This window comes from Streptomyces sp. NPDC046915, assembly GCF_040644935.1.
Classification (GTDB): domain Bacteria; phylum Actinomycetota; class Actinomycetes; order Streptomycetales; family Streptomycetaceae; genus Streptomyces.
In genome coordinates, this window is record NZ_JBEYXB010000001.1 from 229047 (window position 1) to 285759 (window position 56713).

At 70.8% G+C, this 56713-nt stretch carries 52 protein-coding genes (2 of these 52 only partly in view); 19 read left to right on the forward strand and 33 right to left on the reverse strand.

Going from position 1 to position 56713, the window contains the following annotated elements:
* Window positions 1–124, forward strand: partial view of a histidine kinase gene (locus tag ABZ915_RS00955; protein WP_361793650.1) — the 3' portion only. It extends 1031 nt beyond the left edge of the window; 124 of the gene's 1155 nt are visible here — the last part of the coding sequence; the start codon falls outside the window, past its left edge; it ends in the stop codon at window positions 122–124.
* Window positions 112–771 carry a response regulator transcription factor gene (locus tag ABZ915_RS00960; RefSeq protein ID WP_361793653.1) on the forward strand — a complete coding sequence of 220 codons (660 nt, stop codon included), beginning with the start codon at window positions 112–114 and terminating at the stop codon, window positions 769–771. The genes ABZ915_RS00955 and ABZ915_RS00960 overlap by 13 nt, the downstream gene beginning before the upstream one ends.
* A 7-nt stretch (window positions 772–778) precedes the next feature.
* Here the strand turns inward: ABZ915_RS00960 and ABZ915_RS00965 are convergent, their stop codons facing one another.
* The 7 genes from ABZ915_RS00965 to ABZ915_RS00995 form a co-directional block, all read right to left on the reverse strand.
* The gene (locus ABZ915_RS00965) at window positions 779–1813 is read right to left on the reverse strand and encodes a zinc-dependent alcohol dehydrogenase family protein (protein WP_361793656.1); all 1035 of its coding nucleotides are present in this window, start codon (window positions 1811–1813) and stop codon (window positions 779–781) included.
* Window positions 1814–1862: 49 nt separating this feature from the next.
* Window positions 1863–2702: an SDR family oxidoreductase gene (locus tag ABZ915_RS00970; RefSeq protein WP_361793659.1), complete on the reverse strand. Its 840-nt coding sequence runs from the start codon at window positions 2700–2702 to the stop codon at window positions 1863–1865.
* Between the two features lie 378 nt (window positions 2703–3080).
* On the reverse strand, window positions 3081–3758 hold the full coding sequence (locus ABZ915_RS00975) for a response regulator transcription factor (protein WP_361793662.1): 678 nt from the start codon (window positions 3756–3758) through the stop codon (window positions 3081–3083).
* Window positions 3755–4957 carry a sensor histidine kinase gene (locus ABZ915_RS00980; RefSeq protein WP_361793665.1) on the reverse strand — a complete coding sequence of 401 codons (1203 nt, stop codon included), beginning with the start codon at window positions 4955–4957 and terminating at the stop codon, window positions 3755–3757. The genes ABZ915_RS00975 and ABZ915_RS00980 overlap by 4 nt, the downstream gene beginning before the upstream one ends.
* Before the next feature lie 84 nt (window positions 4958–5041).
* Window positions 5042–7255, reverse strand: coding sequence for an MMPL family transporter (locus ABZ915_RS00985; protein WP_361793668.1), 2214 nt, complete (start codon window positions 7253–7255; stop codon window positions 5042–5044).
* A gap of 95 nt (window positions 7256–7350) precedes the next feature.
* On the reverse strand, window positions 7351–7998 hold the full coding sequence (locus ABZ915_RS00990; protein ID WP_361793671.1) for a VTT domain-containing protein: 648 nt from the start codon (window positions 7996–7998) through the stop codon (window positions 7351–7353).
* Window positions 7995–8720, reverse strand: coding sequence for a methyltransferase domain-containing protein (locus tag ABZ915_RS00995; protein WP_361793674.1), 726 nt, complete (start codon window positions 8718–8720; stop codon window positions 7995–7997). Before ABZ915_RS00995 ends, ABZ915_RS00990 begins: the two co-directional genes overlap by 4 nt.
* 573 nt (window positions 8721–9293) lie before the next feature.
* Here ABZ915_RS00995 and ABZ915_RS01000 point away from each other — a divergent pair.
* A complete protein-coding gene (locus ABZ915_RS01000) occupies window positions 9294–9944 on the forward strand; it encodes a response regulator transcription factor (protein WP_361795733.1) in 651 nt (216 codons plus the stop codon).
* A 29-nt stretch (window positions 9945–9973) separates the two neighbouring features.
* Here ABZ915_RS01000 and ABZ915_RS01005 read toward each other — a convergent pair whose 3' ends face one another.
* Window positions 9974–10582: a TetR/AcrR family transcriptional regulator gene (locus ABZ915_RS01005; protein WP_361793677.1), complete on the reverse strand. Its 609-nt coding sequence runs from the start codon at window positions 10580–10582 to the stop codon at window positions 9974–9976.
* Window positions 10583–10668: 86 nt separating this feature from the next.
* Here ABZ915_RS01005 and ABZ915_RS01010 point away from each other — a divergent pair, with 86 nt between their 5' ends.
* Together ABZ915_RS01010 and ABZ915_RS01015 are read left to right on the forward strand one after the other, a co-directional pair.
* Window positions 10669–11094, forward strand: a complete 426-nt coding sequence (locus ABZ915_RS01010; RefSeq protein ID WP_361793680.1) for a nuclear transport factor 2 family protein — start codon at window positions 10669–10671, stop codon at window positions 11092–11094.
* Window positions 11091–11927: an NmrA family NAD(P)-binding protein gene (locus tag ABZ915_RS01015; protein ID WP_361793683.1), complete on the forward strand. Its 837-nt coding sequence runs from the start codon at window positions 11091–11093 to the stop codon at window positions 11925–11927. The genes ABZ915_RS01010 and ABZ915_RS01015 overlap by 4 nt, the downstream gene beginning before the upstream one ends.
* A gap of 25 nt (window positions 11928–11952) precedes the next feature.
* On the opposite strand, the gene ABZ915_RS01020 is transcribed toward ABZ915_RS01015, so the two are convergent.
* From ABZ915_RS01020 to ABZ915_RS01050, 7 genes are read right to left on the reverse strand one after another with little or no spacing between them, the layout of a single operon-like run.
* Window positions 11953–12597 (reverse strand): nitroreductase family protein, encoded by a 645-nt coding sequence (locus tag ABZ915_RS01020; protein ID WP_361793686.1) that lies wholly within the window; start codon window positions 12595–12597, stop codon window positions 11953–11955.
* Window positions 12594–13481, reverse strand: coding sequence for a hypothetical protein (locus ABZ915_RS01025; RefSeq protein WP_361793689.1), 888 nt, complete (start codon window positions 13479–13481; stop codon window positions 12594–12596). Before ABZ915_RS01025 ends, ABZ915_RS01020 begins: the two co-directional genes overlap by 4 nt.
* Window positions 13478–14461, reverse strand: a complete 984-nt coding sequence (locus ABZ915_RS01030; protein WP_361793692.1) for a ScbA/BarX family gamma-butyrolactone biosynthesis protein — start codon at window positions 14459–14461, stop codon at window positions 13478–13480. Before ABZ915_RS01030 ends, ABZ915_RS01025 begins: the two co-directional genes overlap by 4 nt.
* Before the next feature lie 10 nt (window positions 14462–14471).
* On the reverse strand, window positions 14472–15416 hold the full coding sequence (locus ABZ915_RS01035) for a nucleoside-diphosphate kinase (RefSeq protein WP_361793695.1): 945 nt from the start codon (window positions 15414–15416) through the stop codon (window positions 14472–14474).
* Window positions 15413–16504, reverse strand: coding sequence for an SDR family oxidoreductase (locus tag ABZ915_RS01040; RefSeq protein ID WP_361793698.1), 1092 nt, complete (start codon window positions 16502–16504; stop codon window positions 15413–15415). Before ABZ915_RS01040 ends, ABZ915_RS01035 begins: the two co-directional genes overlap by 4 nt.
* A 53-nt stretch (window positions 16505–16557) precedes the next feature.
* On the reverse strand, window positions 16558–18210 hold the full coding sequence (locus ABZ915_RS01045; RefSeq protein ID WP_361793701.1) for a hypothetical protein: 1653 nt from the start codon (window positions 18208–18210) through the stop codon (window positions 16558–16560).
* Entirely contained in the window at window positions 18207–20972 is a 2766-nt protein-coding gene (locus ABZ915_RS01050; RefSeq protein WP_361793704.1) for a phosphoenolpyruvate synthase, read from the reverse strand. The genes ABZ915_RS01045 and ABZ915_RS01050 overlap by 4 nt, the downstream gene beginning before the upstream one ends.
* Window positions 20973–21252: 280 nt before the next feature.
* Between ABZ915_RS01050 and ABZ915_RS01055 the strand changes: the two genes are divergently transcribed.
* Complete coding sequence (locus ABZ915_RS01055) at window positions 21253–22113, forward strand: NmrA/HSCARG family protein (RefSeq protein ID WP_361793706.1); 861 nt, start codon at window positions 21253–21255, stop codon at window positions 22111–22113.
* A gap of 65 nt (window positions 22114–22178) precedes the next feature.
* Here ABZ915_RS01055 and ABZ915_RS01060 read toward each other — a convergent pair whose 3' ends face one another.
* Window positions 22179–22751, reverse strand: a complete 573-nt coding sequence (locus tag ABZ915_RS01060; RefSeq protein ID WP_361793709.1) for a hypothetical protein — start codon at window positions 22749–22751, stop codon at window positions 22179–22181.
* A 152-nt stretch (window positions 22752–22903) separates the two neighbouring features.
* Between ABZ915_RS01060 and ABZ915_RS01065 the strand changes: the two genes are divergently transcribed.
* A complete protein-coding gene (locus ABZ915_RS01065) occupies window positions 22904–23254 on the forward strand; it encodes a hypothetical protein (protein WP_361793712.1) in 351 nt (116 codons plus the stop codon).
* A 5-nt stretch (window positions 23255–23259) separates the two neighbouring features.
* On the opposite strand, the gene ABZ915_RS01070 is transcribed toward ABZ915_RS01065, so the two are convergent.
* The 8 genes from ABZ915_RS01070 to betA all read right to left on the reverse strand — a co-directional run bounded on the left by ABZ915_RS01070 (window position 23260) and on the right by betA (window position 34985).
* Window positions 23260–24126 carry a bifunctional methylenetetrahydrofolate dehydrogenase/methenyltetrahydrofolate cyclohydrolase gene (locus tag ABZ915_RS01070; protein ID WP_361793715.1) on the reverse strand — a complete coding sequence of 289 codons (867 nt, stop codon included), beginning with the start codon at window positions 24124–24126 and terminating at the stop codon, window positions 23260–23262.
* A 46-nt stretch (window positions 24127–24172) separates the two neighbouring features.
* Window positions 24173–26611 carry an FAD-dependent oxidoreductase gene (locus ABZ915_RS01075; RefSeq protein WP_361793718.1) on the reverse strand — a complete coding sequence of 813 codons (2439 nt, stop codon included), beginning with the start codon at window positions 26609–26611 and terminating at the stop codon, window positions 24173–24175.
* Between the two features lie 216 nt (window positions 26612–26827).
* Complete coding sequence (locus ABZ915_RS01080) at window positions 26828–27793, reverse strand: ABC transporter substrate-binding protein (protein WP_361793721.1); 966 nt, start codon at window positions 27791–27793, stop codon at window positions 26828–26830.
* Between the two features lie 14 nt (window positions 27794–27807).
* Window positions 27808–29784, reverse strand: a complete 1977-nt coding sequence (locus tag ABZ915_RS01085) for an ABC transporter permease subunit (protein ID WP_361793724.1) — start codon at window positions 29782–29784, stop codon at window positions 27808–27810.
* A complete protein-coding gene (locus ABZ915_RS01090) occupies window positions 29784–30875 on the reverse strand; it encodes a glycine betaine/L-proline ABC transporter ATP-binding protein (RefSeq protein WP_361793727.1) in 1092 nt (363 codons plus the stop codon). Before ABZ915_RS01090 ends, ABZ915_RS01085 begins: the two co-directional genes overlap by 1 nt.
* A gap of 19 nt (window positions 30876–30894) precedes the next feature.
* Entirely contained in the window at window positions 30895–32364 is a 1470-nt protein-coding gene (locus ABZ915_RS01095; RefSeq protein WP_361793730.1) for an aldehyde dehydrogenase family protein, read from the reverse strand.
* A gap of 110 nt (window positions 32365–32474) precedes the next feature.
* Window positions 32475–33311, reverse strand: coding sequence for a 5,10-methylenetetrahydrofolate reductase (locus tag ABZ915_RS01100; RefSeq protein ID WP_361793733.1), 837 nt, complete (start codon window positions 33309–33311; stop codon window positions 32475–32477).
* Window positions 33312–33314: 3 nt separating this feature from the next.
* Entirely contained in the window at window positions 33315–34985 is a 1671-nt protein-coding gene (betA, locus tag ABZ915_RS01105) for a choline dehydrogenase (protein WP_361793736.1), read from the reverse strand.
* 150 nt (window positions 34986–35135) lie between these two features.
* On the opposite strand from betA, the gene ABZ915_RS01110 reads away from it, so the two are divergent.
* Window positions 35136–35933, forward strand: a complete 798-nt coding sequence (locus ABZ915_RS01110) for an IclR family transcriptional regulator (RefSeq protein WP_361793739.1) — start codon at window positions 35136–35138, stop codon at window positions 35931–35933.
* Between the two features lie 72 nt (window positions 35934–36005).
* Here the strand turns inward: ABZ915_RS01110 and ABZ915_RS01115 are convergent, their stop codons facing one another.
* The 7 genes from ABZ915_RS01115 to ABZ915_RS01145 form a co-directional block, all read right to left on the reverse strand.
* Window positions 36006–37139 (reverse strand): aromatic ring-hydroxylating dioxygenase subunit alpha, encoded by a 1134-nt coding sequence (locus ABZ915_RS01115; RefSeq protein ID WP_361793742.1) that lies wholly within the window; start codon window positions 37137–37139, stop codon window positions 36006–36008.
* A gap of 71 nt (window positions 37140–37210) precedes the next feature.
* The gene (locus tag ABZ915_RS01120; protein WP_361793745.1) at window positions 37211–38380 is read right to left on the reverse strand and encodes an FAD-dependent oxidoreductase; all 1170 of its coding nucleotides are present in this window, start codon (window positions 38378–38380) and stop codon (window positions 37211–37213) included.
* Window positions 38377–38739, reverse strand: coding sequence for a bifunctional 3-phenylpropionate/cinnamic acid dioxygenase ferredoxin subunit (locus ABZ915_RS01125; RefSeq protein WP_361793748.1), 363 nt, complete (start codon window positions 38737–38739; stop codon window positions 38377–38379). Before ABZ915_RS01125 ends, ABZ915_RS01120 begins: the two co-directional genes overlap by 4 nt.
* Window positions 38740–38995: 256 nt before the next feature.
* Entirely contained in the window at window positions 38996–39628 is a 633-nt protein-coding gene (locus tag ABZ915_RS01130) for an MBL fold metallo-hydrolase (protein ID WP_361793751.1), read from the reverse strand.
* Complete coding sequence (locus ABZ915_RS01135; protein WP_361793754.1) at window positions 39625–40713, reverse strand: S-(hydroxymethyl)mycothiol dehydrogenase; 1089 nt, start codon at window positions 40711–40713, stop codon at window positions 39625–39627. The genes ABZ915_RS01130 and ABZ915_RS01135 overlap by 4 nt, the downstream gene beginning before the upstream one ends.
* A 114-nt stretch (window positions 40714–40827) precedes the next feature.
* Window positions 40828–41883, reverse strand: coding sequence for a methyltransferase (locus tag ABZ915_RS01140; protein WP_361793757.1), 1056 nt, complete (start codon window positions 41881–41883; stop codon window positions 40828–40830).
* A gap of 84 nt (window positions 41884–41967) precedes the next feature.
* Complete coding sequence (locus tag ABZ915_RS01145; RefSeq protein ID WP_361793760.1) at window positions 41968–42345, reverse strand: VOC family protein; 378 nt, start codon at window positions 42343–42345, stop codon at window positions 41968–41970.
* Between the two features lie 99 nt (window positions 42346–42444).
* Here ABZ915_RS01145 and ABZ915_RS01150 point away from each other — a divergent pair, with 99 nt between their 5' ends.
* The 4 genes from ABZ915_RS01150 (at window position 42445) to ABZ915_RS01165 (ending at window position 45573) form a co-directional block, all read left to right on the forward strand.
* Window positions 42445–42906, forward strand: coding sequence for a polyketide cyclase (locus ABZ915_RS01150; protein WP_361793763.1), 462 nt, complete (start codon window positions 42445–42447; stop codon window positions 42904–42906).
* 54 nt (window positions 42907–42960) lie between these two features.
* Entirely contained in the window at window positions 42961–43605 is a 645-nt protein-coding gene (locus ABZ915_RS01155) for a dihydrofolate reductase family protein (protein ID WP_361793766.1), read from the forward strand.
* A gap of 27 nt (window positions 43606–43632) precedes the next feature.
* Window positions 43633–44160, forward strand: coding sequence for a DinB family protein (locus ABZ915_RS01160; protein WP_361793769.1), 528 nt, complete (start codon window positions 43633–43635; stop codon window positions 44158–44160).
* Between the two features lie 228 nt (window positions 44161–44388).
* Window positions 44389–45573, forward strand: coding sequence for an IS701 family transposase (locus ABZ915_RS01165; RefSeq protein WP_361793772.1), 1185 nt, complete (start codon window positions 44389–44391; stop codon window positions 45571–45573).
* Between the two features lie 185 nt (window positions 45574–45758).
* Here ABZ915_RS01165 and ABZ915_RS01170 read toward each other — a convergent pair whose 3' ends face one another.
* Both ABZ915_RS01170 and ABZ915_RS01175 read right to left on the reverse strand, forming a co-directional pair.
* A complete protein-coding gene (locus ABZ915_RS01170; RefSeq protein ID WP_361793775.1) occupies window positions 45759–46328 on the reverse strand; it encodes a dihydrofolate reductase family protein in 570 nt (189 codons plus the stop codon).
* 56 nt (window positions 46329–46384) lie between these two features.
* Window positions 46385–47332, reverse strand: a complete 948-nt coding sequence (locus ABZ915_RS01175; RefSeq protein WP_361795736.1) for a sigma-70 family RNA polymerase sigma factor — start codon at window positions 47330–47332, stop codon at window positions 46385–46387.
* A gap of 243 nt (window positions 47333–47575) precedes the next feature.
* Between ABZ915_RS01175 and ABZ915_RS01180 the strand changes: the two genes are divergently transcribed.
* From ABZ915_RS01180 to ABZ915_RS01210, 7 genes are all read left to right on the forward strand, one after another.
* Window positions 47576–48661 (forward strand): LacI family DNA-binding transcriptional regulator, encoded by a 1086-nt coding sequence (locus tag ABZ915_RS01180; protein ID WP_361795739.1) that lies wholly within the window; start codon window positions 47576–47578, stop codon window positions 48659–48661.
* Between the two features lie 270 nt (window positions 48662–48931).
* Window positions 48932–50323: an extracellular solute-binding protein gene (locus ABZ915_RS01185; protein WP_361793778.1), complete on the forward strand. Its 1392-nt coding sequence runs from the start codon at window positions 48932–48934 to the stop codon at window positions 50321–50323.
* A gap of 1 nt (window position 50324) precedes the next feature.
* Window positions 50325–51203 (forward strand): sugar ABC transporter permease, encoded by an 879-nt coding sequence (locus ABZ915_RS01190; protein ID WP_361793781.1) that lies wholly within the window; start codon window positions 50325–50327, stop codon window positions 51201–51203.
* Window positions 51200–52132, forward strand: a complete 933-nt coding sequence (locus tag ABZ915_RS01195) for a carbohydrate ABC transporter permease (protein WP_361793784.1) — start codon at window positions 51200–51202, stop codon at window positions 52130–52132. Before ABZ915_RS01190 ends, ABZ915_RS01195 begins: the two co-directional genes overlap by 4 nt.
* A gap of 30 nt (window positions 52133–52162) precedes the next feature.
* Window positions 52163–54322 carry a beta-galactosidase gene (locus tag ABZ915_RS01200; protein ID WP_361793787.1) on the forward strand — a complete coding sequence of 720 codons (2160 nt, stop codon included), beginning with the start codon at window positions 52163–52165 and terminating at the stop codon, window positions 54320–54322.
* 17 nt (window positions 54323–54339) lie between these two features.
* Complete coding sequence (locus ABZ915_RS01205) at window positions 54340–56145, forward strand: RICIN domain-containing protein (protein ID WP_361793790.1); 1806 nt, start codon at window positions 54340–54342, stop codon at window positions 56143–56145.
* 43 nt (window positions 56146–56188) lie between these two features.
* Window positions 56189–56713, forward strand: partial view of an SMI1/KNR4 family protein gene (locus ABZ915_RS01210; protein WP_361793793.1) — the beginning only. The gene runs 891 nt beyond the window's last position; the window shows 525 of its 1416 coding nt (coding positions 1–525); it begins with the start codon at window positions 56189–56191; the stop codon falls past the right edge of the window.

Genomic DNA, 56713 nt, shown 5'->3' on the forward strand with positions numbered 1-56713 from the left:
ACACGGCGGAACGGGCCTGCTGGGCATCCGCCGCCGGGTTGCCGCCCTGGACGGCGAGGTGACCGTGACCAGCCCCGCCGGGGGCCCGACCGTGATCGATGTGGAGCTGCCGTGCGTGTGGTGATCGCCGAGGACAACGCCCTCCTCAGAGAAGGCCTCGTCCTGCTGCTGACCTCGGCCGGGCACGAGGTGGCGGCGGTCGCCGCCAGCGGGCCCGAGATCCTCCCGGCCCTGCTGGCGAACCGCCCGGACGTCGCCGTCCTGGACGTACGCATGCCCCCTCGTTTCCGCGACGAGGGACTGCGGGCGGCGCTGGAGGCCCGGCAGCGGATGCCCGGCCTGCCGGTCCTGGTGCTGTCCCAGTACGTCGAGGAGTCCTACGCCGCCGAACTCCTGGGCGGCGGGGCCGGTGGTGTCGGCTATCTGCTGAAGGACCGCGTGGGGCGGGTCGACGAGTTCCTCGACGCCCTGGAGCGGGTCGCCGCGGGCGGCACGGCTCTCGACCCGGAGGTGGTCACCGAGTTGCTCACCCGCCGCCGCGGCACACCGGTCGACACCCTCACCCCGCGTGAGCGCGAGGTGCTGAAGCTGATGGCGGAGGGCCAGGGCAACACCACCATCGCCGAAACGCTCGTCATCACCGAGCGATCCGTCAGCAAGCACATCGGCAACATCTTCCTCAAGCTCGGCCTGCCGCCGTCCGACAGCGGCCACCGCCGGGTGCTGGCCGTACTCGCCTACCTCGACAACTCCCAGGCCGACCGCGGTTGACGCGCCACTACGGCTTGACGAGGACCTTCAAAGCCTCGCGATCGGCCATGGCCCGGTAGCCGTCGGGCACCTCGTCCAGACCGACGGTGCGGTCGAAGACGCGGCCCGGCTCGATGCGGCCCTCCAGGACGTCCGGCAGCAGCTCCTCGAGGTAGGCACGCGCCGGGGCGACACCACCGGTGAGAGTGATGTTGTTCATGAACTCCGGGAAGCCCAGGGGGACTTCGCCGTACTGCGGAGCGCCGACCCGGCTGATGGTGCCGCCGGGGCGGACCGCGCCGATCGACATCCGCAGCGCGGACAGGGTCCCGACGCACTCCAGCACGGTGTGCGTGCCGTGGCCGCCGGTCAGTTCCCGCACTCGCTCGACGCCTTCTTCGCCGCGCTCGGCCACCACATCGGTGGCGCCGAAGTCCCGGCCCAGGTCGGTGCGGTCCTTGTGCCGGCCCATCAGGACGATCCGCTCGGCGCCGAGCCGCCTGGCCGCGAGGACGGCGGACAGGCCGACCGCGCCGTCGCCGACGACCGTGACGGTCGTACGGGGGCCGACCCCGGCGGTGACCGCGCAGTGGTGACCGGTGCAGAAGACGTCGGACAGGGTCAGCAGCGACGGCAGCAGTGCCGAGTCCTGCGCGACGGGCAGCTTGACCAGCGTGCCCTGGGCCTGCGGGACGCGCACCGCCTCTCCCTGGCCGCCGTCGATGCCGTCGCGTGCCCACGTCCCGCCGTGCAGGCAGGAGGTGTGCAGGCCCTCCCGGCAGAACGCGCAGGTGTTGTCGGACCAGACGAACGGCGCGACCACCAGGTCGCCCGCCTTCAGCCCGGCGACGTCCGCGCCGGTCTCCTCGACGACGCCGAGGAACTCGTGGCCCATGCGCCGGCCGTGCTCGGTGGCCGGCATGGAACCGTAGGGCCACAGGTCGCTGCCGCAGACACAGGCGTGCGTCACGCGCACGATCGCGTCGGTCGGCTGCTGGATCTTCGGATCCGGGACGTTCTCGACTCGGACGTCGCCGGCACCGTACATCAGTGTTGCTCGCATGTTCTCTTTCCCGGTCGGAGGTTGTCAGAAGGGTCGTCGGTGGGGGCCGTCAGGGGATCGTCAGTTCCCCGGTGCGCAGTGCCGCGGTCACGCCGCCGTCCATCAGGAGGTCGGCGCCGGTGATGAAGCCGGCCTGGCGGCCGAGGAGGAAGGCGGCCGCGTCGGCGACCTCGTCGGGTGTGCCGAAACGGCCGGCCGCCGACACCCTGCGCACCTGCTCGAACCACTGCTGGCGGGGCCCGGACAGCTCGTCCAGGGCCAGCGGCGTGATGATGACCCCGGGGCTGACGGCGTTGACGCGGGCACCGCGCTTGCCCCACGCGACCGCGGCGGTCTGCACCCGCAACGAGTTCGCCCGCTTGGACAGCGCGTAGGCGTGAACGGTGGAGCCGATCCGGTCGGCCTGGAGGAACGGCAGTTCCAGCAGCTTCCCGGTCTCGGTGGTGGCGAGCGCGTGCTCGATCTCGGGCGCGTAGGGGCTCTCCCGGTGCCCGGCCATGCTGGCGATCACGATGCCCGCCCCGCCGGGGGCGACGACGCGGGCGAACGCGTCCAGGACCATGGCGGTGCCGACCAGGTCGACGTGCAGGAGCCGCTCGATGCTCGCCTGGGTGGGAGACACACCGGCGGTGTGCACCACCTGAGTCACCGGGCCCAGAGCGGCGGCCGCATCGGCCAGGGCCTCGACCGCGGCGTGGTCGGAGACATCGGCGACCCGGGTCGTCACGTCGTACCCCTCGCCGCGCAGTCGCTCGGCCGCTGCCTGGGCCGCCTTGTCGCTGTGGTCGGCCAGCAGCACGGTGCGGCCGGCACCGACGCGGCGGGCGATCGCGACACCGATGCTGCCGGCGCCGATGACGACGACTACTTCCTTCGCGCCCTTGCTCATGTCTCCAACCCACTCTCTCTGCGCTCCCGCGCACCGGCGGCCGCCTTCAGCCCCGGAGTCCACCCTGCGGCTGCGGCGCGAGGTGTGGCAGGCCGTGCCGTGCCGGGGAGCGCTGTTCGGGGGAGTGACAGGGCCCCCCACGCGCCTCCGGCGCAGGTCACTGCCCGGAGACACTGAGAGGCATGGCACGTGAGCACACCTCCGAGGGCGGCACCGAGCTGGGACGCTTCCTGCGCGCCCGCCGCGCTCGGCCGATGCAAGGAGATTCGCCCCGTCCAGGACGGTACGGCCGGGCGGCTGCGTCGCCCGCCTGTGGGAACGGACCCCGACGTGACGAACCCCGAGCGATTCGAGGTCGTCATCCCCGAGGACCGGGCATCACGGCCGGGGCCCGGCGCTCACCAGGCCGGACCGGTATGCGATCACCACCAGCTGAGCGCGGTCCCGGGCATCCAGTTTGGACATGGCTCGCTGGATGTGGCTGCGCACCGTCAGTGGGCTGAGTACGAGCATTTCGGCGATCTCGGCGTTGGACTTCCCGTGGGCGGCCAGGGCCATGACCTCGCGTTCGCGCTGGGTGAGGGCGGCGAGGCCGGCCACGGGAACAGACGCGCTGTCCGGGTCGGGAGCGGCGAGGAAGCGGGTGATGAGCGCGCGGGTGGCCGTGGGCGACAGCAGCGCGTCGCCGGCGGCCACCGTGTGGATCCCCGCGAGGAGCGCTTCGGCGCTGACGTCCTTGCCGAGGAAACCGCTCGCGCCGGCTCGCAGCGCCTGGGCGACGTACTCGTCGTTCTCGAAGGTGGTCAGGATGAGCACCCGGACGTCCGCCAGAGCGGGGTCCGCGCAGATCGCGGCGGTCGCTGCCAGGCCGTCGGTGCCCGGCATGCGGATGTCCATCAGGACGACGTCCGGGTGATGGGCACGGGTGAGGTCCAGCGCCTCACCTCCGTCGGCGGCCTCGTCGACGACGGTCATGTCCGGGGTCGAGTCGATGAGGATGCGGAAGGTGGCCCGGAGCAGGGCCTGGTCGTCGGCGAGGAGGACGCGAATCGTCATGGCGTGGGGTCTTCTGGTGAGTCGGTGCGGTCCAGGGGCAGTACGCAGGTGACGTCGAAACCGCCGTCCGGGCGGGGCCCCGCGGTGAGGGTGCCGTCGAGCGAGTGGGCTCGTTCCCGCATGCCGATCAGGCCGAAGCCGCCGGCGGACGCGGGGGCCGCCGCGACGGCGGGGCCGTCGTCGCTGACCCTGAGGGTCAGGTGGTCCGGAGCGTGGGTCAGGCGCACGTGCGCGGTGTGCGTGTCGGCGTGTTTCGTGACGTTGGTGAGCGCCTCCTGAAGGATGCGGAAGGCGGTCAGGTCGGTGCTCGGGGGAAGCCTGTGCGGGGTGCCCTCCACCGTGACGTCGACTCGGAGTCCGGCCGAGGCCAGGGCGTCCGTCAACTCCCGCAGCCGGTCGAGGCCGGGGGCCGGTCCCAGGGGGGAGTCCGGATCGGCGTCCTGGCGCAGGAGTCCGACGGTGGCCTTCAGTTCCCGCAGGGCGGAGGCGGTGGTGGTCGCCAGGTTGTCCAGCATCTGCACCGTCCGCTCCGGGTGGGTTCGTGCGAGGTGGGCGGCGGTGCCGGCCTGTGCGTTGGCGAGGGCCAGATGGTGTGCGACGACGTCGTGCAGTTCCCGGGCGATGCGCATGCGTTCCTGGGCCACCCGGTAACGGGCCTCCTCCTCACGCGTCCGCTCGGCGTACTCGGCTCGGGCGTGGACCTCCGCGATGTACGCCCGGCGCATCTGCACATAGCTGCCGAGAGCGGCGGGCAGGAGGGCCCAGGCCGCGGGGTTCACCGTGGAGAGGACGAGATGTCCGCCCCAGCTCACCAGCAGGCCCGTGGCCATGAGGGAGAGGGCGGCACCGATGGACCAGTTGCGCACGCTCCGCCTCTCGGCCCGGGTGCCCATCGAGTAGAGGGCCGCGATCAGCGGGGCCATGACCAGCGGGGTGAGCAGATAGCCCAGCGCGCCCTGCACCATGGCGCACCCCGTGGTCACGACGACGACGGCGCGAGGACGGCTGCGGTGCCAGAAGAGGGCGGTCCCGGCGACGACCGAGAGGAGGATTCCGGGCCACAACGCGAGACCGTGCGCGAGCAGCCGGCCGGAGACGACGCTTCCGCTCACGCTGAAGCAGACCAGCAGCAGGACCGCCGTGGTACCCCAGCCATGGGAGGAGCCCCTCGGGGCACCCCGCCAACCGGGCTTCATCATTCTCTCCAGGGGATAAGCGGTGTCTCGTGCCCGCGGTTCGCCGGACCGCTGACCGCGGGACGGCGAACCGCGGGCCGTGACGGCTCAGATTCGGGCCGGCTCCTGCACCCCGGCCTCGATGTCACGGGCGTCGGGGGCCGGCCGACGGGCCAGTCCCTCGCCCTCGACATCCACCCTGGGCAGGATCCTGTCCAGCCAGGATGGCAGCCACCAGGCCCGCTCACCAAGGAGGGCCAGGACGGCCGGGACCAGTGCCATGCGCACCACGAAGGCGTCGAACAGTACGGCGATCGCGAGGCCGAAGCCCGTCGCCTTGATCATGGGCTCGCTCGCGCCGATGAATCCGGAGAAGACCGCGATCATGATGACCGCCGCCGCCGTGACGACCCGGGCACTGTTGCGGCTGCCGCTGACGATCGCCTCGGCGGGCCGGTCGCCGTGGACGTAGGCCTCCCGCATGCGGGAGACGAGGAAGACCTGGTAGTCCATCGCGAGTCCGAACACGATGCCCACCATGAGTATGGGCATCAGGCTCATGATCGGCCCGGGCTGCTCGATGCCGAGAAGATCGGCGCCCCAGCCCCACTGGAAGACCGCGACGACCGCACCGAGTGCCGCAAGCACCGAAAGGAGGAAGCCGAGGGCTGCCTTGACCGGGACGAGGATCGAGCGGAAGACCACCATGAGCAGGAGGAAGGCGAGTCCCAGGATCACGGCGAGGTAGGGGATCAGCGCGTCCTGGAGCGCCTGGGCCACATCGATGTTCATGGCTGTGCTGCCCGTGACCTCGAAGGTCGCGCCGGTGGCGGATTCCAGGCCGGCGCGCTCGCCCCGGATGGTGTGGACGAGGTCCTTGGTCCGCTCGGCGGTCGGCCCCGTCGCCGGTGTCGCGGAGATCATGGCGGTGTCACCCGAGGCGTTGAACCGGACCGGGGAAACGGCCACGACCCCGTCGGTCGCCTTGATCCTCCCGCTGATCTCGGCGACGGCCGCCTTGGGATCGTCGGCCTTCTGGGCGTCCACGACGATCGTCAGCGGGCCGTTGAACCCGGCTCCGAATCCGCGGGAGAGGTCGTCGTAGGCGCGGCGTTCCGTGGTGGACGTGGGTTTGGACTCGTCGCCCGGCATGCCCAGGCGCAGATCCGTCATCGGCACCGCGACGGTGACCAGGCCGATCACTCCGGCGAGCAGGACGGTGACGGGCCGGCGCAGCACGAACCGCGCCCAGCGGCTTCCCCCGTTGGTCTTGGGGATCTCGGCCCGTACGCCCTTCTTGCGGGCCCGGCGGGAGAGGACGGCGCCCGGCCAGAATCCCAGGAGGGCCGGGATGAGGGTCAGCGCGACCAGGACCGCGACGACGACCGCGCCGGCGGCGCACAGACCCATCTTGGTCAGCACCGGAACGCCGATCACCGACAGGCCCGCCAGTGCGATGACGACCGTGAGACCGGCGAAGACGACTGCCGATCCCGCGGTGCCGGCGGCGAGGCCCGCCGCTTCCTGCGGGGCGTGTCCCTTGGCCCGTTCCTCGCGGTACCGCGAGACGACGAACAGGGCGTAGTCGATGCCGACGGCGAGGCCGAGCATGGACGCCAGCGTCCCGGAGGTCGCCGAGAGGTCGAAGGTGCCGGCGAGCGCCGTGATGGAGGCCATGCTGATACCCACTCCGGCGATGGCCGTGAGCAGGGGAAGGCCGGCGGCCGCCAGCGATCCGAAGGTCATCACCAGGACCACGGCGGCGACGGCCATGCCGATCACCTCGGACGCGCCGCCCGCGGACGGCTGGGTGGCCAGCGCGGTGCCGCCCACCTCGACCGTCATACCGCTCTTGCGCGCCTCGTCGATGGCGTGCCGCAGCGAGGTCTTGCCCGCGTCGGTGAGATCGGCGGCCGTGACCTTGTAGGTGACGGTCGCGTACGCCATGGACGCGTCCTTGCTCACGGCGGCTGCCCGGAAGGGGCTCACCGCCCCGGCCACCTGCGGCCCCTTCCCCGCCTCGGTCACGAACGCGTCGATGACGTGACGGTCGTCCGCCGCCGTCACCTTCTCCCCGTGGGGTGCGACGAACACGATCCGGGCACTGGCCGCGTTGCCGTTCGTCCCGGGGAAGCGCTGCTGCATCAGGTCGAAGGCCTTCTGCGCCTCGATGCCCGGCATGAAGGACGTGCTGTTGTCGTCGGCGGAGGGCGCCGCGACGGCGCCCGCACCGACGGCGACGAGCACCGCCGCCCAGACGAAGAGAACGGACCAGCGCCGCCGGAAGGCAGCACGGCCCACTCGGTAGAGGAGGGTAGCCACGAGTCAGGAATCTCCACTCGGAATCGGGTACCGCTCCAGACTCATCGATCACCGTCCCCACGTCGTCCTGCACGGACACGCAGTTGTGCCTGGTGTCAGAGCACTAGAGGGGATGCCGTTTCCTCATCCTCAGGTAGCACACGGGTGCCGCGTCGACGCCGTAGGAGGCCCACCCCGACGGCGAGCAGGACGACCGCGGCCACGGCGGGGGCGCCCGGAGTGAGGATCCGCTGAAGGGACGTCGCGGCAGCGAAGCCGACGCCGGCCTCGGCGAAGGCCCACAGGCAGGCGGCGGCGACGCTGTAGGGGGCGATGCGGTGGTAGGGCAGTCGGGTGGCGCCCGCGAAGTGAGGGGTGAGGGTGCGGACCACGGGCAGGAAACGGGCCAGGAAGACGGCCCGGCCGCCGTACCGGGTCATCAGTGTCTCGGCCCGGTGCCACGCGCCGCCGGGGATGCGACGGCCGACGCGGCCTGCGCGCAGCTGGTCGCCGAGGAGCCTGCCGGTGCGGTGGGCGAGGAAGTCGCCCACCACCACGGCGCCCGCTGCGCCGGCGACGACGACGAGGAGGCTGATGTGGCCGGTACGGGCGAGGGCACCGGCGGTCAGCAGCAGGGTGAGCGTGGGGACGAGGGCGCCGACCAGAAGGATCGACTCGGCGAGGACGGCCAGGATCACCACCGTGTATGCGGAGGCGGGAGGGAGATGGCCGAGGAGTTCGGAGGGTGCGGACAGCGCGTTCACCGACTCGCTCCGTCCGCGGCGTGCTGTGGGCCTTGGAGGGCGGCATGGGGGCGTTGCAGGTGCCAGACGTGGGCCGGTGGGAGGTTGGCCCAGACCGTCCAGCGGCCGGTGGCGTAGCCGCGCTGGTAGGCGGCCATGGCTTCGTCCACCGCGGCGTGCCGGCGTGCTTCGGCTCGTGACGCGGTCAGGGCGCGGGCCTTGCGCGTGCCGAGGTAGGCGAAGTAGGTCAGAGTGCCGCCGGGGTGGAGGAGTTCCAGGTAGCGGGCCATGATGCGCTCGACCTGTACGGGGGTGAAGTTGGTCAGTGGCAGCCCGGAAACGATCACGTCGTAGCGTCGGTCGGTGTCGAGGTCCTCGACGTACGTCTGATGCACATTCACCTGCGCGGACCGGCCGGCCAGGCTCGGGTGGCCCGTGACGAGGTGACGCAGGCGCTGGGCGAAGCGCGGGTTTGCCTCGACGATGTCCAGCCGGCTTCCCCGGGACAGCTGGGGTATCAGGGCGCGGGTGACCGCGCCAGTGCCTGCGCCGGCCTCCAGGACGGCCAGGGGGCGGGGTGCCCGGACCCGCACGGGTTCGGTCAGGGCGCGGGACAGGGCCTTGCCGCTGGGGGCCACGGCGCCGGTGGTGCGCAGATCGCGGGCCGCTTCGAGGAGGAACATCCAGCCCTCGGCATGGCGCTGCGCCAGGACACGGTCGTGAGAGGTGGTCCAGTCGTTCATGGATTCGACGCTAGAAAGCGACGCCCGCCACCAGATCCATCGTTGTGGGACGGCCTCCCCCTACGAAAGTAGGGGGTCGGCGTGGCCTTTCGTCGAACAGGTGAACACAGCGGTCTGCCTAGGATGGCCAAGGTGAGCGGGAGAAGAGGACCGGGGTGGACCGCATACGGGCGCGCGGGACTCGTGGCGTTGTTCGTGGTGGCCGCTGTGCTGAACGGCGCATCGACCGACGGCGGTCACTATCTGGCCCCCCGTACCGCCGCAAGCCTGCTGTGCGGAGCGGCCCTGCTGGTGCCTCGGCTGCGCCGGCCGTTCGCGCCGTTCCTGGTCACCTCGGCCACGGCGTGGTGGGGGTGGCCGCTGATGCCACTACTGGTGGTCGCCCTGTTCGACCTGGCCGTGGACCGCCGCGTGCGGGTGGCGGTGGGATGTGCTGTCGCCGCGATGGGCGCCAACCTGCTCATCCAGCCGGCAACCTCGCTGTGGACGGGGCAGCAGTACGGATCCGGCGTGTTCCTGGCTGGCCGCCCGTATCCCCCATCCCATCGGCAACGGACAGAACGGCACCCCCACATGATCCGCACCATGATCGTCGACGATGACGCTCTGGTCCGCCTCGGCCTGGCCGACCTCCTCGACGGTGACGAAGGCATCGAGGTGGTCGCCCAGGCCGCCGACGGCCTCCAGGCCGTCGAGCAGGCCACCGCTCACCACATCGATGTCGCCCTCGTCGATGTCCGCATGCCCCGCATGGACGGCATCACCGCCACCACCCGGCTGCGTGCCCTCCCCCACCCGCCGAAGGTGATCACCCTGACCACCTTCGACCTCGACGAGTACGTCTACAACGCCCTCGCCGCCGGAGCCGACGGATTCCTCCTCAAGGACACCGACCCGGCCGAAATCCTCCGCGCCGTCCACCTGGTGGCCGCCGGCTCGGCGATGCTCCACCCCACCGCGGCCCGTCGCCTCATCGACCGCTACCACGCGGCCAACCAGCCCCAGGTCAAGGAAGCTCAGGCCCGGCTGGACCGCCTCACCCCCCGTGAACGCGACGTGCTCGCCCTCCTCGCCCGCGGCGACACCAACGCCGACATCGCCGCCCACCTCGCCATGCGCGAGAGCACCGTCAAGGCTCACGTCAGCCGCATCCTGACCGCCCTGGACGTCACGAACCGCGTCCAGGCCGCCCTCCTCGCCCGCGACGCAGGACTCACCGGCTGACCGGCTGACCGGCTGACCGGAGGAGGAGATCAGTCCTCGGCGGTCACTTCCTGGAGGGGGCCGGAACGCAGGACCCTGGCGGTGAAGTTCGCCAATTGAGCCCGCATTCCTTCACGCGGCACACGGTCGTGGCCGGCCAGGTGCTCGACGAGGTCGGCCCGGGTGGCGGCGAGCAGGGCGTGGGCGGTGAAGTCGCTGTCGGTCAGACCGGGGATCTGTTCCAGTACGGCCTGGAGCAGGCCGTGCCACCGCTCGTAGTGCTCGGCCTGGTACGGGCTGCCGCTCCCGCTTTCCTCCAGGGCCAGCGCGAGGCGGCGGTTGTCGAACTTGAAGCACAGGACGGCGTCGAGCAGGGCGGGTACGCGCTGCCGCGGCGGGGTGGCGGGGCCCAGGGGCGACGGGCCGGCCTCGACGGCTTCCCTGATCGGTTCGAGCCGTGCCTCGTACAGCGCGCGGAGCAGTCCGGGGCGGTCGCCGAAGGCCCGGAAGAGCGTGCCTTTACCGACGCCTGCCGCTGCCGCGATGTCGGCCATGGTGATGTCCTCGGGACTCTCGGAGCGGGCGAAGAGGGCGTCGGCGGCCGCGAGGACGGCTTCCCGGTTACGGGCGGCGTCCTTGCGGGGCTTGCGCTCGGCCATGGTGCTCCTCCATTTGCAAACCGGACCCGGGGTCCGTATCGTCAAAAGCGGACCCAGGGTCCGGATTCCATGGATGGAGGATACCCATGTCCGCACCGACATCTCCGGCGGATCTCTACCGCCACAGCCTGCGACTGCTGCTGGACAAGAACATTCCCGGCTGGATCGGTCTGTGGGCCGAGGACGGGGTGATGGAGTTCCCGTTCGCACCCGACGGCTGGCCCGGGCGCCTGGACGGGAAGGACGCCATCGCCGCCTACATGCGCCACTACCCCGACCACATCGATCTGCACGGCTTCCCGGACCTGCGGATCCACGAGACCACCGACCCGCGGACCATCGTGGTCGAGATGCGCGGCGTCGGCCGCCTGGTGGAGACCGGCGGTCCCTTCGACATGACCTACATCGCCGTCGTCACCGTTCAGGACGGGCGCATCACCTCCTACCGCGACTACTGGAACCCCCTCGCCGTCCTCGAACCCGGCACCGACTTCGCCGGGAGCGGCCGATGACCACCACCGGCACCACTCTGGTCATCGGCGCCACCGGCACCACCGGCAGCCGCACCGCCGCACGGCTGACAGCCGCAGGTCACCGCGTCAGAGCCGCAGGCCGTCACGCCACCCCGGTCCCCGGCGCCGAGCCGGTCACCTTCGACTGGTACGACCCCGCCACCCACGCCGCCGCCCTCGGCGGAGTCGACCGCGTCTACCTCGTCCCACCCCTGGGAGACTCCGACCCGGCGGCGATCATGTTGCCGTTCCTCCGGCAGGCCCGCACCGTCGGCGTCCACCGCGCCGTGCTCCTCAGCTCCTCGGCCATCCCCGAGGGCGGCCCGGCGGTGGGAGAGGTGCACCAGGCGCTGCCCGGTCTGTTCGAGGAGTGGGCGGTGCTGCGGCCCTCGTGGTTCATGCAGAACTTCACCGGCACGCACGCGCACGCCGCGAGCATCCGTGAACACGGCGTCATCCGGACCGCGGCCGGGAGCGGCCGGGTCGGCTTCGTCGACGCCGAGGACATCGCGGCCGTCGCCGTCCACGCGCTGACCGACGAATGCGCCCCCAACACCGATCTCGTCCTCACCGGACCGGAGGCGCTCAGCCACGACGACATCGCCGCGATCATGACCGAGGTCACCGGTCGGCCCGTCGTCCACCGCCGGCTGTCCGAAGAGCAGTTGCGCGACCGCCTCACGGCGCTGATGCCGCTGGAGTTCGCCTCCATGCTGGCCGGCATGGACCGTGCCATCGCCGAGGGGTCGGAGGACCGCGTCACCGACACCGTGCGGCGCCTCACCGGCCGGCCGCCGCGCACCATCCGCGCCCACCTCGAAAGCGCGAACTGACCGCGTCCTGGCCATCGTCAGCGGGTCAGGTGCCCTGCCAGCCGTTGTGGTGCAGGACGTGTTCGAGCGGCAGCCGCGGTCCCGGCCCGAAGGTGCCGCGCAGCGGGTATGCCGTGGGCAGCAGTGCGCCCTGGCGGACGGTGGGCGGCAGGCCCAGCAGGTCGGCGACCTCCTGCTCACGGTCCAGGTGGACCGCCGTCCAGGCGGTGGCCAGACCGCGGCTGCGGGCGGCGAGCGCGTAGCTCCAGGCGGCGGGCAGCAGCGACGCCCACAGACCTGCCTGGTTCCCGGCCGGCAGTCGCCCGTCGCCCAGTTCGAGACACGGGATGACCAGGACGGGCACCCGGTGCAGCCGGTCGGCCAGCGCACGGGCGGCGGTGAGCACGGAGCGCGTCGCCTCGGGCAGTTCCGCGAGCCGCTCCAGCGTGGCGGCGTTGCGGTCGTGGAACGCGCCGCGGTACACCTCGGCGACGTCCGCGCGGATGCGCGGGTCGGTGAGCAGGATCCAGCGCCAGTTCTGCCGGTTGTTGCCGTTGGGCGCCTGGAGGGCGATGCGCAGGCAGTCCTTGACGAGTTCCGGGTCCACCGCCCGGTCCAGGTCCAGGCCCCGCCGTACGCACCGTGTGGTGGTCAGCAAGTCATCGGAGGCCAGGGGGAGTTCGTCGGTCACGGCAGCAGCACCGCCCTGACGACCAGCGAGAGGTACGTGACCACGACGAAGCCCATGGCGGCGGGCAGCGGCCAGGTGCCGCGGCCGGCGGACAGGAACCGTCGGGTGCCCCAGGCGGGCAGAGCCACCGCCAGGCAGGGCAGCAGCCCGAGCGGACCGTCCGGCGCGAACAGCGGCACCTGACAGCCGACCGCGCCGGCCGCGAAGCCCGCGGTGACCGCCGCGCTGCGGCGCGGGCCGAGACCGGCCGAGTACAGGCGGGCACCGGGCGTCGCCTCCCAGGCAGTCTTTCGCGCGAACTCGAAGTGCAGGAAGACGCAGGCGGACAGGGCGAGCAGCGCCGCGCCGCGCCAGTCGGCAGTGACGCTCCCGGCGGCGACGAGCGACCCGTACACGTAGGCGCCGAGCAGCACCTGCACCGGGTACGTGACCGCCAGGTCGAGCAACTGCCGGTCCCGTACCGCGGGTGACAGCCGTTCCAGCGCGGTGAGCAACAGCCCGTAACCGAGGGCCGCGAGGAGCAGCAGGGCGGCAGTGGTGGAGCAGGCGGTGTTGAGCGCCGTCACCACCAGGGTGATCGCCGCCATCGCGCCGCGCAGTTCGGCCACGGTGATCGCACCGGTGACGAGCGGCCGGTCCGGGTGGTGCACGCGGTCGTACGCGAGGTCCTTCCACTCGTCCAGCATCCGCAGGAACAGCAGCGCCAGTACGACGCTCACGACCCGCACCCAGGTCGCGCCGGACGGCTGCCAGGCCGTCCCGGTCGCGGTCACCGCCGAACTCTCCAGAGCGAGGACCCACAGCAGTCCGTACGTGACGTAGATGTGCGGCCGGAACCTGAGCGACACGAAGCGGCACAGTCTGGCGGGTGCGGCCCGGGTCATACGGCTCCGTGCGCCGCCGCGACGGCGAGGGCACCCGCAGGGCCGGCCGGGTCCGCGTCGGCCAGCCTGATGCGGGCCTCGGCGGCGACCACGCCGGCCTGGTGCAGGGTGCACTCGAGGTCGGCGTCGGGCCGGACGGGAGCGGTACGGCACTGAAGCGGCAGGTCCATCTCGGCGAAGCGGCGGAATCGCGCCGCCAGGGCGACCGGCAGCGCCGCGGGCGTACGGACGGTACCGGCGTCGGCAGCCGCCGTCAGGGCGAGTTGGCGGAAGGCTTCCAGTTCCAGCATGCCGGGGACGTGGTCGACCCAGTGGTCGTACAGGGTCGGGTGGGTGGTCTCGGCGATCAGCCGGGCGGTGCGGGTGCCGTCGGCGGCCGTGTGCGGCGGTGAGATGACCGTGTTGGCCGGGTCGCGCCGGCCGACGAGCGCGGGGTCGGCGCGTGGTCCGGACAGGGCGACGGGAACCTCGGGCAGGCAGAGCCCGCCGCGCTGGCCGGCCCGCAGGCGCGTCCAGGCCCGCGGGGGCATCCAGGAGTAGTCGATGCGGGCCAGCAGGGCCGTGTGTGCGCCGATGGTCAGGGTGAAGCGCAGCCGCAGGCCCGTCAGTGCGGCCCGGTGGTGGAACCGGTGCTCGACACGGGCGGTGATGACGGCCTCGGTGGGACGGTCGCCACAGATGAGCTCCGCCGGCTCCGGCACCTCGAACTCGACCGAGCGCAGCAGGAACTTGTGCCCCAGGGGGACGTCGAGGTGGCGGTGGGCCACCACGAAGATGCCCTGCCGGCACGCCTCCAGCAGCAACAGGGGGTCGTGGTGGGTGCGCGGGCCGAAGGTGTCGTGGTAGAAGGCGTGGCGGCGGGGAAGCTGCGCGGCCAGCACCATCTCGTCCTCGCCGCGGCGCTCCACGTCGGTCAGGAAGACCTCGGCGACCGCCGCGCGATGGACCAGTTCGCTGGGGAGTGTCCGGGTGAACTGCATGGGCCGCTCCTCAGCTCGGAGTGGCGCCGACGGTGTCCAGGTGGCGGCGCCAGCTGCCGGCGTCGGCCCCGTCGAGCACGGGGGCTCGGCCGGGCTGCCGCATGGGGAGCACCTGGGAGCCGACGATGACGGTGTCCCACGGGTCGAGGTCGATCCCGTGTTCCCACGCGGTCTCCAGCAGCAGCCGCGGACCCGCCGCCGGGCCGGCGCCGCGGTGCCGGGCGAGAACGTCACGCAGCCGGTCGACGGCGGGCTCGAAGTCGAGGTTCCGGGGCTTGGCGGCGGCGTACAGCCGGCCGGTCAGCTCCCGGGCTTCGGCGGTGCGGTCCTCGCCGGCGAGGGCGGAGCGGAAGAGGCGGTCGCGTGCGGTGTCGTCGAAGTGCACGGCCAGCTCTCGCAGGACGTCGGCGGGTTCGTCGGGGGTGTGCACCAGGTTCAGCAGATAGCTGTAGCGACCGAGGAGGTGGCGCAGCTGGCCCGGCTGCCGGGCGTCGGGGTCCGTGGGCCCTTTGAGCCGGGTGAGTTCGACCGAGGCGGGAACGTCCAGGCCGTGCGCCGGGCGGACGAGCAGCACGAGGGCGTCGGCGTCCTCCAGGAAGAGGGCGGCGAGCCTCCTGCGGTGCGGGGTGGCGAGGTTCCACTGGAAGTACCACAGGGAGCGGATCATGGTGCGGGTCAGCCGGGTGACCGCCGCTCCGACGATCCTGAAGCCTCTTCCGCTCAGCCAGTCCACGGCCGTGTCCAGCCTGCGGGCCACCACGGCGTCCGGCTTCAGCAGCAGCGCGGCGTGCCGGTGGGCGAAGCCGGTGACGTCCTCGGTGAGGGCGGCGAGTTGTTCGTGGCTCTCCTGGAAGTAGGTGTCCGCACCGTAGAGCCGCTGCTTGGCGGGGTGGCAGGTCAGGAGCGGGGAGACGGGTATGCCGTGCGGGGGTTCGGCGAGCTGCGTGAGGGTCATCGGTGGGTGCTCCCGTCGTACAGGGCAGCGGCCGGCTCGTTGCGCGGGGCCGGGCCGAGGTAGCCGGTGGTGAGGCAGTGGTCGAGGAGGCGGCGCAGGTAGGGCCGGGCACGCGTGGGCGCCGGACGGCGGCTGAAGGCCGCGGCCTGTGTGTCGTCGAAGTGGACGCGTCGCCGGAAGTAGGTGTCGTGCAGGGAGATGACGCGGTCGTAGTAGGGGCGTTCGCGGTCGGGCAGGGCCGCGGCGCAGAACGCCGACGGCGGTACGAACCTCGGTACCTGGAAGCACGGGTACTCGGCGAGGACGTCGGAGAAGTCCCGCAGGGTCAGCTCGTGACCGACGGCGTGCAGGGTGCGGCCCACGGCGTCCTGGAAGCGGGTGGCGGCCTCGGTCACCAGATCGGCGACGCGGTCGACCGGGGCCAGGTCGAGGACGGCGTCGTAGTGGCCCGGCACGGTGCGCACCAGGCCCCTGGTGAGGACCCGCAGCACGGGGTAGATGGTCTTGAAGTCGCGGACGCGGCCGGTGCGGGTGGCGCCGGTGACGATGCTGGGGCGCACCACTGCCACGGGCAGGCCGTCCCGCGCGGCCTCGCGGATCATGGTCTCGGCGGTGAGTTTGCTCTTCTCGTAGCCGTTGCCGGGGCGTTGGCCGACGTCGAGTTCGTCCTCGCGGGCGATGCCGTCGCGTTCCCCGCACACGTATGCGGTACTGATGTGCACCAGCGGAATACGGCAGGCGAGGGCGAGGTCCAGGACGTTCCGGGTGCCGGCGACGTTGACGCGGTCGTACCGCTCGTCGGGCAGTCCGAAGTCGGTGACGGCGGCGCAGTGCACGATCCGGTCGGCGATGGCGGCGAGCCTGCGGTCGTCGCCGGTCAGCCCGAGGCCGGGGCGGGTGATGTCGCCGGTGATCCGGGTCAGGGTGCCCGGTCCGGGGGTGAGTCTTCTGCCGTTGTTGCGGACGAGTTCGCCGTTGCGGTGCAGCAGCGTGAGCACGGTGTGGCCGGCGGCGCTGAGCCGGGCGGTCGTCTCCGCGCCCAGGAAACCGCTGGCGCCGGTCACCAGCACCGTCATCGGGTCGGACATCGGTGGCTCCGGGGTGGCAGGTCGGCGGGGTGCTGTCACGGGTCCTGGTGCCGTCACAGGGCCTGGTGGGGCTGGGCGCCGTTGCAGGCCAGCAGGTCGCGGGCCTCTTCGATGGGCAGTTCCGCGTCGAGGTGGGCGCCGATGCGCAGCCAGTCGTAGCCGATCTGGAGGGTGGCCCGCCAGGTGTCCGCGGAGTCGAAGGAGAGCGGGAAGGAGCCGGCGCCCACGGTGTCGCGGACCCGGCCGATGTAGGCGCGCAGTTCCGTGAGCAGGGTGTCGCCGTGCTGTGCCGAGTCGACGGTGCGCCGGAGCAGTTCGCCGGCGTGCGCCCCGATCGGCCCGGTGGTGGGCGGCAGCAGGTCGAAGCGGCGTACGAGGTCGGGGTCGGCGGGCAGCGGATGGACCCCGTGGGCGCTGAACAGCCCGCGCAGAGCGGCGTGTACGGCGCGACGCGCGGTGAGTTCGGCAACACGCCACTGGCCGCGTCGCAGGGCGCCGGTCAGGTCCTCGACGGCGTTCTCGACGACCACGTTGGACCACACCAGGGCCATGGCCGCGGCGGCGAACCGGTCGGCGGGCAGCGGCAGGAGGTCGACGGCGCCGGGTCCGCCGACGGCCGCGCCGCGCACCGACAGCAGTGGCTGTGCGGTGGAGGGCGGCGGGGTGACAGGTCCGGGCGGGGCGGCGAGCGGCAGCGCGGGGGTGACGGTGCCGCCGCCCTTCCAGGCGAGGCGGATCAGCCCGTAGCGCAGGAAAGCGGCCAGCGGCGGGCCGGGGTCGGCGACGCCGGTGTCCGTGGCCGCGGCCAGCACCCGGGGCAGCGGCCGGCCCAGGACGAGGGAGCGCCAGACGGCGCCGGAGTCCTCGCCGAGGGCGAACACCTCGCGCCGGCCGCGGATGACGTGGACGCGGTCGCCGGTCTGCCAGGTGGTCACCCCGGCCACGCGTTCGACGGTGAGCCGCTCGGCCCGCCAGGGGACACCGGTGAGACCGACTTCCTCGGCGAAGGCGAGGCAGGCGGCCAGGTGGGCGTGGGCGGCCTCGGCGTCGCCCGCGGCGGGGTCGGTGGCCGCCAGTTCCCAGTAGCGGTCGCGTACGTCCGCGTGGCCGGCCCGGTCCAACTGCAAGGACAGCCACTTGGGTTCGAGGTAGGTCTCGCCCAGGCCGGCCGCCCAGGACTTGACGGTCTGGACGAGCCCGGCGCGGGTCCAGTCGACCGCCTCGTCGCACTCGCCGAGGCACAGCAGCGCCATCGCGTGCCGCAGGGACTGGCGGGCCCGGTGCGCCCACCAGCCGGCGGTGATCCGGCGGAACCGCTCGACGGGCAGCATCGCCTTCACCTCCTCGACCAGGGCGTGGCCGCGCAGCGGGTGGCTGTGCAGCAGCCGCTGGCAGCGGTTGAGGAGATCCTCGGAGAGCCGGCCGGGCCGTTCGGCACCCTCCTCCACCGCGCGTAACCGGTCGGCGAGTTGCCGCACCGACTGGGTGCGGATCTCCACCCGCCGGCCGTCCACGAAGAGCAGCGACGGCATGGCCGGCAGGTCGTCCTCGCGGCGGCCGACGAGCAGGAAGTCGATGTCGGAGGAGGGATTGCCGAACCCCTCCGCGATCGAGCCTTCCAGGGTCACGGCCCACTCGGTGCCGCGGGGCAGTTCGGCGAGGGACTTGTCGAGCAGGTCCTGAAGTCGGTCCTCGGTGAGGATCACGGGTGGGTCTCCGTTCGGGGGGTGTGCCGGGCGGCGGCCGTGCCCTCGTCGGGCGGGTCGGCGAGTACGGTGACCGTCCCGGCGGTGCCGTCGACGCGCAGCCGGGTGCCGCTGCGGATCTCGGTGGTGACGTCCTTGACCTGGACCACGGTCGGGATGCCCAGTTCTCGTGCCACGACGGCGACATGGGTGAGCGGGCTGCCGCGTTCGATGACGAGGGCGGCGGCCGAGGGCAGTGCGGCGACCCAGCCTGGGTCGGTGCGGTAGGTGACCAGGACGCCGCCGCTGATGTCGTGCGGGGCGGCGGTGACCACGGCGGGACCTTCGACGACGCCGGGGCAGCAGGGGGTGCCGCGCAGCTCGCGGGCTCCGCTGGGGGCGGCCGGACCGTTCGTCCAGCCGGCTCTCTCCAGGTTGCCCGACCAGTACGGGGCGCCGCGAGTGGTGAAGCGGGACGGGGCGTGCAGTGCGGTGTCGGCGGCCAGTCGTCCGCGGCGCAGCGCGACCAGGTCCCGCAGCTCGGTGTGGGCGATCATGCCCTCGTAGGCACCGGTGATCTCGTCCAGGCGCAGCATGAAGACGTCGTCCCGGGTGTCGATGGCGCCGGCGCGTGCCAGATCGAGGCCCAGGGCGCGCAGCATGCGTTTGGCCGCCCCGAAGGCGCGGGTGCGGCAGAACCTCAGCCGTTCCCGGTCGGCGAGGGCCGCCCGCGCCTTGCCCCGCACCCGCTCGTACAGCAGCCGGCGCGGGCCGCGCAGATGCTCGTCGAGGTAGGCGTCGGCGTCACCGCCGCGGTCCGGCACGCCGGCCTCCGCGGTGGCCGGCAGCGCGTCGCGCAGCAGGGTGAACAGTCCTGCCGGGTTCTCGTGCAGGTCGGGGACCTCGAGTTTGAGCTCGTCGGGGCTGCGGTAGCCGTAGTCGGCGATGTACGCGTCGACCGCGGCCAGGAAACGGGTGTGGCCGGCATCGCGGAGCGCCTGGAGGGCCTCGGAGTCGGGGGTTTGTTCCAGCAGTCGCAGGACGTCGGTGTCGGCGCGTGCCTCGGCTGCCAGTTCGCGCAGCGCCCACACCGGTTCCGCGGACTCCACGGCGCCGCCGGGGGCGGCCGCGGCCCAGGTGAACCACTCCGGTGCGGCCGGCAGCCATCTGCGGGTGAGCAGGGCCAGCAGTCCCAAGGAGAGCAGGACCGTCGCGTCCAGGACCTGCATCGGGCCCCATTTCTCGATGAGTTCACGCTGCAACCGGCGAAAGCGGCGGTAGGTTTCATCGCCGGGCAGCGCGTCGTAATCGACATTGTTGAAGATCGCGTACGCCCGGTAGAAATCCCTGTGGAAGGTCTCCACGGATTTCCGCGTGGTGAGGAATCTCCTGACGAAGATCGTCGTTCGGGCCAGACGCGACAGCCGTCCGCGCAGCCCGAATTGCGGCGTGAACGGATGGAGCGTGTCGGCCGTCTCGTCGGAGATGCTTTCCGCGACGCCGAGGCTTTTCTCGAGAACGCGCCGGTTGAGCCGGTACAGCGGGGCCAGGCGCACCATGCGGTACCAGTGGAACAGGTTGTAGTAGACCCGCCCGTGGACATGGCCGAGCAGATGCGGGGTCCACTCCCGCACCTCGCGCAGCCGCTCGCCGCGGACGCCCAGGGCGCGGGCGTAACTGTCGTACACCTTGGCGTAGGTGTCGGCGGCGAAGCTGTAGGTCAGCGGGGACACGACACCGCTGAAGCTCTCCACGATGTTGGAGTTGTCCCAGATACGCAGCTCACCCTCAGGCTCCGGCGCTGGGGCGGGGGCGGGGGCGAGGGTGGTGACCGGGCGGCTCTGGAGGATCCACAGGGTGTCCTCGGCGATGGCCCACTCGATGTCCTGGGGCGCGCCGCGGTCCGCGGCGATGCGGACGCCGGTCTCGTGCACCCGGGCCAGTTCGGCGGCGGTCAGGGACAGCGCCGCGCGGTCATCGTCCGCGACGGGCGAAACCTGGCAGCCGGGGCCGGATCCGGCGTCGTAACGCTCCTGTTTGTCGCCGACCACCGTGGTCAGCGGCTCGCCGGTGGTGGCGTCCAGGACGATGGTGTCCGCGTCGACCGCGCCCGAGACCAGCCCCTCCCCCAGCCCGTGGACGGCGCTGACCACATGGCGGTCGGTACGGCCGGTCGTCGGGTCGGCGGTGAACAGCACACCGCTGCGCTCGGCGGGCACCATGCGCTGCACGATCACGGCGACGCCACCGGCGTCGACCGGCAGCCGGTGCCGCGCCCGGTAGCACAGGGAGCGCTCGGAGAATCCGGAGGCCCAGCAGCGGCGGACATGGGAGACGACCTCGTCGAGGCCGCGGACGTTGAGGAAGCTGTCGAACTGGCCGGCGAAGGAGTGCCGCACGCCGTCCTCCTCCGCGCCGGACGAGCGCACGGCCACCGCACCGCCGCCGGCCCGCCGGTAGGCCAGGGCGATGGCCTCCGTGACCCGCTCACCGAGGGGCGCCGACTCGATCAGACGGGCGATCTCGTCGGCGACCTGCCGGGCATTCGGCTGCCGGCCGTCGGCGAGCAGCGGCGTCAGGTGCTCGTCCAGTCCGCTGCCGCGGCGGAATTCTTCGAAGACATTCAGGCCGAGGATCGACCAGCTCGGTATGTGAAAGCCGGACATGCTCAGGGCGTGGAGGTTCTTCCCTTTTCCACCGGCCCAGTCAGCGATCTTGGATTTTTCACTGGCCGGCGTGAGGACGTGCAAGGACCGGTGTCCTGATCCCGTGGTGAGCGACAACTCGTTTCCTTTTCAAGGGCGATACTCAACCGGTGTTGCTCGATCTCGCCCGAATGTTTCACAGTGAGGCCGGTCGAAACACCCTGCGGCCCGGCAGTGGGTGTTTTTCGGTCGTCGTGGTTTTTTCAATTACACCCGGAGCACGCCCGGCCGCGGCATCGACATCACGGCCCGCGACGACGAACCCAGGATCACTGCGTGACGCAGCGACCTCCTGCTACTCTTCTGCGTAGCGCAGTAAATGCGTCACACATCGATGCCGTGATCCAAGGGAGAACCCATGCTCACCGTCGCCGTCACCGGAGCCACCGGAGCCCAGGGCTGGGCCACCGCCCGTGCCTTGCTGGCAGCCGGTCACCGGGTGCGCGCACTCACCCGCCGTCCCGACTCACCCGCCGCCGACGCCCTGCGTGACCTCGGTGCCGAGGTGCGCCGCGCCGACTTCGACGACCGCACATCCCTGAAGGCCGCACTGACCGGAGCGGACTCCCTCTTCGCGGTCACCACCCCGTTCGGCACCGACACCGCCACCGAAGTCCGGCAGGGCAGGACCCTCGTCGACACCGCGGCGGATGTCCGCCTGGAGCACATTGTGTTCACCTCCGCCGCCCACGCCGACCGGGGCACCGGCGTCCCGCACTACGAGAGCAAGCACGTGATCGAGCAGCACCTGCGTGCGGCCGGGGTGCCCTGGACGGTGATCGCCCCGGCGGCGTTCATGGACAACTACACCGGCGGCTGGACCCTCGACGGGCTGCGCGAAGGCACCTTCGACTGGCCCATGCCCGGCGACCGGCCGCTGGCCCTCATCCCCGTCTCCGACATCGGCGCGTTCGCCGCGCTGGCCCTCCAGCGCCGTGCCGAGTTCACCGGCCGCCGCATCGACATCGCCTCCGACGCGCGCACCCCCGGTCAGATGGCGGAGATCCTCGCGGCCGCCACGGGTCGCCCGGTCACCCACCGAGAGGTGCCGCTGACTTACGTCCGGACCCGATCGGCGGACCTGGCGGCCATGTTCGAGTACTTCACAACCGCCGGCCTCGACGTCGATGTCACCGGGCTGCGACGTGACTACCCCGAAGTCGGCTGGCACAGCTTCACCGACTGGGCCGTCGCCCAGGACTGGGCCGGCCTCCTTTGAACGCCACGCGCCGCCGGTCGTACGGCGCGTGGCTCAGCTCAACCGACGTGGGCCGTCAGGCCGCCTCACCAGGAATGGGCGACGTCCACCACGAGCTTGTCGGACAGCTGGGTCACCTTGAACGGCAGGCGGGCGCGCACGCCCAGACCGACCTGGCTCTGGCCCTCGAAGCTGGCGCCGAACTTGGCGTCCCGGAAGGTCTTGTAGCCCGTCAGGTCCACACCGGGGAGCGGCTGCTTGCCCTTGCCCGGGTAGGTCGTCGTGTGGTGCTCCGTGTCGTACGAGGACGCGGAGACGCGGATCTCCAGGATCGCGCCGCCGGACACCGGGATCGGGTCCCCGCTGCCGTCCTGGTAGAAGGCGTCGACGTACTGGACGGTGTAGCCGAGCCGGCTGGTGCTGCCGGCGGGGATGTCGAAGACGATGCGGTCGTAGCAGTCGTGACTGCCTGTCCTGATGTTCGTCAGGAGCGCGGGTGCGTCGTTCGTCGCCGACTTCGGCTGGCTGCCCCAGCCGGTCGCACAGGCGGCGGCCGTGCCGGCGCCCGCGTCGGCGAACGCGGTGGGAGCCGATACGGCCAGGGACAGGCCCACCATCGCGGTCGCGGCGAGTAACGCTCCGCGCGATGCCTTGCGCATGTTTCCTCCAAGCGGGACTTGGCGATCAGTTTGCCGCCCCTTCAGACCCCGGCGACAGGGAGATGGTTGTCCGGGATCGGCTCCCTTCCGACACTCCCCGACCACCTCGAGGGCATGGTCACGGTCGACCGGCGAACCGGTAGGTTGGCCTCATGTCCTCAGTGCTTGTTGTCGGTTACGACCCGCTGGCGATACCCGGCGTCGACGGTGCGGCCCTTCGTACGGCTCTCGACACGGAGTTGGCCCGGTTCGGTGAACACGGTATCGACGCGGCCATGACGCTGCTCGTGCTCGACGAATCGGCCGAGTCCACGCTCATCGCGTCATTGACCGAGCGCCCGTGGGACGTGATCGTCATCGGCGGCGGGATCCGTAAGACGGAGCAGTTGCTCCCCCTGTTCGAGCAGATCGTGAACCTCGTCCGCCGCCATGCGCCGCAGGCCGCCATCGCGTTCAACACCAGCGGCGGGGACAGCGTCGAAGCGGCACAGCGTTGGCTCTGAGTCCGTCAGTTCCCCGCGAGCAGCACGTTCCTCTCGGCGGCCTCCACGACGTTGGCGAGCAGCATCGCCCGGGTCATGGGCCCCACTCCCCCGGGCATCGGCGCGAGCCATCCGGCTACCTGGGCGGCCTCCGGGTGGACGTCGCCCGCAAGGCCGCGTTCGGTGCGGGTGATGCCGACGTCCAGGACGGCGGCGCCGGGGCGCAGCATGTCCTTGGTGATCAGTCCAGGTGAGCCGGCGGCCGCGACGACGATGTCCGCCTCGCGCACGTGCCACGCCAGGCCCTTGGTTCCGGTGTGGCACAGGGTGACGGTGGCGTTCTCGGAGCGGCGGGTGAGCAGGAGCCCGATCGGCCGTCCTACGGTGATGCCCCGGCCGATCACGCACACGCGCGCTCCGGCGAGCGGGACCTCGTACCGGCGGAGCAGTTCGACGATGCCGCGCGGGGTGCAGGGCAGCGGGGCGTCGACGCCGAGGACGAGCCGGCCGAGGTTGACGGGGTGCAGGCCGTCGGCGTCCTTGGCCGGGTCCATGCGCTCGAGGACGGCGTTCGCGTCCAGGTGGCGTGGGAGCGGGAGCTGGACGATGTAGCCGGTGCAGGCCGGGTCGGCGTTGAGTTCGTCGATGACCTCCTCGACCTGCCGCTGGGTCGCGTCGGCGGGCAGCTCGCGGCGGAGCGAGGCGATGCCCACCTGCGCGCAGTCGCGGTGCTTTCCGGCGACGTAGGCGCGACTGCCGGGGTCGTCGCCGACCAGGACGGTGCCGAGGCCCGGCGGCCGGCTGGTCGTGGCGGTCAGTTTGGCTACGCGTTCGGCGAGTTCACCACGGATGCCGGCGGCGGTCGCCCTGCCGTCGAGGATGCGTGCGGTCACCGGCTGTACTCCTTCTGCACGGTTGGCCACGACCCCTTCCGCAGGGCTAGCCACGGAGGCGGGACATGGTCGGGTCGAACAGGGGCTCCTCGGCGACGACTGCCTCGACGCGCCGGTCGAAGTAGCCGATGTGCACGGTGGTGCCGGGGGTGGCCAGTTCCGAGGGCAGCCAGGCGTAGGCGACGCCCTTGCCGATCGTGTGGCCGTAGGCGGCGCTGGTGACGTAGCCGACGGCGCGGTCGCCGTCGTAGACCGGCTCCTTGCCCATGACGACGGCCTGCGGGTCGTCGATGGTGAGGCAGCTCAGCCTGCGCCGTACGTCGGCCCTGCGCCGCTCCAGCGCCTCCTTGCCGATGAAGTCGCCCTTGTCGGGCTTGACGGCGAAAGCGACTCCGGCCTCGTAGGGATCGTGCTCGTAGGTCATGTCGGTCCCGAAGGAGCGGTAGCCCTTCTCCAGGCGGAGGCTGTTGAAGGCGCCGCGGCCGGCGATGATGCCGCCGAGCGGCTCGGCCGCCGCCCAGAGGGTGTCCCACAGCTTCTGGCCCAGGTCGGCGGTGGTGTACAGCTCCCAGCCGAGCTCGCCGACGTACGACAGGCGCATCGCGGTGACCGGGACGCTGCCGATGTGGGCGCGCTTGGCGCGGAAGTACTTCAGGCCGTCGCCCGAGAAGTCCTCGTCGGTGAGGGGCTGGAGAACCTCGCGGGCGAGCGGGCCCCACAGGCCGATGCAGCAGGTGCCGGCGGTGATGTCGCGGACCTGGACCGTGCCGTCGGCGGGGAGGTGGCGGCTGAACCAGTCGAGGTCCAGGTTGCCGTTGGCGCCGACCTGGAAGAGGTCGCGGGCCGGCCGGGCGACGGTGATGTCGCTGCGGATGCCGCCGTCGTGGTCCAGGAGCAGGGTGTACGTCACCGAGCCGACGGACTTGGCGACCTTGCCGGTGCACAGCCGCTCCAGGAAGGCGCCGGCGCCCGGGCCGCTCACTTCCAGGCGCTTGAGGGCTGTCATGTCGTACATCGCGACGGTCTCGCGGGTGACCTGGGCCTCGGCGCCGACGACGGGCGACCAGTAGCGCGCGGCCCAGTCGTTGGGGGTGGGGATGTCACGGCCTTCGACCAGTCCCGCGTTGGCCTCGTACCACTGGGGGCGCTCCCAGCCGTTCGCCTCCAGGAAGAACGCGCCGTGTTCCTGCTGGCGGCGGTAGAAGGGGCTGGTGCGGATCGGGCGCGGCTTCCCGGAAGGCTGGAGGGGGTGGAGGATGTCGTAGACCTCGGCGAAGTTCTGGCAGTCGCGGGCCAGGACGTACTCCGGGGAGAGCTGGTGCGGCTCGAAGCGGTTGACGTCGCACTCGTGCAGGTCGAACGAGGAGCAGTGGCCGTCGACCAGCCACTCGGCCATGGCCCGCCCGACTCCCGCGGAATGGGTGACCCAGACGGCCTCGGCGACCCAGAAGCCCTTGACGTCCGGTGACTCGCCGAGCAGGGGATAGCCGTCGGTGGTGAAGGAGAACAGGCCGTTGATACCCTCCTCGATCTTCGCCTCCCTGGTGGCGGGAAGCAGGGACCGGGTCTCGGTCCAGGCGTCCTCGAAGTCCTCCTCGGTGAACTTCAGGACGGAGGGCATCTCCTCGGCCTCGTCGAAGGAGAGGATGTCGTCGGCGGAGATCGGCATCGGGCGGTGCCCGTAGTAGCCGATGCCGAGGCCGTCGAAGCGCTCGCGGTAGTAGAGGTCGGCGTCCTGGTGGCGCAGGATCGGGCGGACGGCCTCCTCCGTCTGGCCGGCGAGCACCGGTACCGGGCCGGTCCAGGCCAGTTGGTGGGCGAGCGGGGTGAGCGGGAGGTTCATCCCGGCCATGCGGGCGATCCTCGGGCCCCAGATGCCGGCGCAGCACACGACGATGTCGGCGGGGATCTCGCCCTGGTCGGTACGGACGCCGGTGATCCTGCCCTCGCTCTGGAGCACGTCGAGCACCTCGTGCCGGGCCAGGAAGGTCACGCCGCGCTCGGTGGCCCGGCGGATCTGCGCCTCGACGGCGAGCACGGCCTTGGCCAGGCCGTCGGTGGGGACGAGGAGACCGCCGAGGACCTTCTCGCGGTCGACCAGCGGGTGCCGCTCGACGCACTCGTCGGGAGTGAGCAGCCGTGCCTCGATGCCCCAGGCGGTGATCCAGCCGTGGCGCCGGTGCAGCTCGGCCAGGCGCTCGGGGCTGGTCGCCACTTCGAGGCCGCCGACCTGGAGGAAGCAGGGCTTGCCGTCGACGTCGAGGGAGCAGAGCTTCTCGACGGTGTAGCGGGCCAGCTCCGTCATCGTCTTCGAGGGGTTCGTCTGGAAGACCAGGCCCGGGGCGTGCGAGCTCGAACCCCCGGTGGCCGGGAGGGGGCCCTGGTCGACCACGGTCACTTCGGTCCAGCCGCGTGCGGAGATCTCGTCCGCGAGGGCCGCTCCCACGACGCCCGCTCCGATGATGACCACTCGGGGTCCCGCCATCGCCCAACCTCCGAACTCGAAACCGGTTCAGTTGCTGTCTGCGCAACTTGGTTCAGGTTGCGCAACTCAATGTGCCTGCCGCCGAGGAGGGGTGTCAAGGGGTCCGTGACGTCGGAAAACGGCGGGAAACACCGCCCGGACACGGCAATGCCCGGCGGGCGGTGCGCACCTGTGCGCACCGCCCGCCGGGCAGGTTCGGCCGGACTTGATCCAGGGCTACTTGATCCAGGCGTCGACCTTGTCGCGGTTGGCGTCGACCCACTTCTTGGCCGCCGCCTCGTCCGACATCTTGTCCACCGCGATGTACTTGGCCACGGTGTTCTGGTCGTCGTTCGTCCAGTTGAACTTCTTCACCAGGTCGTACGCCGGACTGCCCGACTTGGCGAACTTCGCGCTGACGATCTTGTCCAGGTTGTAGACCGGGTAGTCGCAGGCGACCTTGGCGGCGTCGGTGTCGCAGCCCGTCGTGTACTTGGGCAGGTTCACCTTCACCAGCGGCACCTCGGAGAGGAACCACTGCGGCTCGTAGAAGTAGCCGATCATCCACTGCTTCTTCTTCTCGGCCGTGCGGAAGGACTGGATGAGCGCGGTCTCACTGCCCGCGTACACCACCTTGAAGTTCAGCTTCAGGTTCTTCACCAGCGCCGCGTCGTTCGTGACGTACGACGGGTCGCCGTCCAGCAGCTGGCCCTTGCCGCCCGACTCGGAGGTCTTGAACTGGTCGGCGTACTTGTCGAGGTTCTTCCAGTCGGTGATGTCCGGGTGCGCCTTCGCCAGCCACGGCGGCACGAACCAGCCGATGATGCCCTTGTTGCCGGTCTGACCGGCCTCCACGGCGGTCTTCTGCTGGGTGATGTACTTCTTCTTGAGGTCGTCGTGGCCCCAGTTCTCCAGGACGGTGTCGACCTCGCCGGTGCCGAAGCCCTGCCAGGCGATCTCTTCCTTCAGGTCCTTCTTGTTGACCGTGCAGTGGAGGTCGTTCTGCGCCACGTACGCGACGACCGCCGCGTCCGCCTCGTAGCCCACCCAGGGGTTGACGGCCAGGTTGAACGTGCCGCACTTGCCCGAGCTCCCCGAGCCGCCCGCGGAGGAACTGTCGCCGACCTTCGCCCCGCCGCAGGCGGTGAGGGTGAGGCCGAGGACGGCCACGCCCGCCGCGCCGATCCGCCAGTGTCTTGCCATCGTGTCGCGCTCCTTTATGCCCTGGTGCGTCGCGCCGCAGCCTGAGTGATCCGGTCGAACATGACTCCGAGCAGTACGATGGCGAGTCCTGCCGCCAGCCCCTTGCCGTACAGCTCTCCCTGAGAGAAGCCGGCCACGACGTCGTAGCCGAGGGCGCCGGCACCCACCAGGCCGCCCACAACAACCATCGACAGCACGTAGATCAGACCCTGGTTGGTCGCGAGCGTCAGGGCGCTGCGTGCCATCGGCAGCTGGACCTTGGTGATGATCTGCCAGGTGTTGCACCCGGCTGAGGTGGCCGCCTCCACGGTGGTCTCGGGCACGTTCCGCACCCCGTCCGCGATGATCTTGATCGCGACGGGCGCCCCGTACACCACGGCGGCGACGATGGCGGTGAAGCGGGTGGCGCCGAAGAGCGCCAGGAACGGCACGAGGTAGACGAACGGCGGCATGACCTGCGCGGCGTCCAGGGTGGGCCGGATCAGCCGGTCCACCAGCGCGCTGCGGCCCATCCACACGCCGAAGACGACACCGAGCAGCATCACCAGCGCCGTCGCCACCACGGTCGAGGCCAGGGTCGTCATCGCGTCCGACCACACCCCCGTACCGACGAGCAGCCCGACGCACACGCCGGCGATCACGGCGGCACGCCAGCCGCCGAGCGCCGCGCCGAGCCCGGCCAGGACCGCGCCGACCAGCCACCACGGGGAGTCGGTGAGCACTGTCTGGAACGGGTTGAGCAGGCCGTAGCTGATCGCGTTCCTGAAGGCGTTGGTCAGGCCCGACAGATGGTCCTGCAACCAGGTGGTCGCGGTGTCGGCGGCGCTCGCGATGTGGCTGCCCACCGTGCCCTGGCCGGGGAACTCGGCCGCCCAGACGTAGGTGTGCGACAGGTACACCAGGACCGCCGCGGCGACCCCGCCCGCGATCAGCAGCGGTCGCCGCCAGGCGGTGAAGCGGTGGCCCGCACGCCGGGCCGCCTCCTCCCGCACGCTCGCGGCCGTGGTGACCCGGTCCAGCACGATGGCCATGACGACGATCGCGAGACCGGCGTTGAAGGCCGTGCCGACGTCGAGCGACTGGAGCGCCTGCACGACGGTCTTGCCGAGACCGGGCGCGTCGATCAGGGCGGCGATGGTCACCATGGCCAGGGCGGCCATGATGGTCTGGTTGACGCCCATGACCACGGTCCGCTTCGACATCGGCAGCAGCACCTTCAGCAGTTGCTGCGACCTCGTCGTGCCCATCGAGTCCGCCGCCTCGACGGTGGTCGCGGGCACGGAACGGATGGCGTGCGCGGTGATTCGGATCGCCGGCGGCGCCGCGTAGATCACCGTGGTGATGACCGCGGAGGCCCCTCCGATGAGGAAGATCAGCGTCAGCGGGGCGAGGTAGACGAAGGTCGGCATCGTCTGCATGAAGTCCAGGAACGGCGTCATGATCCGGTTGAACCGGTCGGACAGACCGGCCCACACGCCGAGGGGGATGCCGATGAGCAGGGCCACGATGACCGCCGACAGGGTCAGCGCCAGCGTGTCCATGCTCTCCTGCCACAGGCCCTGGAGCCCGAAGAAGGTGAAGCCCGCCACGGCCAGCAGAGCCACCCGCCAGTTGCCCACGGCCCACGACACGTAGCCGGTGAGCCCGACGACGCCGAGCCAGCCGATCTGCGGGACCGGGCGGCCGTCGGCGGGCTGCGAGATCAAGGACTGGACGAAGGTCACCAGGTTGTCGATGACCAGTCGGATCTCGTTGAAGCCGTACACGAAGACCGGGTTGGAGTTGCGGTTGGCGCCGATCGAGTCGTTGACGTCGTTCAGCCAGCGGTGCAGGTCGGTCAGGTCGGCGGCCGCGAGGGTCAGGGTCTGCCGGCCGCGCAGCACGGCGAACAGCACCAGCCAGCCGACCAGGATCGCCGCGACCACCATGGGCCTGCTGATCCTTTTTCGCAGGGGCGCGACCGCCGTGGTCGCGTCGGCTACCGCGGCCATCACGCACCGCCGTCCTGACCGGCGACCACGGAGAGGATCTCCTCGTCGCCGACGATGCCGAGCAGTTTGCCGTTCTCGACGACCTTGGCCGGCTTCTCGGCGGCGAGCACCGCCCGGGTGGCCTCGCGCACCACGACGTCCGGGCCGAACTCGGGGCCGTCGAGGGCGTCGTCGGGCTGCGCGGGGCGCATGATCCACCGCAGGGTGAGTACGTCACCGCGGGGCACGTCCTTGACGAAGTCCCGTACGTAGTCGTCGGCGGGGGCGCCGACCAGTTCGTCGCCGGTGCCGCACTGGACCATCTTGCCGTCGCGCATGATCAGGATGCGGTCGCCCAGCTTCAGCGCCTCGGAGAGGTCGTGGGTGATGAACACCATGGTCTTGCCGACCTCGTGGTGCAGGCGGATGACCTCGCTCTGCATGTCGCGTCGGATCAGCGGGTCGAGCGCGGAGAACGGCTCGTCGAAGAAGAGGATGTCGGGGTCGCCGGCGAGGGCGCGGGCGAGACCGACGCGCTGCTGCATACCGCCGGAGAGCTGGTCGGGGTAGGAGTTCTCGTACCCGGCCAGGCCCACCAGCTCGACGACCTCCAGCGCGCGCTTGGTGCGTTCGGCCTTGCTCATGCCGCGGATCTCCAGGCCGAACGCCACGTTGTCGACGACCCTGCGGTGCGGGAGCAGACCGAAGTGCTGGAAGACCATGGAGAATTTGCTGCGCCGCATCTCGCGCAGTCGTCTGGGGTCGGCGCCGCGGATGTCCTCGCCCTCGAAGACGATCTCCCCGGCGGTGGGTTCGATCAGCCGGGTCAGACAGCGCACCAGGGTCGACTTGCCGGAGCCGGACAGGCCCATGACGACGAAGACCTCGCCGGGAGACACCTCGAAGTTCACGTCCCGTACGGCAGCGGTGCATCCGGTGCGGTCCATGAGCTCGCGGCGGGTGAGCCCGCACAGCTCCTCGGAGCCCGGCACCTCGCCGGCCTTCGGCCCGAACACCTTCCACAGCCGGCGCACGGAGATGACCGGGGTGCGGTCCTGGGGGTCCTGGGACGTGTCGCGCCGCTGCGACACCTCGGTCTGTGCTGGGGTCATCGTGACCTCTTTTCGGCGTTCAGCCGCGGAACCAGCGCTGCGGCCGGGGTTGGATGTTCTGCCAGACATGCTTGGGCTCCCGGTACTCGTCAAGGCCGGTCGGCCCCAGCTCACGGCCCACGCCCGAGCGCCCGAAACCGCCCCATTCCGCTTGCGGCACATAGGGGTGGTAGTCGTTGATCCACACGGTGCCGTGGCGCAGCCGGCGCGCCACCCGCTGGGCCTTGCCCGCGTCCTGCGTCCAGACGGCTCCGGCGAGTCCGTACTCCGTGTCGTTGGCGATGCGGACGGCATCGTCCTCGTCATGGAAGCGCTCGACCGTGAGCACGGGGCCGAAGGACTCCTCGTGCACCACGCGCATGTCCTGCCGGCACTCGTCCAGGACGGTGGGCAGGTAGTAGAAGCCGCGTTCCAGCGCGGGGTCGTCGGGGCGCGCGCCGCCGCAGCGCAGTACGGCGCCCTCCGCGAGGCCGGCCGCGACGTACGCCTCGACCTTCTCCCGGTGCTGTGCGGAGACCAGCGCACCGGTCTCGGCCTCGTGGTCGAAGGGGCCGCCGAGGCGGATCAGCCGGGCGCGGCGGACGAGTTCGTCGACGAAGGCGTCGTGGAGTGAGTCCTCCACGACCAGCCGGGCACCGGCCGAGCAGACCTGCCCGGAGTGCAGGAAGACGGCGGTGAGCGCGAAGTCGACGGCGGTCTCGAAGTCGGCGTCGGCGAAGACGACGTTCGGGTTCTTGCCGCCGAGTTCCAGCGCGACCTTCTTCACCGTCGCGGCGGCGGTGGCCATGATGCGCCGTCCGGTCTCCAGGCCTCCCGTGAACGACACCATGTCGACGGCCGGGTGCTCGGACAGCGGCGCGCCCGCCTCGGCTCCGGCGCCCAGCACGAGATTGGCGGCGCCGGCCGGCAGCCCCGCCTCCTCCAGGGCCTTCATCAGCAGGATCGAGGTGGAGGGCGTGAGCTCGCTGGGCTTCAGAACGACGGTGTTGCCCGCGAGCAGTGCCGGGGCGACCTTCCAAGAGGCCTGCAACAGCGGGTAGTTCCAGGGGGTGATCAGTCCGCAGACGCCCACGGGCTCGTAGCTGACCCGGCTGAGCGCGTCGTCGCGGCCGGTGTCGATCACCCGGCCTGCGCTGGTGCCGGCGATGCCGCCGTAGTAACGGAAGCAGGAGACGACGTCCGCGATGTCGTACTCGCTCTCCACCAGGCGCTTGCCGGTGTCGAGGGACTCGGCGCGGGCGAACTCCTTGGCGTCGCGTTCCAGGATGTCGGCGGTGCGCAGCAGCAGTGCGCCGCGCTCGCGCTCGGGGGTGCGCGGCCAGGGGCCGTCGTCGAAGGCGCGCCGGGCCGCGGCGATGGCCGCCTCGGTGTCGGGGCGGGTCGCCTCGGAGACCGTCGCCACCAGCGTGCCGTCCGCCGGACAGCGGATCTCCCGGTGGCCGCCGGCCACCGCTGGGCGCCACTGTCCGTCCACGTACAGATCTGCCACGGCCGCGCCCTTCGAAGCGAATTCGTTGCGCATTATGCACTGCATTGCTTGTGGTGGAACACACTTGCGGAATGGGCCGACGCACGTCAAGGGGTCGGTGGATTGCGATTTCAGCCGCCCAGCCGGTCCAGCAGGGCACGGCGCCAACGCTCCGTCTCGGCAACCTGGTTGAAGGTGAAGAGGTGCAGGCCGGCCACACCCGCCGACGGCCCGGTGAGCGCGTCCGCGCCGCGCACGAGCAGCCGCTCCGGGTCGTATCCACCGGGCGCCGCGAACCGCAGGAACCAGGAGGCGTGCCTGGTGAGGAAGCGCGTCGACTCCCCCACGCCGATCTTCGTGGCCATGGACAGCAGCTTCGCCCGTTGCACGGGCCCGGCGACGCCCACGTACACGGGCAGGGTCACGTCACGGCGCCGGATCCGCGCGATCCAGTCCCCGAGCACGCGCGGGTCGAAGCACAGGTTGCTCACGATGTACGTGGCGTGCGCGTGCTTGTCCCACATCGCCTGGACGGTGACGTCGTCGTGGATGAGCGGATGGCTCTCCGGATAGCCGGTGATCCCCATGTCCGCGAAGGGCCGGCCCAGTTCGCCGAGTCTGCGCAGGACCGGCAGCGCCGCGTCGTACGGCCCGGCCGGCGGGTCGGCGTCGCCCGCCGGTACGAAGAGGTCGTCGACGCCCGCCGCCCGGAGCCGGTCGGCGACTTCCTTGAGGTGTGTGTCGTCCCGCAGCAGCCGTGCGGGCACATGCGGGACGACACGGTAACCGTGCGCCGCGAGCCGCTCGGTGAGACCGAGTGTCGGCTCCAGGCCCTTGACGGGGGACGCCGTGACCGTGACCACGACGTCGCGGGGCACATGGGCGAGGACCTTCTCCTCGGTCGCCCTTGCCGGCAGCACCTCGTAGCGGACCCGGGCGAGCAGCGCCCGCAGGGCCTCGGCCCCCATGGTCTACCCGGCCTGCTTCTGGGCGTCGCGGTGACGGTAGTACGCGGCCTCGGAGGGCGGCAGCGGTTCCTTGCCGAGGATGAGGTCCGCCGCCTTCTCGGCGATCATCATCACCGGCGCGTAGATGTTGCCGTTGGTGACGTACGGCATCACCGACGCGTCCACCACGCGCAGCCCGTCCAGCCCGTGCACCCGCATGCTGAGCGGGTCGACGACGGACATCTCGTCGGTGCCCATCTTGCAGGTGCAGGACGGATGCAGGGCGGTCTCGCCGTCCTTGGCGACCCAGGCGAGGATCTCCTCGTCCGTCTCCACGGACGGGCCGGGCGAGACCTCCCCGTCGTTGTAGGCGGCGAGCGCGGGCTGGCTCAGGAGCCCCCGGGCCACCCGGATCGCCTCGACCCACTCGCGGCGGTCCTGTTCGGTGGAGAGGTAGTTGAAGCGCAGCGCCGGGTGTTCGTCCGGATCCTTGCTCTTGATCTTCACCGAGCCGATGGCGTCGGAGTACATGGGCCCGACGTGGACCTGGTAGCCGTGGCCGCCGGCGGGCACGGAGCCGTCGTAGCGGACCGCGATGGGCAGGAAGTGGAACATCAGGTTGGGGTAGTCCACGTCCTCGTTGCTGCGGCAGAACCCGCCGGCCTCGAAGTGGTTGGTGGCGGCCGGCCCCTTGCGGAAGAGCCACTGAAGGCCGATGAAGGGGGCCCGCCACTTCGCCAGGTACGGCTGCATGGAGACGGGCTGCTTGCAGGCGTACTGGATGTACACCTCCAGGTGGTCCTGCATGTTCTCGCCGACGCCCGGCAGGTCGTGGACGACGTCGATGCCGAGGGCGCGCAGCTCCTTCGCGTTGCCGACACCGGAGAGCTGAAGCAGCTGCGGGGAGTTGATCGCGCCGCCGCACAGGACGACCTCCTTGGCCCGGACCTGCTTCAGGGCGCCCTTGCCGCGCCGGAACTCGACGCCGACGGCCTTCTTGCCCTCGAAGAGGACGCGGGTGACGAGGGCGCGGGTGCGCACGGTGAGGTTGGGCCGCTTCCTGACGGGCTTGAGGTACGCCTTCGACGCCGACAGGCGCCGACCGCGGTGGACATTGCGGTCGAACTTGGCGAAACCTTCCTGCCGGTAGCCGTTCACATCGTCCGTGGGCTCGTGGCCCGCTTGCCGGGTGGCCTCGAGGAAGGCGGTGAAGAGCGGGTTGGTGGCCGGCCCGCGCTCCAGGACGAGGGGGCCGTCGTGGCCGCGGAACTCGTCGTCCGGGTCGGCCGCCAGACAGTTCTCCATCCGGCGGAAGTACGGCAGGCAGTGGGCGTAGTCCCAGCTCTCCATGCCGGGGTCGGCGGCCCAGCGCTCGTAGTCCATGGGGTTGCCGCGCTGGAAGATCATGCCGTTGATGCTGCTGGAGCCGCCGAGCACCTTGCCGCGGGCGTGGTAGACGCGGCGGCCGCCCATGTGGGGCTCCGGCTCGGACTCGTACTTCCAGTCGTAGAAACGGCTGCCGATGGGGTAGGTCAGCGCGGCGGGCATGTGGATGAACACGTCCCAGGGATAGTCGGGACGGCCCGCCTCGAGCACGAGCACCCGGTTCGCGGGGTCGGCCGAGAGTCGGTTCGCCAGTGCGCTGCCGGCCGATCCACCGCCGACGATGACGAAGTCGTAGTGCTGGGGAGCCATGGTGCCTCGTCTCGCTCGCGCCATCGATACGCGGGCATGCTAGTACGGGTATCGCTATACGCACTAGGTTGCGAACAACGCAACTTGTAAGGCCTTGATTGCGGTCTGGTTACTTGCAAGGGCGTTGTTTACTGCGCGTATAGTTCCGCTATGAGCAACTACAGTCCGGAGACCGAAAGCAACGGGTCGCAGACCGGCGGAGTGCAGTCCGTCGACCGGGCCATCAGCGTCCTCGAGATCCTGGCCCAGCGCGGTGAAGCGGGCGTGAGCGAGGTGGCCGCGGAGATCGACGTGCACAAGTCGACCGCGTTCCGGCTGCTCGGCGCCCTGGAAGCGCGCGGTCTCGTCGAGCAGTCGGGCGAGCGGGGCAAGTACCGGCTCGGCTTCGGCATCGTCCGCCTGGCGGGCGCCGTCACGGGACGCATCGACATCACCCAGCAGGGTCGTCCGGTGTGCGAGCGCCTGGCCGAGGAACTCGGCGAGACGGTCAACATCGCCGTGATGCAGGAGCACTATGCGATCAACCTCTACCAGGTGCGCGGCCCCGGCGCCATCACCGCGCACAACTGGGTCGGCCAGCTGACGCCCTTGCACGCCACCTCCAGCGGCAAGATCATCCTCGCTCACCTGCCCGCCAAGGAACGCGCCGCGCTACTGACCGAGGCCGGCCTGAAGAAGATGACCCCCCGCACGATCTCCTCGAAGGCGAAGCTGGAGAAGAACCTCACCGAGGCCCGCGAGCGCGGTTACGCCTGGACGCTGGAGGAGCTGGAGATCGGGCTGCACGCCATGGCCGCGCCGATCCGTGACCGGGACGGGCAGGTCATCGCGTCGATCAGCGCCTCCGGGCCCTCCTACCGGTTCACCGAGGAGCGCATGCACGCGCTGGCTCCGGTGCTGGTCAACGGCGCGGAGGAGATCAGCCATCGCATGGGGTACCTGGGCTGAGCACGCACAGCACGACCGCCGTACGGCCCGCGCACATCCTCCGCGCGGGCCACGGGCACACCCGCCGCCGCGTCACTCCGGCCGGCGCGTACCGAGACGCTCGTGCACCCAGTCGTGGAAGGCGCCGATGTGGTGCTCACTGGGGACGAGCACGCCGCCCTTGGCGTACAGCCGTGAGCTCATCCCCGGCTGGGTGCGCTCGCAGGCGTCGAAGTCCTGGCGGTTGACCCGGTCGAAGAGCTCCACGGACCGGCTGACGTCCTTGCCGCCGCCCACGACGTGCGGGAGGTAGAGCCAGTCGCACTCGACGATCGTGCGGTCGACGGCGACCGGGTACATCCGGTGGAAGATCACGTGGTCGGGCACCAGGTTGATGAAGACCTGCGGCCTGACGGTGATCGCGTAGTACCGGCGGTCCTGCTCCGTCGACACCCCCGGGATACGGTCCAGCCCCTCGGAGCCGTCGACCGTGAAACCCTGGACCTCCGTACCGAACTCGGCGCCGTGGCCCACGTAGTACTGGGCGGCGTACCCGTCCGCGAACTCCGGCAGCACTTCGGTGAGTTCGGGATGGATCGTGGCGCAGTGGTAGCACTCCATGAAGTTCTCGATGATGAGCTTCCAGTTGGCCCTGACGTCGTAGACGATCCGCCTGCCCACCGCGAGACTGTCGATGTCGTAGCGCTCGATGGACTCCACGTCACCGAGGCGGGCGACCACCTCGCCGATGACGTCCTCCTCGAAGGAGGGCGGGTCCTCCGCCAGGCACACCCAGACGTAGCCGAGCCATTCCCGGACGGCCACGCTCACCAGGCCGTACTCGGTGCGGCCGACGTCGGGCATCTTGGTGAGGTTGGGTGCCGCGACCAGTTTGCCCTCGAGGTCGTAGGTCCAGGCGTGGTAGGGGCACTGGAAGGCGCGCTTGACCTCGCCCGCCTCGTCGGTGCAGAGCTTGGCTCCGCGGTGCCGGCAGACGTTGAAGTAGGCGCGGATCGAGTGGTCCCGGGCCCGGGTGACGAGGATGCTCTCGCGGCCCACGTCGACGGTGCGGAAGGCGCCGGGCTTCGGCAGGTCCGAGGCGCGTGCGACGCAGAACCACATCGTCTCGAAGATGCGCTCCTGCTCCTGGGCGAAGATTCCGGGGTCCGTGTAGGCGGAGCCCGGAAGGGTGGCGATCAGGCTGTCCGGCAGGCTTGTCGAGGTCAACGCGGCACTCCTGTTCGAGGCGACGCTGCGTGTCATGCGCGACGCAGCGGGGGATGTGGCAAGCGCCGGTGTCAGGACGCGGCGGCGGTGGTGGCGAACTGCTTGCGCCAACGGGTGAAGAGCCGGGGCTGGTTCATCCCGAGTGCGGCGACCGGCCGGCCGGCCCGCCGGTAGACGGCCAGGAAACTGCGGTCGTCGGTCGAGCCTTCCTCGACCGTCACGCTGTCGGCCCCGGCGGCGTGCCCGACGAACTGGATCTTCACGCCGTACTGGTCGGACCAGAAGTACGGCGGCCGGGGGACGCCCGGTTCCGTCGCACCGTACGCGAGGAGCGCGGCGACGGCGGCGTCCGGCCGTTCCAGCGCGCCGGTCCAGTGCTCGATCCTGCGGTGGATCCCGGTGCGCGGGTCGTACCAGTTGGCGCAGTCGCCCACGGCGACCACCCCGGCCACACTCGTGCGGCCGTCGGCACCGCACTTCACGCCGTTGTCGAGCGCGACGCCGGACCCCTGGAGCCACTCGACGCAGGGACGCGCGCCGACCCCGACGACGACGGTGTCGGCGGGAACAGTGCGACCGTCCTCCAGCAGTACGGCGTCCACCCGGCGCTCCCCGCCGAGCCCCTTGACGCCCACCCCGCACAGCAGCCGTACTCCGTGGTCCAGGTGGAGGGCGGAGACGATCCCGCCCATGGCCTCACCGAGCGGTCCGGCCAGCGGGGTCGGCGCCGCCTCGATCACGGTCACGTCGAGGCCGAGGGCGTACGCCGTGGAGGCGACCTCGGCGCCGACGAACCCGCCGCCGATCACCACCAGCCGTCCGCCCCGGGCCAGTTCGTCCCGCAGGGCGCGGGCGTCGTCGAGGGTGCGCAGCGCGTGGACCCCGGCGAGACCGTCGGTGCCGGGCAGGGTACGGGCGGCCGCTCCGGTCGCGATGACCACGCCGTCGGCGCGTATCTCCCGGCCGTCGGCGAGCCGGACGGTCCGCTCGGCGCGGTCGAGTCCGGTGGCACGGACGCCGAGCACCCACTCCGCCTGGAGTTCCTCGTCGTCCCGCTCCAGCGCCAGATCCGCCTCGCCGATGGCGCCGGCCAGGAACTCCTTGGACAACGGCGGCCTGTCGTACGGGCGGTGGGGCTCGTCGCCGATGACGACCAGCCGGCCGTCGTACCCCCGCTGCCGCAGCGAGCGCGCGGCCGACAGACCGGCCAGCGAGGCGCCCACCACGGCCACTGTCCTCACGCGGGGCCTCCGGCCAGGCGGGCGGCGATGCACGGCGGCAGGTTGGGCGCGTCGGTGGACAGCCGGACGTAGACCGTACCGTCCTCGACGACGACCTCGTGGGTGCGGACCGGGAGCTTGGCCGGCGGCGCGTCCACGGCCCCCGTCCTCAGGTCGAACTTGGAGGCGTGCAAGGGGCATTCCACCTCGCAGCCCTCCAGCCAGCCGTCGGCGAGCGAGGCGTCCTGGTGGGTGCAGGTGTCGTCGATGGCGAAGAGCTCGCCGTCGTCGGTGTGGAACACCGACACGGGCGGATCGATGTCGAGCCGGTGGGCCTCGCCTCGCGGCAGATCCGCGAGACGGCACGCGGGAATCATCATGACACCTCGGTGCGTATAGCGAAACGGATTGCGGTTAGCGCAACGCCAGTCTGCGGGCCGCTCTGAAGCGTTGTCAAGGCATTCGGAAGCCGGGTTGCGCGGTGCCCGACGACCGTTTTCCGGGCATGCCGAAGCGACCACGAAAGCGCAGGTGAAGGGGCGGTATGGGCGCGTCGCCGGGTGCGACGACGGCCCTGCCGCCGGCGACGTTCACGGGGTCCGTCACCGGGGCAGGGCCGCTTCTCGGCCGGGGCGGTCAGAAACCGCGGTCGATCCACTCCTGGAGGTGCGGCGCCTCGGCGCCGACGGTGGTGGTCTCCCCGTGGCCGGTGTGCACGACGGTGTCGTCCGGAAGGCCGAGGAGACGCTCCCTGATCGAATCGATGATGGTGGGGAAGTCGCTGTACGACCTTCCCGTCGCCCCCGGCCCGCCGGCGAACAACGTGTCGCCGCTGAACAGGGCGGACAGGCGCGGGGCGTGCAGACAGACGGCCCCGGGGGCATGGCCGGGGGTGTGCAGCACGGTCAGTTCGGTGCCGGCGACCGGGATGGTCTGCCCGTCGGTCAGTTCACCGTCGGGCATCCGGCCGGGATGGGTCTGCTTCCACAGCGGCAGATCGTCGGCGTGCAGCAGGATCGGGGCGCCGGTCCGGGCGGCGAGCTCGGGTGCGGCGTCGATGTGGTCGTTGTGCGCGTGGGTGCACACGATCGCCCGCAGGCTGCGCCCGCCGAGGGCCCGTTCGATCGCGTCGGCGTCGTGAGCGGCGTCGATGACGACCACCTCGTCGTCGTCGCCGATGATCCATACGTTGTTCTCGACCTCCCACGTGCCGCCGTCCAGCGAGAACGTCCCCGACGTGACGAGGTGGTCGATGCGGGCGCCGGTCATGGGAAGACCACCACCGAGCGCAGGACGTCGCCGTGGTGCATGCGCTCGAAGGCCTTCTCCACGTCGTCGAGCGCGATGGTCTCGGTGACGAAGGCGTCCAGGTCGAGGCGGCCCTGGAGGTAGAGGTCGATGAGCATCGGGAAGTCCCGGGAGGGCAGGCAGTCGCCGTACCAGGACGACTTCAGCGTGCCGCCCCGGCCGAAGACGTCGAGCAGCGGCAGCTCCAGCTTCATCTCCGGCGTCGGCACGCCGACCAGGACGACGGTGCCGGCCAGGTCACGGGCGTAGAAGGCCTGCCGGTACGTCTCCGGACGGCCCACCGCATCGATCACGACATCGGCGCCGAAGCCTCCGGTGAGCTCGCGCACCGCGTCGACGGCGTCCGTCTCCTTGGAGTTGACCGTGTGGGTCGCGCCGAGCCTGCTCGCCGTGGCCAGCTTGCGGTCGTCGACGTCCACCGCGATGATCTTGGCCGCACCCGCCAGGTTCGACCCGACGATCGCCGCGTTCCCCACGCCACCGCAGCCGATCACGGCGACGGTGTCACCGCGCCCCACGTTGCCGGTGTTGATGGCCGCGCCGATGCCCGCCATCACCCCGCAGCCCAGCAGCCCGGCGGCGGCCGCCGACGCCGCCCGGTCCACCTTGGTGCACTGACCGGCCGCCACCAGTGTCTTCTCGGCGAAGGCGCCGATCCCCAGGGCCGGCGACAGTTCCGTGCCGTCGGTCAGGGTCATCCTCTGCTTCGCGTTGTGGGTGTTGAAGCAGTACCAGGGCCGGCCGCGCAGACACGCCCGGCACTGGCCGCACACGGCGCGCCAGTTGAGGATCACGAAGTCGCCGGGTGCCACGTCCGTGACGCCCTCACCCACCGACTCGACCACGCCCGCCGCCTCGTGCCCCAGCAGAAAGGGGAAGTCCTCACTGATGCCTCCCTCGCGATAGTGCAGATCGGTGTGGCAGACGCCGCAGGCCTCGATCTTGACCACGGCCTCACCCGGGCCGGGGTCGGGCACGACGATCGTCTCCAGACCGACAGGGGCACCCTTGCTTCGCGCGACGACAGCACGGACCTGCTGAGCCATGGCCACTCCTTGGCTGACAGAGGATGGAGATGAATGCCGTGTTGCCTATTACGGCACTCATCTCATGTTTCGCAACACAGCATCGCGGAGGCCGAAGCAGCGGTCAAGGATCCGTCAGGCCCGGGCCGCATCGTCGGCCTGGACCGGCGCCGACGGAAGCTCCCCGGACCCGGCGGCGAGTTCGACGATGGCCAGGCGGCCCGCACGGTGTACCGCCACGGTGTGGAGTCCGGCCTGGGCGGCGAGGGCGGTGAGTTCGCCGGTGTCGCGCTCCCGGCCGCCGAAGTAGGCGAGCATCCGCAGGTCCATCCCGGTGTTCGGTGACTCACCGTCGGCGCCCATCTTCTCGATGGCGAAGACACGGCCGTGCTGCCCCGCCGCCTCCGCGCAGCACCGCAGGATGGCGCGGGCCTCGTCATCGTCCCAGTCGTGAAGGATGGCGCACAGCAGATAGCCTCCGGCGCCCGGCGGCACGGCCTGGAAGAAGTCACCGGGTACGGCACCGCCCCGGTCGGTCAGGCCCGCCGCCGCCAGGGTCTCGCGGGCGGCCGCCGCGGTGTCCGGCTGGTCGAGGACAGTGCCCCGCAGGGTCGGGTACGCGTGCAACAGGGCGGTCAGCAGGGTGCCGTTGCCGCCGCCGACGTCGACCACCTCACCCAGCGAGCCCCAGTCGTAGGCGGGAACGATGTCCCTGGCCCAGGCGGTCACGTCGGTGCCCATCTGGGCGTCGTAGGAGGCGGTACGCGCGGGGTCCGCCGCCAGGTCGTCCCAGAAGGGCTTCCCGAACTGCTCCGGGAAGGCGGCCTCACCGGTGCGCACGCTGTGCAGCAGCCGGACGAACGCCAGATCGGCGCGGCCGATGGCGCTGTCGAGGTCCAGCATGGAAGCGAGAGCGGAGGGGTGGTCGCTGCGGAGCTCCTGGCCTCGCGCTGTCAGGGCGTAGCCGCCGGAGGCGTCATCGCTGAGCACGCCCTCCGAAGCGAGGTGCCGCATCAGCCGGTCGAGGGCGTCGACGTCGCTGTCCGTGGCCGCGGCCAGTTCCGGTGCCGTCCGCAGTCCCGCCTCGATGTGGTCGGCGAGCCGCAAGGTCGCCGCCACACGTAACGCCATCGGCGTCACCAGGTCCGCCATCGCCCACAACCCCGTCCGGGCCGAACCGTTCTCCGTCATCGGGCTCCCCTTTCACCACGGCACACGAAGGCACCAGCCTCGTGGGAGCGCTCCCCCTCCGGCAAGCGGGTTACCAGGCAGGCGTCAGTGACGGACCAGGCAGAACGGATGACCCGCGGGGTCCGCGTACACCCGCCAACTCCGTCCGTCCGCACCGTCGTCCAGCACCCTGGCGCCCAGGGCCAGCACCTGTTCCTGAGCGCGGTCCAGGTCGGCGACACCGAAATCCAGGTGGAACTGCTGTGGCCCGCTCGGGTCCGGCCAGAGCGACGGCTGGTACTCCGCCACCCCCTGGAACGCCAGGACGAGGCCGGATGCCGTGTGCAAAGTGGCCCAGGCCTCGCTGAGCGCCCATCGCCGGTCCGGCTGGTTGACGGTGCCGCCGAGGAGCGAGTGGTAGAACTCGGCGAGTTCACCGGGGTCGGAGCAGTCCAGCACCACGCACTGCAGATCAGCGATCATGGGAGTCGATCCTAGTACTCCGGTCCGGTTTCACGATCTTGGATACGACCGATGAATTCTGCCTCGCCACGTCGTCTGCATACCGTGGACCAAGAAAACGTGAGCGCCACCCTGACTGTCTCCGTGCCCGCCGCGAGGGTGTTCGCGGTGCTGGCGGACCCGACCACCCATGCCGCGATCGACGGCACCGGCTGGGTCCAGGAACCCGCCGACCGGGCGCCGCTGACCGAGGCGGGGCAGATTTTCCGGATGGACATGTACCACGCCAACCATCCGGACGGTGATTACCAGGTGGTCAACCAGGTCCAGGTGTTCGACCCGCCGCGCGCCATAGCCTGGCTGACGGGGCAGGAGAAGGAGGACGGTCACCTGGAGTTCGGCGGCTGGATCTGGCGATACGACCTGGCGCCGCTCGGTCCGTCCGGGACCGAGGTCACCCTCACCTACGACTGGTCGGCGGTGCCGCAGTACATCCGGGCGCGGGGCATCCGGTTCCCGCCGTTCGGCCCGGAGCATCTCGCCAACTCGCTGCACCATCTGGCCGAGCTTGCGCAGCGATGAGTTTTTCCGGCCCGTACAGTCTCACCACCGTTGTCGACACCGCGGGGGGAACACATGGCTCAGCTACTGAGAGTGCAGAACTTCACCGTCTCGAGTGACGGAATCGGCGCCGGTGAGGACCAGAGCCTCGAGCGACCGTTCGGTCACGTCGATCCCGGGAGGCTGTTCGCCTGGGCCGGCGCCACGGCGAGCTGGCCCATGCGCACCGATCCCGGCGGGAGCCGGGGCCTCGACGACTACTTCACTCGGGACTTCGCACGCAACATCGGCGCCGAGATCATGGGCCGCAACAAGTTCGGGCCCCAGCGCGGGCCCTGGCACGAGCCTGAGTGGCGCGGCTGGTGGGGTGACGAACCCCCGTTCCACACCCCGGTGTTCGTCATGACCCACCACCAGCGTCCTTCGTTCACGCTCTCCGACACCACGTTCCACTTCGTCGACGGCGACCCGGCCACGGTTCTCGAGCAGGCACGCAGGGCGGCGCAGGGCAAGGACGTCCGACTCGGCGGCGGGGTGACCACCATCCGGCAGTTCCTCGACGCCGGCCTCGTCGACACCATGCATGTGGTGGTCTCGCCGGTGAAGCTCGGGTCCGGACTCCGGCTCTGGGACTCCCCCGATGAACTCCTCGACCGGTTCCACCTCGAGGTCGTGCCCAGCCCGAGCGGCGTGACGCACCACCTGTTCTGGCGCAAGTGACGAAGGATTCGGTGATCGCAGGTGGTTATGAAGGAAGATTCTCGCGCGACGACCACGACTCCGGACAGTGAGGTCAGTGCGCTTCTCAGGGTCCTGGACGGACAGCGGCGCCACGTTCTCGGCATCCTCGACGGGCTTGACGCGGAGGCTCTGCGACGGCCCGTGCTGCCATCCGGTTGGCACTGCCTGGGGCTGGTCCAGCACCTCGCGCTGGACGTCGAGCGGTTCTGGTTCCAGGCGGTCGTCGCCGGGGACGAGGAGATCATCCTCGGCCTGCCGAGCGGCGACGAAGCCTGGAACGTGCCTCCGGAGGTGCCGGCCGTCGACGTGCTCGACCGATACCGGCAGGAGGCAGAGCTCGCCGACACGGTCATCACCGGCACCGCTGCCGGCACGGCCCCGGCCTGGTGGCCCCACGACCTGTTCGGCGAACCGCACCTGCACACCCTGCGCGACGTCCTCCTGCACGTCATCACCGAGACCGCGTGCCACGCCGGCCACCTCGACGCGGCCCGCGAGCTCATCGACGGCCGCCGCTGGCTGGTCCTGACCTAGGGCCGGTCGTCACATTCCCGTCGTCGCCCGGAGGGCGGCCCCGCGGCGTCTGGGGCGTTCTCTCGCCGTGCCGGGCGGAAGTCCTCGTACTGGACGTACTTGGGCTTTCGCCCGGTGCGGCGAGAGGGCGTGCCAGGCGTCGCGGGGCAGACGGGAATGTGACGACAGGCCCTAGTACTGCAACGGTGCTTGCCGTGACTGCTGGCCAGCTCGGTCGTTGGTCGGGTTATGGGTGGGGACCTTGCTGATGCCAGATTGTGGGCAACTGAACTCGAGGCGGTGCACGAGCGATTCGTGCACCGGTTCAGCCGGGAAGAACCGCGTCAGTCGGCACTGGCCTATATGCGGGGGTTGATTGCTCCGCTGGAGCGGAAGAACGGCTGGACGCTGGCGGAAGAGGCCGGGCATGCCGGCCCCGATCGGATCCACCGGCTGCTGAACCGGATCGACTGGGACGCCGACGAGGTTATGGACGATGTACGTGACTACGTCGTCGAGAACCTCGGTGACCGGGATGCCGTCCTGATCGTCGATGACACCGGCTTTCTGAAGAAGGGTGTCCGTTCCGCCGGCGTCCAGCGGCAGTACTCCGGCACCGCGGGACGCACGGAGAACTCCCAGATCGGGGTCTTCCTCGCCTATGCAACGGGCCGCGGACGCACGCTGATCGACCGGCGGCTGTATCTGCCCACGTCCTGGACGGATGACCGCGAGCGATGCCGACGGGCCGGCATCAACGACAGCGTCGCCTTCGAGACGAAGGTGGCCATGGCCAAGGCCATGGTCCGCCGGGCCATCGCCGAGAAGATCCCGTTCGGCTGGGTGACGGCGGACGCCGCCTATGGCTTCAGCAAGGGCTGGCGCTTCGAACTGGAGCAGGCGGACGTCTTCCACGTCATGGCCACCACCCGGCACGACACCGTCGTCACCCGCTGGGCACTCGACCACCCCGTCCACGACCTGTTCCCCGGTCTGCCCCGGCAGAAGTGGAAGCGTCGTTCCTGCGGCGAGGGAGCCCACGGCCGGCGGATCTATGACTGGGCCCGCGTCGAAGTGAGGCCCTGGCACCGCGAGGACCGCCGGCACTGGGTTCTCGCCCGACGCAGCGTCAGCAGACCTGAGGAGATCTCCTACTACATCGCCTACTGCCCGGCCCAGACCACGCTGGACGAGCTGATCCGCATCGCGGGAAGCCGCTGGGCGGTCGAGGAATGCTTCCAGACCGCGAAGCAGGAATGCGGCCTGGACGACTACCAGGTCCGCCGCTACCCCGGCTGGCACCGCCACATGACCCTCGCCATGGCCGCCCACGCCTGCCTGACCGTCCTGCGAGCCCGCCAACTGGACACGGAGAAAGCAGAAACGGATCCTCCCAGCTCATCCACCTCAGCCTCGCCGAGATCCGACGACTGATCACCCGCCTCACCAAACGCCGACCGGCACCGGTCGACCACATCCTGCACTGGTCACACTGGCGACGACGACGCCAACACCAAGCCCGCCGCAGCCACTACAAACGACGCGGACACAGCCCCTGAAAACTGCCCAGCACTCAGAACAAGCACCGTTGCAGTACTAGGGCCTGTCCGGCGCCGCCGTCATCGTCCCGGCCTCCCGTACCGCACGAGGACGGCGGCGCCGGCCCGCTCGGCCGACAGGCATTCGAGGTCGGCGGGCGGGCCGTCGTCGGGGAAGAGCCGTCGGCCGGCGCCGCGGCCGGCGCCGAGGACCGTGGGGAAGACCAACAGCCGGTATTCATCGATCAGGTCCTCGGCCATCAGCGCGTGGACCACGCTCGGACTGCCGCTGACGATCACATCGCGCTCCTCGCGCTTGACGGCGTCGATGAGGCCGCCGTCGATGATCCGGGAGTGTGCCCACGCCGAGGTGTCGGCCACCGTTCGGGAGGCGACCAGCTTCGGCACGGCGTTCATCCGCGCGGCGAACGGGTCGTCCCGCCCGGGCCAGATGCGCGAGAACAGCTGCCACGTCGTACGGCCGAGCAGCAGCACCCCGTCGTCGAGCGTGCTTCCGAGCCGGAACTTGTCCCCGGCGACCGCCTCGGGGCCATGCCGGAACGCCCAGCCGCCGGCCGGCGTTCCCCCGGAGCCGTCCGGGTCGGACACGATCCCGTCCAGGGTGATGAACTCAATGACGATGACGCTCACGATGGATGTCCCTTCGGTCGATGCTCACCGGTACGTACCGGCGGCACCGGCCGAACTCATCGCGCCCGGCGGAACTCGCCGGAAGAAATCTGCCGGGGCAGGTCGAAGGCCTCGAACACCTGCGGATCGGCGAACACCACGTTGTGCGCGATCCGGCCGCCGGTGACCGTGAGGACCTGCACGGTGTGCAGCCGATGCCCGCCACCGGGTTCCAGTGCGTACGCGGCGAGCGCGGGCTGCCCGTTGGCGGTCAGGGGCCTCACGCCCCAGCCCGTCCCGCGCATCGCGAACACCCGCTCCATGAACAGGCCGTAGTCGCGGCTGCCGCGGTACCACAGCGGCACCGGCGGCATCTCCAGGACCGCCTCGTCCGTGAGCAGCCGCACGATCGCGGGGACGTCGGCCGCCTCGAACGCCCGCATGTACCGCTGAACGACCGCGTGTGTCTCGGGATCGCCCGGCTCCATGACCTCGTCCACGCCGCCCACGTCCGCGAGGGCGGCACGGGCGCGTTGCAGCGCGCTGTTGACGGCCGCGGCCGTGGTTCCCAGCTGCTCGGCGACCTCGGCGGCGGTGAACTCCAGTACCTCTCGAAGCACCAGTACGGCCCGCTGCCGCGGCGGCAGGACCTGCATCGCCGCCACCAGCGCGAGCCGCATGTCGGCCCGTGCGTCCGCGTCGAACCGCGCGTCGGGGAACGGCTGGAGCCAGGGGATGTCGAGGGCCGGAGTGAGCGGTGCCCCGGGGTCCTCACTCGACGCGCCCAGACCGGACGGCAGCGGCCGCCGAGCCCGCCCCTCCAGCGCCGTCAGGCATGCGTTGGTCGCGATCCGGTACAGCCAGGTCCGCACGGACGCGCGCGTGCTGTCGTACCGGTCACGAGCCTTCCAGGCCCGCAGCATCGTCTCCTGCACCAGGTCCTCGGCCTCGTGGAACGATCCCAGCATCCGGTAGCAGTACGCCACCAGCTCACCCCGGTACGGCTCGAAGTCCACGGGCCCCATCATGGCGCACCCGGGCAGATCGCGTCCTACGGATGTGTTCCGAACGTCGGCTGTGTTCCAAACCGTTGGATGCGTCCCGAACTCTTGACGCCGTCCTTATGACTGCGTAGACATGACAGCGCAGACATGACTGCGCTGTCAGTCAGTCGGCGAGTGGCATCATTGAGTCCACTTCAGTGGTCACCGGGAGGCACCTTGACGCGAGGGACAGGGCGGGACGCAAGCTCCGCCGCGCCGCGCAGTGTGGATGTGGCCCGGTTGGCGGGCGTCTCGCAGAAGACGGTCTCCCGGGTCTTCAACGACGAGCCGTACGTCTCCGCCGACGTGCGCCGGCGCGTTCTCGAAGCCGCCGAGCAGCTCGGCTACCGGCGCAACAACGCCGCCCGGGCGCTGGCCTCGGGGCGGACCCGCTCGATCGGGGTGGTGACGCTGGGCACGGCCTTGTACGGGCCCGCCTCGCTGCTCATGGGTGTCGAGCGGGTCGTCCGGGACACCGGTTACGCCCTCCGCGTGGTCAACACGATGGAAGGCGACCCGGCGGGCATCTCCGGCGCCGTCGACTCGCTCCTCGACCAGGGCGTGGACGGCATCGTCATCTCGGAACCGATCGACGAGCAGGTGGACGACGAGGACGTCTCCCTGCGCTTCCTCGGCGTCGCCGTTCCGGTCCTCGTCATCGGCGCGCCGTCGCCCGTCACCGCACCCACCGTGCTGACCGCGGGGGACGGCGCCGACCTGATGGCCCGGACCGCCACCGAACACCTGCTGGCCCTCGGGCATACGACGGTCCACCACCTCGCCGGTCCGCAGCGGTGGTACGCCGCCCGGGACCGCCTCGAAGGATGGCGGGCGGCCCTGACCGCACAGGGCAGGGCGGTACCCCCGGTCGTCGAGGGCGACTGGTCGGCCGCGTCCGGGTACGCGGCGGGACGCAGGTTCGCCGAGGACGCCGGTGTCACCGCCGTCTTCGCCGCCAACGACGACATGGCGATCGGCCTGATCCGCGCGCTGACGGAGGCCGGCCGGCGCGTGCCGGAGGACGTCAGCGTCGTCGGCTTCGACGACATCCCGGTCGCCGCCTACGTGACTCCGCCTCTCACCACGGTGCGGCAACCGTTCGACGCCGTGGCACAGGAGGGGCTCAAGCGTCTGGTGCATGCCATCGAGAACCCGAAGGCAGACCCCATGGCGTCCAGCAGTACGCCGGTCGACCTCGTCGTCCGCGCCTCGACCGCGCCACCGCCGAGCGGGAAGACACCGGCTCGTGGGCGGCACGGCACGTCATCCGGTCCGGCACCCGCGAACGGAGGTACGCCCACCAGCGACTGACCTGCCGTCAGCCTCCACCACGACGGCTGACCACCACCACGCGATCGGTGACCGAGCCGCCGTGCCGACGTCGGACCGATGCGGTCCTGATCGCGTCCCCTCCCCTGCGAGCGCCCTCATCGCACCGGCGCCCCCAGAGCCGCCCCTGACCCCAGTGGGCCCCGAAGTCAGGCCCGTGCGCCTGCATCCGCTTCCTCCCCCACCCCCGTTCTCAGCACCGCACGCCCTCGCCAGGCGTGCCGCCATCTTCGCCACCGGCGGGAGTTCACCATGCCCAGATTCACCTCCACGTCCAGCACTTCCTCCATGAGCCGTCGGCTGTTCCTCAGCACCACGGGAGCCCTGTCGCTCGGCGCCGCCCTCACCGCCTGCGGCGGCGGTGACTCCGGCGGTTCCTCCGGCTCCGCCAAGCCCGTCGGCCAGGCCGACATCGACAAGGCGATGAAGACGCCGACCGAGCTGACGTTCTGGACGTGGGTCCCGAACATCGCCAAGGAGGTCGCGCTCTTCGAGAAGAAGTACCCGGCCATCAAGGTCAAGATCGTCAACGCCGGTCAGGGAACGCCCCAGTACACGAAGCTGCGGACGGCGCTCAAGGCCGGCAGCGGCGCACCGGACATGGTCCAGATCGAGTACCAGGCCATCCCCACCTTCACGATCACCAACAGCCTGCTGGATCTGCGGCCCTACGGCGCCTCGGCACTCAAGTCGGCCTTCGTCGACTGGACTTGGGGCCAGGTCAGCGGCAGCAACGGCGAGATCTGGGCGATCCCGCAGGACACCGGCCCGATGGGCATGCTCTACCGGCACGACATCTTCGACAAGTACGGCATCGGCGTGCCCAGGACCTGGGACGAGTTCGCCGCCGCCGCGCGCAAGCTCCACAAGGCGAACCCGGACGTCTATCTGACCAACCTCGCCGCCAATCAGGTCGCCGCCTGGCACGGCCTGCTCTGGCAGGCGGGCGCCAAGCCCTATGCGACCTCCGGCAAGAGCGACATCACCATCAGCGTCGACGACGCCGTCTCGAAGAAGCTCGGCGCGTACTGGGGCGGGCTGGCCGGGGAAGGGGTCATCGGCGTCGAGCCCGACTTCACCGACTCCTGGTACGCCGCCCTCGACAAGGGCAAGTACGCCACCTGGATCACCGCGGCCTGGGGCCCGGTCTTCCTGTCCGGCTCCGCCAAGTCCACGGCGGGCAAGTGGCGGGCGGCCCCGCTGCCGCAGTGGGACACCGCCAAGCCCAGTTCGGGCAACTGGGGCGGCTCCACCACCGCGGTCGTCCGCTCCACCAAGAACCCCGTGGCCGCCGCGGTGTTCGCGCAGTTCCTCAACAGCGACCCGGCCAGCGCGAAGATGTTCGCCACCGAGCAGTTCTTCTTCCCCGCCACCAAGGCCCTGCTCACGGATGCCTCGTTCACCGGGGACGCCCCGTCCTTCTACGGCGGCCAGAAGGTCAACCAGGTCTTCGCCGACATCGGCTCCACGGTCAACTCCTCTTTCCAGTGGCCGCCGTTCCTCGACCAGGCGGCGACCGACTGGACCGAGACCGTCGGCAAGTCCCTGGCCGACCGCACCGACACCGTGCGCGCGCTCGGCACCTGGCAGTCGCGGCTGACGACGTACGCCAAGAACCAGGGCTTCACGGTCAAGGGGAGTTGACATGGCTGCCGTACGCCGTCACCGGGCGGCGGGGCCCCTGTTCGTCGCGCCGTTCCTGACGCTGTTCCTGCTGCTCTTCCTCGCTCCGCTCGGTTACGCCGCCTACCTCAGCCTGTTCCAGAACCGGCTGATCGGCGGGACCGTGTTCGTCGGCCTCGACAACTACGTCCAGGCCCTGGGCGATCCCCAACTCCTGCACGGCGTGGGCCGGGTGGCTTTGTTCTTCGTCATCCAGGTGCCCGTGATGCTGTTGCTGGCGCTGCTGTTCGCCCTCGCGCTGGACAGCGGTCTGCTGCGGCTGGCGCGCGTGATCCGGCTGGGCATCTTCGTCCCGTACGCCGTGCCGAGCGTGGTCGCCGCGCTCATGTGGGGCTATCTCTACGGGCCGGACTTCGGCCCGTTCGCCCAGCTGAGCCGGAAGCTGAGCCTTCCGGCCCCACACTTCCTCAGCGACGGCTGGATGCTCGGCAGCCTGGCGAACATCGTGACCTGGGAGTTCGTCGGCTACAACATGATCATCCTGTACGCCGCCCTGCGCACGATCCCGCAGGAGCTGTACGAGGCCGCCGCGGTGGACGGGGCGGGCGCCTGGCGCATCGCCTGGTCGGTGAAACTGCCGGCACTGCGGCCGGCGATCCTGCTCACCCTCCTGTTCTCCGTGATCGGCAGTTTCCAGCTGTTCAACGAACCGAACCTGCTGATGAAGATCGCCCCGGACGTCATCAGCAGCTCCTACACCGCCAACCTGTACGCCTACTCCCTCGCCTTCACCGGCCAGCAGGTCAACTACGCGGCCACGGTGTCCTTCCTCCTCGGCCTCGTCATCGTGATCGCCTCCTACGCCGTCCTGCTCACCGCGAACCGCAGGAGGACCGTATGACGACCACGACTCCGACGGCCACGGTCACCACCGCCACGAAGCCCGCGTCCCCCACTCCGCCGAGAAGGCGCCGGCCCGGGGCCCGCCGCAGCACTCCGCTGACGATCGCCATGCTGGCGGCCCTCGCGTACTTCCTCCTGCCGCTGTTCTGGCTGCTCATCGCTTCCACCAAGAGCACCCGGGACCTGTTCGACAGCTTCGGCCTGTGGTTCTCGCACGCTCCGCAGCTGCTGACGAACATCAAGGAGACGTTCGCCCAGGACGACGGCGTCTTCGTGCACTGGCTGCTCAACACGGTCCTCTACGCCGTCTTCAGCGCGGTCGGCGCCGCGCTCCTCGCGGCCGCGGGCGGGTACGGGTTCGCCAAGTTCCGCTTCCGTGGCGACCGGCTCGCCTTCAACCTGGTCCTCGGCGCCGTCATGGTCCCTACCACCGCGCTGGCGATCCCGACCTATCTGCTCTTCGCGAAGGCGGGCCTGGTCAACACCCCGTGGGCGATCATCCTGCCGTCCCTCGTCAACCCGTTCGGCCTCTATCTGATGCGTATCTACGCGGCCGACGCCGTCCCGGACAGCATCCTGGAGGCCGCGCGCATCGACGGCGCCGGGGAGGCCCGGATCTTCTTCCGGATCGCCCTCAGACTGCTGGGTCCCGGCCTGGTGACGGTCCTGCTGTTCACGCTCGTGGCGACCTGGAACAACTACTTCCTGCCGCTGATCATGCTGAACGACCCGAACCTCTACCCCATCACGGTCGGCCTCGCCTCCTGGGCCGCGCAGGCCCAGAACGGCGGGGCCGGTGCCAGCAGCGGCATGCTCGCGCTCGTCGTGACCGGCTCGCTGATCTCGATCGTCCCGCTCGTCGTGGCCTTCCTGATGCTCCAGCGGTACTGGCAGAGCGGCCTGGCCGCGGGCGGCGTCAAGCAGTAACCCCCCTACTTCCCCTCGGAGGTCTCCTACATGGCGGCTCTGCCTGCCCGCGTCCTGTTCGGCGCCGCGTACTACCACGAGTACCGGCCCCCCTACAGTGCCGAACGCCCCGCCGAACGCCTCAAGACCGATCTCGATCTGATGGCCGACGCCCATGTCACGGTCATCCGGGTCGGCGAGTCGGTCTGGTCGACCTGGGAGCCGGAGAACGGCCGCTTCGAACTCGACTGGCTCCAGCCGGTGCTGGACGGCGCCCACGAACGCGGTATCTCCGTCGTCCTCGGGACTCCGACGTACGCCGTCCCGCCGTGGCTGGCCCGTCAGTACCCGGAGATCACCGGGGAGCGGCGCACCGGTGAGCGCATCGGCTGGGGCGCCCGGCAGGAGGTGGACTTCACGCACCCGGCTTTCCGGTTCCACGCCGAACGGGTCGTCCGCGGGATCGTCGGCCGGTACGCCGGCCACCCGGCGGTGATCGGCTTCCAGGTCGACAACGAGCCCGGACTCGAACTCCTCCACAACCACGGCGTCTTCCAGCGCTTCGTCGACCACCTGAGGGAGAAGTACGGCGACGTGGAGACCCTCAACCGCGAGTGGGGGCTGGTCTACTGGTCGCACCGGCTGTCCACCTGGGCGGACCTGTGGACCCCGGACGGCAACGCCCAGCCCCAGTACGACGTCGCCTGGCGGGAGTTCCAGGCCCGCCAGGTCACCGAGTTCATCGGCCGGCAGGCGGACATCGTCCGCGAGTACGCCCGCCCCGAGCAGTTCGTCACGACCTGCATCTCCTACACCCGCCCGGCGGTCGAGGACGACGAGCTCACCGACCGCCTCGACATCGCCGCCGGCAACCCGTACTACGACATGCAGGACGGCCTCCTGCTGCCCGACCCCACCCCCGACGGCCACGAGCAGCTGTGGAAGACCACCGGCGTGTGGGCGCTCCACCAGACGGCCGACTGGATGTTCTCCTCCCGCCAGGCGCCGTTCCTGGTCACCGAGACCAACGCCGGCTCCATCGGCTTCCCGTGGGACAACCGGCCCGCCTACGACGGCCAGTGGCGCCAGGCCGCCTGGGCGCTCGTCGCGCGCGGTGCCCGCATGATCGAGTACTGGCACTGGCACACGCTGCACTTCGGCGCGGAGACCTACTGGGGCGGCATCCTGCCCCACACCGGACAGCCGGGCCGCGCCTATGCCGAACTCGCCCGCCTGGGCGGGGAGTTCGACACCGCCGGCGCGCTCGTGGCCGGCCTCGAACCGGACGCGGACATCACGCTGGTGTACTCGACGCCGAGCAAGTGGCTGATGCAGAAGTACCCGCCGCTGTCCAAACCCGACGGCGAACCCGACCCGGCCGCCTACCACCGTTTCCTCGACCCCTTCTACCGGGGCGCCTTCGACGCACGCCGCCAGGTCCGCATCGTCCACGCCCGCCAACTGCTCGACCCGGGCGGGGAGTCGGAGGGTCTGACGCCCCAGGAGGCCGTGCGCCGTCACCCGGTCCTCGTCGTACCGGCGCTGTACCTGGCCGCCGACGCGACCCTCGACCGGCTCGCCGCCTACGCCCACGCCGGCGGCCATCTGGTCCTCGGCCCGCGCACCGGCTACGCCGACCACGAGGCCCGCGCCCGCACCGAACCGGCCCCCGGCCGTCTCACGGAGGCGGCGGGTGTCTCGTACGACGAATTCAGCAACCTGCTACGGGACGTGCCCGTGCGGTCCGCGCCGGGCAGCCCGCTCGACCTGCCCAGCGGCGCCACCGCGACCCGCTGGGCGGACGGCCTGGCCGTCACCGACGCCGAGGTCCTCGTCGAGTACGACCACCCGCACTTCGGCCGCTGGCCCGCGGTCACCACCCGCCGCCACGGCGCGGGGCGGGTCACGTACGTCGGCACGGTGCCCGGCCGGGACCTCGCCCGGACGCTGGCCGGGTGGCTGGCCCCGGCCGCCCGCCACGGGTGGGGCGATCTGCCGGCCTCGGTCACCGTGTCGACCGGGACCGCACCCGACGGGCGCCGCGTGCACATCGTCCACAACTGGAGCTGGGAGCCCGCGAGCGTGTCCGCACCGGGCCCGCTCTCCGACGTCCTCGACGGCACGTCCGTCGCCGCCGGCACCGCGCTGGACCTCGGCCCCTGGGACGTACGCGTCCTCGTCTCCACCGACATCGACCGGAACCGTTCCTGACCACCCTGGGAGAGGCCATGCACAGAAGAAGACTCGCGAGAGCACTGGGCACCTTCGCCGCGGCGTCCGCGCTGCTCATGATCCCCATGGCCGGTGCGCGGGCGTACAACCCTACGGGCGGGATCCTGTACCAGCTCGGAAGCGAGCCCTGTCTGAAGGGGCGGGGCAACTGCGCCGTCTACCCCAAGTCGGCGCAGCTGCCGAGCGGGCGCCTGGTCGCGTCGTTCGAGAAGTCCACGGTCGTGCCCGCCACCGGCAGCGCCGACGGGCAGACACTCCCCGTGTACAAGAGCGACGACCACGGCACGACATGGCAGCCGCTGTCGGAGGTCAAGGCCCCGGCCTACCTCTCCGGCGACCCCCGGTACGCGAAGTACACGAGCAACTGGACGAACCCGTACCTCTACACGCTGCCGCAGGACGTCGGGAAGCTGAAACGGGGCACCCTGCTCCTGGCGAGCGTCGTGTCGGGCGACGACCACTACTACAAGGAGCACAAGGCCGCCGACCCGAACTGGACGCCGTCCAACGACGGGGACCGCGAGGACATGGCGATCGCCCTGTACGCCAGCACCGACGACGGTGCCACGTGGAAGGTCGTCAACATCGTCGCGACGGGCGGCTGGCAGGGCGGCAGCGCGGGCGCGATCGGCCGGAACGTCGCCGCCGCGAACAAGGACAAGCAGGTGGATCCCCTCTGGGAGCCGTACCTGATGGTCTACAAGGGCAAGCTCGTCTGCTACTACTCCGACGAGAACGACTACACCGGCTTCGACCCGGCCACCGGCGTCCCCACCCTGGACCCCGCCAACGACACCGCCACGGACTCGCACGGCCAGATCCTCGTCCACAGGACCTGGGACGGCCGCGGCGGCCAGTGGAGCGGACCCGTCGTCGACATCGCCGGACTGTCCGAGGCCATGGGCGGCGGAAAGTCGGAGATCGGCGGTGGCCGGCCGGGCATGGCGAACGTCGTGCGGACGACGGACGGCAAGTGGCTGCTCACCTACGAGTACTGGGGCGGCGGGGCCAACACCCGCTGTCGGATCGCCGACAGCCCGCTGAAGTTCTACAGCGGCTCCCCCACCGGTGACGGCGTCGACTCCCTGCCGGTCGACACCGGCTCCCGTCCCCTGGCGACCGGCGGCAGCCCGGTCCTCATCAGGCTTCCCGGAGGGCGCCTGGTCTACAACGCCGCAGGCAGCGCCGACGTCTGGATCGATGAGAGCGGCCGCGGCGACGGCGTGTGGAAGGAGTACCGGACGACCTCGAAGGCCGGTTACAGCCGCGACCTCCAGTACGTCGAGGGCACCGGCCGCATCGCGATCCTCAACAACCAGGGCACCTCGACGCTCGCCTTCGCCGAGGTCGATCTCGGGCACTCGCACGGCGCCTACCACCAGCTGGTGAACCGCAGGACCGGCCAAGTCATCGGCACCGGCGGCAGGACCAACGACGCCGACATCGGCAACGGCGACGTCCCCGACGTCCGCCTGGAGCGCCCCGGCTCGGTGGCCGACACGGACACCGAGTACTGGCACGTGGTGACCGAGCCGAACGGCGGCGTGACACTGCTCAACAAGTCGGGCGGTCGCGCGGCGGCGATCTGGACGGGCGACGCGACGGCCGGCCAGAGGATCGGCCAGTGGGTCGACAACAGCGCCACCGGCAGCTGGAACCTCGTCAAGACCGCCGACGGGTTCTACAAGTTCCAGTCCGTCAAGAACACCGGCCTGTACCTGACCGGCACCTCCGGCGGAGCACCGCTGACCCTTCAGAACGCGGCGACGGACGGCTCCCAGGAGTGGAAGCTGATCGAATAGGTTCCACAGGTTCGGTGTCAGTGGCCTCGCGTATGGTCTGCGCATGATTGATCGAGATCCCGCTCCGTCCTCGATTCACGACTTCGCGACCTGGGCACCGGTGCTGCGGCTTGTCCGGGACGGCGGCGCCGAGGGACAGGCCGCCACCTCTGTCCGCGTGGCCGGACGCATCGGCCGGCAGAGCTGGAGTCTGCCCTCGCGGCGACGGCTGCCGCAGCCCGGTCGTGCCGCTCAGGTCAAGGGCGGGCAGGACGAGTTCGAGGCGGTGGAGCGGGTACGGACCGGGCTCGCGGACGCCGGTGTCGACGACATCTCGTTCACGGCGAGGATCTCGCCGGACGGGACGACCTCGCTCCGCCTGCTCGCGCCGAGTCCCGCCGTGGAAACCGGCATCGGCACCACGCATCCGGGCACGCTCATCCTGGTCGAGGGCGCCGTTCCCCAGCCCTGGCGCTGCCTTCCCGATCCGGCGCCCGATGCGGTGCCGGCCCCTTCGGCGGACCTGGGCCTACTGGAGCGGACGCTCCGTGAACGGTTGCCCGACGCCGTCGGCGCGACGGAGACGGAG

Excerpts from the sequence above, each read along its gene's own strand:
- ABZ915_RS00965 (WP_361793656.1), bottom strand. The coding sequence starts at position 1,813 with ATGCGAGCAACACTGATGTACGGTGCCGGCGACGTCCGAGTCGAGAAC.
- ABZ915_RS00970 (WP_361793659.1), bottom strand. The coding sequence starts at position 2,702 with ATGAGCAAGGGCGCGAAGGAAGTAGTCGTCGTCATCGGCGCCGGCAGC.
- ABZ915_RS00975 (WP_361793662.1), bottom strand. The coding sequence starts at position 3,758 with ATGACGATTCGCGTCCTCCTCGCCGACGACCAGGCCCTGCTCCGGGCC.
- ABZ915_RS00980 (WP_361793665.1), bottom strand. The coding sequence starts at position 4,957 with ATGATGAAGCCCGGTTGGCGGGGTGCCCCGAGGGGCTCCTCCCATGGC.
- ABZ915_RS00995 (WP_361793674.1), bottom strand. The coding sequence starts at position 8,720 with ATGAACGACTGGACCACCTCTCACGACCGTGTCCTGGCGCAGCGCCAT.
- ABZ915_RS01000 (WP_361795733.1), top strand. The coding sequence starts at position 9,294 with ATGATCCGCACCATGATCGTCGACGATGACGCTCTGGTCCGCCTCGGC.
- ABZ915_RS01005 (WP_361793677.1), bottom strand. The coding sequence starts at position 10,582 with ATGGCCGAGCGCAAGCCCCGCAAGGACGCCGCCCGTAACCGGGAAGCC.
- ABZ915_RS01010 (WP_361793680.1), top strand. The coding sequence starts at position 10,669 with ATGTCCGCACCGACATCTCCGGCGGATCTCTACCGCCACAGCCTGCGA.
- ABZ915_RS01015 (WP_361793683.1), top strand. The coding sequence starts at position 11,091 with ATGACCACCACCGGCACCACTCTGGTCATCGGCGCCACCGGCACCACC.
- ABZ915_RS01025 (WP_361793689.1), bottom strand. The coding sequence starts at position 13,481 with ATGACCCGGGCCGCACCCGCCAGACTGTGCCGCTTCGTGTCGCTCAGG.
- ABZ915_RS01030 (WP_361793692.1), bottom strand. The coding sequence starts at position 14,461 with ATGCAGTTCACCCGGACACTCCCCAGCGAACTGGTCCATCGCGCGGCG.
- ABZ915_RS01035 (WP_361793695.1), bottom strand. The coding sequence starts at position 15,416 with ATGACCCTCACGCAGCTCGCCGAACCCCCGCACGGCATACCCGTCTCC.
- ABZ915_RS01040 (WP_361793698.1), bottom strand. The coding sequence starts at position 16,504 with ATGTCCGACCCGATGACGGTGCTGGTGACCGGCGCCAGCGGTTTCCTG.
- ABZ915_RS01055 (WP_361793706.1), top strand. The coding sequence starts at position 21,253 with ATGCTCACCGTCGCCGTCACCGGAGCCACCGGAGCCCAGGGCTGGGCC.
- ABZ915_RS01060 (WP_361793709.1), bottom strand. The coding sequence starts at position 22,751 with ATGCGCAAGGCATCGCGCGGAGCGTTACTCGCCGCGACCGCGATGGTG.
- ABZ915_RS01065 (WP_361793712.1), top strand. The coding sequence starts at position 22,904 with ATGTCCTCAGTGCTTGTTGTCGGTTACGACCCGCTGGCGATACCCGGC.
- ABZ915_RS01075 (WP_361793718.1), bottom strand. The coding sequence starts at position 26,611 with ATGGCGGGACCCCGAGTGGTCATCATCGGAGCGGGCGTCGTGGGAGCG.
- ABZ915_RS01080 (WP_361793721.1), bottom strand. The coding sequence starts at position 27,793 with ATGGCAAGACACTGGCGGATCGGCGCGGCGGGCGTGGCCGTCCTCGGC.
- ABZ915_RS01085 (WP_361793724.1), bottom strand. The coding sequence starts at position 29,784 with ATGGCCGCGGTAGCCGACGCGACCACGGCGGTCGCGCCCCTGCGAAAA.
- ABZ915_RS01090 (WP_361793727.1), bottom strand. The coding sequence starts at position 30,875 with ATGACCCCAGCACAGACCGAGGTGTCGCAGCGGCGCGACACGTCCCAG.
- ABZ915_RS01100 (WP_361793733.1), bottom strand. The coding sequence starts at position 33,311 with ATGGGGGCCGAGGCCCTGCGGGCGCTGCTCGCCCGGGTCCGCTACGAG.
- betA (WP_361793736.1), bottom strand. The coding sequence starts at position 34,985 with ATGGCTCCCCAGCACTACGACTTCGTCATCGTCGGCGGTGGATCGGCC.
- ABZ915_RS01110 (WP_361793739.1), top strand. The coding sequence starts at position 35,136 with ATGAGCAACTACAGTCCGGAGACCGAAAGCAACGGGTCGCAGACCGGC.
- ABZ915_RS01125 (WP_361793748.1), bottom strand. The coding sequence starts at position 38,739 with ATGATGATTCCCGCGTGCCGTCTCGCGGATCTGCCGCGAGGCGAGGCC.
- ABZ915_RS01130 (WP_361793751.1), bottom strand. The coding sequence starts at position 39,628 with ATGACCGGCGCCCGCATCGACCACCTCGTCACGTCGGGGACGTTCTCG.
- ABZ915_RS01135 (WP_361793754.1), bottom strand. The coding sequence starts at position 40,713 with ATGGCTCAGCAGGTCCGTGCTGTCGTCGCGCGAAGCAAGGGTGCCCCT.
- ABZ915_RS01140 (WP_361793757.1), bottom strand. The coding sequence starts at position 41,883 with ATGACGGAGAACGGTTCGGCCCGGACGGGGTTGTGGGCGATGGCGGAC.
- ABZ915_RS01145 (WP_361793760.1), bottom strand. The coding sequence starts at position 42,345 with ATGATCGCTGATCTGCAGTGCGTGGTGCTGGACTGCTCCGACCCCGGT.
- ABZ915_RS01155 (WP_361793766.1), top strand. The coding sequence starts at position 42,961 with ATGGCTCAGCTACTGAGAGTGCAGAACTTCACCGTCTCGAGTGACGGA.
- ABZ915_RS01160 (WP_361793769.1), top strand. The coding sequence starts at position 43,633 with ATGAAGGAAGATTCTCGCGCGACGACCACGACTCCGGACAGTGAGGTC.
- ABZ915_RS01165 (WP_361793772.1), top strand. The coding sequence starts at position 44,389 with ATGGGTGGGGACCTTGCTGATGCCAGATTGTGGGCAACTGAACTCGAG.
- ABZ915_RS01175 (WP_361795736.1), bottom strand. The coding sequence starts at position 47,332 with ATGGGGCCCGTGGACTTCGAGCCGTACCGGGGTGAGCTGGTGGCGTAC.
- ABZ915_RS01185 (WP_361793778.1), top strand. The coding sequence starts at position 48,932 with ATGCCCAGATTCACCTCCACGTCCAGCACTTCCTCCATGAGCCGTCGG.
- ABZ915_RS01190 (WP_361793781.1), top strand. The coding sequence starts at position 50,325 with ATGGCTGCCGTACGCCGTCACCGGGCGGCGGGGCCCCTGTTCGTCGCG.
- ABZ915_RS01195 (WP_361793784.1), top strand. The coding sequence starts at position 51,200 with ATGACGACCACGACTCCGACGGCCACGGTCACCACCGCCACGAAGCCC.
- ABZ915_RS01200 (WP_361793787.1), top strand. The coding sequence starts at position 52,163 with ATGGCGGCTCTGCCTGCCCGCGTCCTGTTCGGCGCCGCGTACTACCAC.
- ABZ915_RS01205 (WP_361793790.1), top strand. The coding sequence starts at position 54,340 with ATGCACAGAAGAAGACTCGCGAGAGCACTGGGCACCTTCGCCGCGGCG.